This window comes from Trichocoleus sp. DQ-A2, from assembly GCF_039961915.1.
Lineage (GTDB): Bacteria > Cyanobacteriota > Cyanobacteriia > Cyanobacteriales > FACHB-T130 > FACHB-T130.
The window spans coordinates 57,672-115,342 of record NZ_JAMPKD010000002.1 but is presented as its reverse complement, the minus strand read 5'-3'; the positions used below and the strand labels follow the sequence as shown (position 1 = coordinate 115,342).

Sequence of the window (57,671 nt, the reverse complement as noted above, 5' to 3'; positions counted from 1 at the left end):
GTTTAATCAGCGTGGTTTTTCCAGAGCCGTTCTCTCCGACAATTGCCAGTTTTTCTCCTGGTTTCAGGTGTAACGAGACTCCATTTAAAGCGGGTTGAGGGCTTCCTGGGTAGGTGAAGTAGACATTCTCGAAACGCACCCCATCATTCGGAAGTATACCCTTGGTTGCCATTCCCCAAGATTTGGGGATGTCTTGTTCTAAAAACTCGTAGAGGTTGGAGAGATACAGGTTGTCTTCGTACATTCCCCCAATGGAAGTCAGGGCGGCGGAGAAGGTAGACTGTCCTTGCCGAAATACCATCAAGTACATCGTCATGTCGCCGAGAGAAATCCGACCCGCGATCGCTTCTAGGACAATCCAGGCGTAGGCGACATAGAAGGCGGCGCTACTCAAACTCCCCAGCAAGTAACCCCAGAATCCTCGCCGTAAGGTTAAATCTCGGTCTTCGCCGTACAGCCGCGAGAAGATATCTTGATAGCGTTGCAGCAACATCGGCCCCAACTGATACAATTTCACCTCTTTGGCGTAATCTTCCCGCGCAATCAGTGTTTCCAGGTAGTGTTGTTGGCGGGTTTCCGGCGATCGCCAGCGAAACAAGCGAAATGCTTCCCCAGAAAAGCGCGTTTCGGCGATAAAGGCAGGTAAAGCAGCTACAACCAGGACTACCACTGCCCAAATGGAGAATTGCAGCAGCAAACCGCCGTAAGTGACAAGCGACAGACCACCCTGAATTAAGCTGAAAGTCCGGCTGACTAGCGACAAGGGACGACTGGATGCTTCCATCCGCGCCCGATTCATCTTGTCGTAAAACTCGGAATCCTCAAAATGGGTGAGGTTGAGGGTGAGTGCTTTTTCCAAAATTAAGACATTCACTCGCTGACCCAGCAACACTCGCAGCAAGGACTGACAAACGGATAGACCCCTTTGACTACCTGCCAGCAACAGGACAGCGATCGCTTCCAATCCTACATAACCTAACGCTGTCCAGCGATCGCTTTGCAAGCCGGTTTGAGAAGCCAAAACCACCCCATCGACGATTAACTTGCTGACATAGGCAACAGCCCCTGGTAGCAAACCGGCGAATAAGGTGAAAGCGGCAAGAACGATTGTGAGAATGTGGCTGGTAGTCCAGACTAAACTAATCGCGCGATCGCTATATCGGAAAACTGCTAAAGATTGGCGTAACCGTTGCCCAATCAGCTTGAAGAGATTAAATTTCTGACGACTCATAATCTATTTATAACGTCGTCTAGGCATCGGAACGAGCAACTATTTTTCTATCTTACAGGCGGTAAAACAACTTCTAGATTGAAGTAGCGATCGCGCAATACTCCCGCAAGCGATCGCAATCCCCATTCTTCACTCCGACGATGACCAATGGCGATAACGTAGATTCCGGTTTCTTCCACAGCCGCCGCCGCTGGCTGCCGCAACTGCCCGGTAATATATAGATCGGCACCCCGTCCTGACGCCTCACGGATTAGTGCATCGGTCATTGCTCCAACGACTGCGACTCGCTTGATGTCGCTTCCACTACCGGCAAGGGTTTGATCGTATCCGCCAAAGATTTCCCGAACGCGATCGCAGTAACTCACAAAACTCTGCGTAGCAATTTCCCCAATCGTACCGATCGGTCGTCCTTCTTTTTCACCCAACACCTCCAATGCAGACATCCCTAGGGCAGCGGCAAGTCGAGGATTAAAACCCAGCGTCATCCGTTCGTCAAAAGCTAGATGATACGCTACTACGCCAACATCGGGTGCGAGTTGCCCCACCTTCAGCTTCCAGGGACGATGTAAAAATAATGCATCTATTCGTTTAGATTTCGCCCATTTTTCTAATCCCGCCCAAGGTTCCAGCGCTAATCCTATCCGGCGAATCGGGCGCGAGGAGAGCTGATAAATGCCACCTTGGTCATCACCAAAGCGATGAACGGCAAAGAATCGATCTAAAAATTGTGCAATCTCATTTAGAGCGATCGCGTCTCCAGTCAAGGCAACTGTACTCCTGAGCAAAATCTGATTTATAGGGGCTGTAATCTACGCTTGTGCCCAATGCCAATCCATTCACCGAATATCCATTCATACGTCCCGCCTGATAACTGGTAGCCATCTCACAGAGGACTCAGTTCAGTTATGACTCAGTAGAACTGGAAACCGGATGAATCGAAGAGAGTTGCTGCAATTTTTGCGCTTCCAGGACTTCTAGCCGAGCCAGTGATGTAGCGGCATCTGCTAACTGTAAAGCCAGATTCACTCGGCATACAGGATCTTTTGCTTGCCAAAGATCCCGCGACAGACAATGTACTCGATAGCGGAACATTTTAATGGAGTATGACGGGATGGCTTTAACAGTCATGGTTACAATCTCTTTTCTACAGAAGCTTGAATGTCTAGAAGTACCCGTGCTGGCTCTAGATAAACAAATGTCAGTATGATTACTTGTTCGTCCGTACTGATTGTTACATCATTAAGGACTTCTTGCGGTAAAACCCGTTCATGCCTCACCACTACAGTGTATTGCCCAATTGGCAGGTCATCAAAGCCCGCGTCTGCATGAATCAGGTCAATTGTCTCCTGAGCGATCGCTTGCCCATTTTGCCTAAGTAAAGTGATAAAGGCAATGCCATCAATTGAAGTCAGGGCATGATTCTCCTGATTGCGAATCGTGACATAAATATCGGACATTTACTCAGACCTCTGTTTCCAGTTTCATGAGTGTATCCGATAACCAAAGCGATCGCTTTTTGGTCTAATCAGCAGTACTTTGTTAAAAGTAGCACCACCAGCGAGATCGCTTTTGTGTTCAATAACGCGATCGCCGCAGTTACAGAAAGCCAGCTACAAGGTACCATTGCTGTAGCAAACCCCACTTGAGAGGCGCTATGTTCATCAGCCTGATTGCAGACTACGGAACCGGCGATCCAGCTTTTGCAGAGGTCACGCAACGTCTTTTGATGGCTTTACCTTCCTCCCAGATTCACTGCCTCTCGGTCCCTCCCTTCAGCACCTTGGCAACTGGTTTCTGGATTGCTCAACTCGGACTCAATCCTGGTCCCGAAGAGCGTCTCATTTATCACAACTGCGCTCCTCGCCAAGATGACCCAGAAGCACGGCAAAACAATGAAGGCGAGGGATTAACTTATGCGCTGTTGCCTAATGGCGTCAAAGTAGTGGGTGTGTTTGCGGGTTATACCCTCTCTTTTATCAAAGACCACGCTCAAGTTCTGCAAACAGTCAAAGTTTCTAGAGGGGGATCGCAGTTTCGTTCGCGGGATGTGTTTCCCAATGCAGCGGCAGCGATCGCTCAGGGAGATACTAGCTATTTAGGAGAAGTCTTAAACCCTAGCCAAATCCCCGATGCACCGAGCGATCGCGTTGCCTGGATCGATGGTTACGGGAACATCAAAACCACAATTCCCGCTGATACCCTCAACCTAAAACCGGAAGAAAAAATAGTGATTCGGGTAGGGGATGTCGTGAGCGATGCCGTTTACTCTGACGGCAGCTTCCGGGTGCCACAGGGAACTTTAGCATTTTCACCAGGAAGTTCCGGCTGGAATGCTGCGAAGGATGGAAAGCCTATCCGTTGGATGGAATTATTTTTGCGAGGCGGCAATGCTTGGGAACGCTTCGGCAAACCCCGCGTGAATCAGGTAGTGACTCGTCTCTAAAAAGGGATTAAAAATTACCCTTTCTGAAGTTTTAATTTGGCTTAATTTGGCATCTTTAATTTATAGTGGCTCTTTCGGAGCATTGCCGATTAGCGCTTGCACCAAATTCCAAAATGCCGAAATAAATGCCCCTCCTAAGACAACGAACATCAACATAGCAAGCGCGGCAAAGGGAGAGGTAATGAATAAAACGATGAACGCCAGCAATAGAATCGTCAGTAGTGCCTTGTTCATAGGTATTTTTTCCTTCCGATTCAGGTCTACTCTCAAAGCATAACGAGAGGGTTTGTTGTCGCGTCCCCTTCTGTGTGCTGAATTAAATATCATCACACTGGGAGATGATCTACATAGCGAGTCACTCTTAAAGAAGCCAGGAAGCTGCTAAGAGCAAGAGCCGCTGTGCTTTGTGCCGCTACGAAGAACGCGATCGCCTTTAACAAATCCTGACTATCACAAATAGCCTGTAGTGAATTATTATCAACCTGAGAGAGAAGTCGCACGAAAACAGATTTGCACCTATGGCTTACACCCCTAAAATCTTGGCATTTGCAGGTAGCACCCGCATTGATTCTTACAATAAAAAGCTGGTACAAGTTGCTGCGAACGGAGCGCGGTCAGCGGGAGCTGAGGTGACATACGTGGATCTGCGCGACCTACCGATGCCGCTATACGACGAGGATCTGGAAAAGAGCGAGGGAATGCCTGAAAATGCGCGGAAGTTTAAACAGCTGATGATCGAACATCAGGGACTTCTCATCGCTTCTCCGGAGTACAACAGCTCAATTACAGCCGTTCTGAAAAATGCCATTGATTGGGCGTCACGTTCAACCGCACCAGAGGAACCCCCGCTCGTGGCTTTTGCGGATAAGGTGGCGGCGATTATGAGTACCTCACCGGGAGGATTGGGCGGTTTACGCTGTTTAGTCCACCTGCGCTCGATCCTGGGAAATATCAGAGTTATTGTTCTTCCCGATCAGATTGCGGTGCCTAAAGCTTTTGAAATATTTAATCCCGACGGTACGATGAAAGATCCCAAGCAGCAAGAGTCCATCGAGAAGTTAGGCGAAAAAGTTGCTACTATCGTGGCGAAGTTGCACGGATGAAATATGGCGCTAAGAGCGATCGCTGATTTGCTAAGCCTAAACTTGATTAAAGTAACTACTTATGAGGCTCTAACCTTTTAAAAGCTCTTAGAACAACCAAACACAGCAAAGCCCCAATTAAGCTCATTTGCCATAACCCACACCCAGCAGCAATTCCTAAAGCAGCGGAAACCCAAGTAGCCGCAGCCGAGGTGAGTCCACGAACTTTAACACCTGTTTTTGATTCGTCCTGAGACTCGCGTAAAATTTCTCCTGCGCCTAAAAATCCAACCCCGGCTGTAACGCCCTGAATGACTCTGCCAAGAGCCTCAGCACTTTCTTGTGCCGTACCGATTTGGAGGGGCACGAGAACAAAGAATGCTGAACCCAGACTGACCAGCATATGGGTTCTTAAACCTGCTGGTTTGTTCTTGAGTTGGCGCTCTAAGCCGATGACTGCCCCAACCAGCAAGGCAAGGCATAGCCTTAAGAAAATTCCTAAGCCATCATTGGGGGAAAGGATGTAGGTTTGTGGCAATGTTGTGCTACTAAAAACGAAGTTTCAACCAGTCTAGTTTACAGGCTGGTTTATATAGATGACTAAAAGGGGAATGGGTGCGAGCTAACCATTCCCCTTTTATTCGCTAACGGAGAGGGGGGGATTCGAACTCCCGGAACCTTTCGGTTCATCCGATTTCAAGTCGGACGCAATCGACCACTCTGCCACCTCTCCAGGTGTGTTTTTTTATCATATCAAGGTTGTGGAATTTGTTACTACTAACTTAAAACGGGTTGGATCGCTGGCTCGGTGCGATGGTAAAGAATCTGCTCAGATGCAACGGTGAAGTCTTTACCAACCCAAATCAGGGAGACTTGGGAGACGATACCGCCTTGCAGAGAGACGAGAGAGAAATTATGCAGGCGGTTCGTCTCCGTTTGGATAATCCGAGGTACGCTGGCTGAATTTAAGTAAACGGTTCCCTCTGCGCTGACATAAACTGGGGTTCGCAAGTGGATCTTTGTGTGGCGCATAGTGTGGTGCATATGACCAAAGGTGACGAGGGGAATGGTTTTCCCTGCGTCGCGAGTTTGGGCGATCGCATCTGCAAAATCCGGATCGCCATAGTCGCCACCGATAGGATGCCAATCTTTGCCACAGGGGTCTTCTGGGCGATCGCCTAACCCGACAGGCCCATTGTGACCTATAAAAATAATCGTTTCAGAAGCAGCACTCTGAGCCGCTGAGAGAATTCGGGCGGTTGACTCCTCGAAATTCTTCACCCCATACCGTTGTTCGTAGAACTGGGCATTTTTCCAGACTTCTCCGCCCCAGCTAAAAGGGCGACTCCCAACAACTGTTAAATTCAGGGCGGGAAAATCAAGCGAACCGTAACCGACATGGGTTTCTCCCAACAAATCCATCTGTTGCTGCACCCGGTCTTCTTTCTGGCGGTCGTAGGGACACCGACTTCTGCCCCAATCTGAGGCGCTGTACCAAGCGTCATGGTTGCCAAAAATTGCCGCTTTGGGAAGATCGAGAGATGCGATCGCTCTCACCACATCCACCGACTCATTGCCGAAATCCCCTACAAATAGCACTAGGTCAACACCCAGATGCTTGAGGGCAATTTCATCATCGCTGTCCCACTGGTCGTGAATATCGCCAACAACCGCAATTTTGATGGGTTTTTCCGGGTTCCTCTGATTGCTCATCCTATCTTCCTCGTCGGTCTTTCTCCAGCATAAAAAAGCATCGCCTGTTTTCGCAGTATCCTCTGGTGTAACTCCTTTTTTTTGTTTGTGAGCGATCGCGTGATTTGATTTTGCCAGGAACACTTGCCTGCTTGGGCGGGGTCTAGAGCGTTGTTCACTTTCGACACAATTCACCGCCAGGTAGCACAAGCCGATGAGCGCTCGCACAGATGCATCTAACTCTTATTGAGAACCGCTATATTAAAGCAAATTTTCTCTGACCTGACTTGCCCACAAGTTTTGGTAAAAACAACTATAATTACTGATTACACGCCTAGCGATTTGATTCCCCCAAAAAATTATCACTGTGTTTACTACTACACTTCCTCAGCGTAATTTTGCTCAGACAGCGGCATTCCCTCACGATTTATTTGAGGCAATTAACGCCCTCAAAAAAGAGTTAAACGCTGTTATTCTTGCTCATTACTATCAAGATTCTGATATTCAGGATGTAGCAGATTATATCGGAGATTCCTTAGAGCTTTCCCGAAAAGCAGCCAGCACAAATGCGGATGTCATCGTGTTTGCGGGGGTTCACTTTATGGCGGAAACTGCCAAAATTCTCAACCCCGACAAGTTGGTACTCTTACCCGACCTCAACGCCGGTTGCTCGTTGGCAGACAGTTGTCCTGCGGATGCTTTTGCTAAATTTAAGGCGGCTCACCCCGGTCATATAGTCGTTTCTTATATCAATTGCTCTGCCGAAATTAAGGCAATGAGCGACATTATTTGCACCAGTTCCAACGCGGTTAAACTGGTTCTTCAGATTCCAGAAGACCAGCCGATTATATTTGCCCCCGACCGGAATCTGGGACGATATGTAATGGAACAATCAGGGCGAGATTTGGTGCTGTGGCAAGGTAGCTGTATGGTGCATGAAACCTTCTCTGAAAAGAAGATTGTCCAGCTAAAAATTGAACATCCAGAAGCTGAAGTGATTGCCCATCCAGAGTGCGAACCATCGGTGTTGCGCCATGCCAATTACATCGGTTCTACTTCTGCACTGCTGAAATATTCTCAAGCAAGTTCCACTCAGGTATTTATTGTGGCGACTGAGCCGGGAATTATTTACCAAATGCAGAAACAGGCACCTGACAAACAGTTTATTCCAGCACCGCCAATCAACGACTGTGCTTGCAATGAGTGTCCTCATATGCGGTTAAATACTCTGGAGAAGCTGTATTTAGCGATGAAAAATCGGGCACCAGAAATTACTTTGCCAGAAGAAACGCGAGTGGCGGCGCTGCGTCCAATTCAGCGGATGTTGGAAATGAGCGCCTAGTCAATGTTGGATCGGGAACGAAACCTGATGGAAAAGAACCCCTCCCCCAGCCCCTCCCCGCTTACAGGGAGGGGAGATGGAGTAAGAGACGCAGGCGATCGCTTGGTTGGGGTTCTTCATTGCGGGGGATCGACTGGACTTGGTATAACAAGCAACAATGAACGATGAATGAGCAACGAATTGAATGGCAATGAATAGAGAGTGCTTAATCGTTTTTACTCGCTATCCAGAGCCAGGAAAGGCAAAGACTCGGTTAATTCCGGTTTTGGGGGAGGATGGTGCTTCAAATCTTCATCGCCAGATGACCGAGCATACACTCTTGCAGGTGAGGGAACTGCAAAGCGATCGCGCAACGAGAGTGGAAGTTTATTTTACTGGAGGCGACCAGTCTCTGATGCAAGCCTGGTTGGGAACTGATATTATTTATCAGCCGCAGGGTGAAGGCGATTTAGGACAGCGGATGAAGTCGGCGTTTCAAACGGCTTTTGCGGCTGGAATGGAGGGTGTTGCCATCGTCGGTACTGATTGCCCTGGTTTGGATGCGAAAATAATGGCGCAAGCATTTGAGCAGCTAAACCGTCATGATTTAGTTTTGGGACCAGCGATGGACGGCGGCTATTATTTAATTGGGTTGCGGCGGATGATTCCAGAATTGTTTGAGGGAATCAACTGGGGAACCTCGGAGGTGCGAGAAAAGACGGTAGCGATCGCTATCTCCCTTGGATTGGCAGTTGCTTATCTTCCCTCCCTGTTTGATGTTGACCGTCCAGAGGATCTTGAAAAGTTACGAGTTTTGAGTTTTGAGTGATAGAAGCGGCAAGAATTTCCATTATTATTCCCGTTTTGAATGAAGCTGCTGACACGATTCGGTCAACATTAGCGAGTGTTCGGAATGTCAAAAATGTGGAAGTCATTGTAGTGGATGGGGGAAGTCAGAATGAAACCGTCGCTCTTGTGCAATCCTGGGGCGTTAAAGTTCTGTCTTCGGCTGCTGGACGTGCCTGCCAAATGAACGCGGGTGCAACGGCTGCGACAGGAGATATCTTGTTATTCCTCCATGCAGATACCTCTTTACCGCTTGGGTTTGAGAAATTAGTTCCGTTGACACTAGCCCAGTCTGGAACCGTTGCGGGTGCCTTTGAACTCAAAATTAATTCTCCAATGCGATCGCTACGTCTAGTTGAAAGGATGGTGAATTGGCGATCGCGCTTTTTTTCCCTACCCTATGGCGACCAAGCTATCTTTTTAAAAGCTTCTGTATTTCACGATATTGGAGGTTTTCCCGATCTCCCGATTATGGAAGATTTTGAATTGATCCGTTGTCTGAGACGTTTGGGGCGAATTGCTATTGTTCCGACTCCGGTACTGACTTCAGCCCGTCGCTGGCACAAACTTGGGGTTCTGAAAACTACGCTGATTAATCAGATAGTAATTCTTGGCTATTTCTTGGGAGTTCCCTCATCTCATCTGGTTAAATTTTATCGTCCTAAGAAGTGAGCAGACCCTTTATCTAAAATTTGATAAAAATAACCTGAGTTCGGGATAAGGGAGGAACAAAACAGATAGACTAAAAGTTCTAAATTCTCATCCATCGGCTTTCCCCATTTTTAGTCTAGAAAAATTGTTCTGCTGCGTCAATGACTTCTAGCAAACCTTTGAATCAATCTCTTGAGTGCAAACTTCTTAGTATAGCAGTCGAAGCATAGATTAGGACCTTAGGCGAACGGCTGTATCTACTCGTTCGCGAAAATCTTCGATAGTCCCAAGCGATTTTCTGACTCGATTTTTAATCGGAAACCAGTAATGCTCAATATCATTTAAGTCGGGAGAGTAAGGGGGTAAATATTCGAGTTCACAGCCAACCGATTCGATGATTTTTCTAATTTTTTCGGATTCATGAAAGCTGGCATTATCTAAAATCACCATTTGCCCTGCTTTTAACTCGGGTAGAAGTTTGTCAGATTTTTCCAGATTTTAAGTCGTGGAATCTTTGTCCTTTTTCATTCCAGCCGTAGCCATAATCTTCTCTATTATCTATGCCCAATTCATCTACATAAACTTGTTTTTTTTACTTCTTTTTGGCTGATTTTTAAGATAAATTCTGTTCTTTTCTATTCATCTCTTTCTCGATATCCGTAAGTTTCTTTTCGGGTAAAACCAATCTTTTTCAAGCCTTTTCTAATTGTTCGCTCGCTGATTTCTTCCGTCCAGGCTTGGGCCATCTCTTGTTGAGTTTGACTACCATGTTTTTGGACAAACTCTCTAAACTTCGCTAAATCAGTGATTTTCGCCCCATACCCTTGTTGATATCCCTTCTTGGCTCTATAATCTCGTGTTTCTTCTCTTTTGTTAAGCCATAAGTTTATTGTATTTCGACTAATGTTGAAGATTTTACTAGCTTGGGTTTTTCCCATCCCTCCATCTATTGCCCCTATTACTTTTATTCTCACGTCGTAACTGTAGGGAGCGGGCATTTTTTTCTCCTGTTCACTCCTTTCTATTATTTCCTAACCCTTGCTTCGCTTGCTATATTGCAAAGGTTCTGTCTATTGATAGGTAGAAGGTCAGTTATAACACTTGGTATAGTTAGTGAGAATATAACTTGATGGCTTGTGCTTCATGCCTGTAATTGACCAGTCAGAGCTAAAATCTCTCGTGCGGGAAACGCGGCAACGTCTGGAACTCTCACAAACCAAGTTTGCACAGAAGCTAGGGGTTTCATTTCAGAGCGTTAATCGTTGGGAGAATGGGCGGACTAAGCCCTTGCCGATTGCGTTGAAGCAGATTGAACACTTGCTGCATCAGATGGGCGATTCTGGCAAAGATTTGCTCGTCAAATACTTCTCAAAGACTTCTGGAAGTGAGGAGGAGACCCATGAATGATAGCCTCCACAGCTCTGACTCGGATTTGGCAAAAAAAGATTCACTTCAAAGTTCGCAGGGAATTCCTGAAACGGCGTGGCGTCAAAGCCAGGAGTTTAATCAGCAGCTCCTCGACAGTAGCGATGACTGCATCAAAGTATTTGACCTAGAAGGGCGAATTCTGTTCATGAGCCAAGCGGGGCAAGTGCGGCTGGGCATTCGGGATATAACCCCCTTCCTCAACACGTCTTGGGCAGAATTTTGGCAAGGAGCAGTAAAGCAAGCAGCAATTGAAGCAATAGCCCTTGCAAGAGACGGCGAGGTTTGTACCTTTCAAGGAGCTTGTTTAACACTCAACGGCGAACTCAAATGGTGGGATCACAAAATTAGCCCGATTCGAGAGGCTAATGGGCAAGTGGAGCGATTGTTGTGCATTTCACGGGAGATCACGGAGCGCAGGCTCATGGAACTCGCCGTGCGCGAATCGGAAGCAAAATACCGTACGTTGTTCGAGTCAATCGACCAGGGCTTCTGCATCTGTGAAGTGCTGTTTGATGAGAAAGAGGAACCGATTGACTATCGATATCTGGAAGTGAATGCGGCATTTGAACGGCTAACCGGATTGGAGCAAGCGAGTGGTAAAACGATGCGGGAACTGGTTCCCAATCATGAAGACTACTGGTTTGAGATTTATGGCAGCCTTGTGCGAAACCGAGAAGCCGTTCGCTTTGAGCAGCAAGCGAGCGCAATGAACCGTTGGTTTAATGTCAATGCCTTTTGCATTGGAGAGCCACAAAGTCATCAGTTTGCTGCTTTATTTACCAACATTACCGAGATAAAGCGCATCGAAGCCGAACGGCAAAAAGTGGAGCAGGAACGCGATCGCTTTCTGGCGCTTGGGTCAGATTTGCAAGTGATTATGAGCAGCCACGGGTATTTTCACTGGGTCAGCCCCGCCTTTGAGCGCATTCTCGGCTGGACACCGGACGAAATGACCTCCCGCCCCTGGACTGATTTTCTGCATCCAGACGATATTGTCGCATCGGTCGGGGAAAGCGTCAGCGTGTTATCTGGCTCCGAAACGTTGGCATTTGAAAACCGCTATCGGCACAAAGAGGGCGACTACCGTTGGTTGCTCTGGAGAGCGCAGCCCCACTTAGAAGAACGGGTGCTTTACGCAACGGCGGTAGATATCACCGAGCATAAACAGGCAGAAGTCGCCCTGCGCCAATCTGAAGAACACTATCGCCGGTTGTTTGAGTCGATCGACGAAGGCTTTTGCACCGTTGAAGTGCTATTCGATGCGGATGGCAAGCCGGTTGATCACCGCATTTTGCAAGCGAATCCCGCATTCGAGCGGCAATCCGGCATTGCCAACCCAGAAGGCAAAACAGCAAGCGAACTCGCACCGGGACTGAAACAATATTGGAATGACCTCTACGCACAAGTCATTCACACAGGTGAGTCTATTCGCACTGAAGTGCGATCGGATGCACTCTCACGCTGGTTTGACGTTTTGATTTCGCGGGTCGGCGATGCCGCAATGCACCAGGTGGCAATCGTGTTTACCGACATCAGCGAACGCAAACAGGCAGAAGCCACAATTAGGCAACGGGAGGCGCAATTTCGCCAGCTCGCGGACGCGATGCCGCAACAGGTTTGGATAACCGATGCTGGAGGCAAAACGCAATATGTGAATCAGCAATGGACTACTTATACCGGGCTGACCTTAGAGCAGACTCAAGACATTCACTATGCGCTTCAAGTGATTCATCCGGATGATTTTGAGATGACGAGTGAAAGGTGGAGAACGGCGCTGGCTACGGAAACACCTTATCAAGCTGAATTTCGCTTGAAACACTTGGCTGCTCAGACCTATCGTTGGTTTCTCTCCCGCGCGATCCCTATTCGTGATGAGCAGGGACAAATTGTACAGTGGTTTGGCACTAGCACAGACATCGAAGAGTTTAGACGCGCCCAGGCTGAACGAGAACAGCTCTTACAGCAAGAACAAATCGCACGCGAAGCCGCCGAGAACGCCAATCGGATCAAAGATGAATTTCTGGCGGTGCTGTCTCATGAACTGAGAACGCCCCTCAATCCAATTTTGGGTTGGTCAAAACTCTTGCAGAACGGCAAGCTAGATGCCGCCAAAATCCAGTTGGCATTAAAGACAATTGAGCGTAATGCCCAACTACAAGCAGACTTAATTGAAGATTTGCTGGATGTGTCCCGAATTCTCCAAGGCAAGCTCAACCTGAATGTCAGTTCGCTCAATCTGGTCTCCATCATTCAGGCGGCGATGGAAACGGTACGGCTAGCAGCAGAAGCGAAGTCAATCCAAGTCGAGGCAAGCTTTGACCTGGATGTGGGTCTGGTTCAGGGAGATTCCGCTCGGTTGCAGCAAGTGATTTGGAATCTGCTCTCTAATGCGGTCAAGTTCACACCGGCAGGTGGACAGGTGAACATTCGGTTGGAGCGCCTTGACTCTCATGCCCAGATTACAGTCAGCGACACTGGGCAGGGAATTGAATCGGACTTTCTGCCCTATGTGTTTGACTACTTTCGCCAATCTGATGCCACCACAACCCGAAATTTTGGTGGGCTGGGATTAGGGCTAGCGATCGCGCGAAACTTAGTCGAACTGCATGGGGGGACTGTCGGAGTCGAAAGTTCAGGGACTGGGATGGGTGCAACCTTTACCGTTAAACTTCCACTCATGCCCATACAGCCAACCGCCAATCAAAACAGTCCATTATCAGAGCCATCTTTTGATTTAAACGGGATTCAAGTGTTAGTCGTGGATGATGAACCGGATTCACGGGAGTTTGTGGCGTTTGTGTTGGAAGAAGCGGGAGCAAAGGTCATGACTGCAACGACTGCCGCCGAAGCTTTGACAATGCTCATGCGATTCAAGCCAACTGTGCTGCTGAGTGACATTGGGATGCCAGATATGGATGGCTATATGCTGATGCAACAGGTGAGAACTTTGTCAACAGAGCAAGGCGGACAAGTGAAGGCGATCGCTCTAACTGCCTACGCTGGGGACTTTAACCAGCAACAAGCACTACAAGCTGGATTCCAACAACATCTTTCAAAACCCATAGAACCAGAGAGGTTAATCAGGGAGATATCACGTTTACTCAATCACACCTAATGCTAGCAATCCGACTGCAATTAATTTTCTATGCTATTTGTACCCTAACTCTTATACCTGGGGTATTTTTTTCTCCTGTTCTACAAACACGTTTATGAGACAATTCTTGGGAGTTGACACTGCGTACCTCAAACTCAGTGTTATAGCAGTCGAAGCATAGATTAGGACCTTAGGCGAACGGCTGTATCTACTCGTTCGCGAAAATCTTCGATAGTCCCAAGCGATTTTCTGACTCGATTTTTAATCGGAAACCAGTAATGCTCAATATCATTTAAGTCGGGAGAGTAAGGGGGTAAATATTCGAGTTCACAGCCAACCGATTCGATGATTTTTCTAATTTTTCGGATTTATGAAAGCTGGCATTATCTAAAATCACCATTTGCCCTGCTTTTAACTCAGGTACGAGTTTATCAGATAACCATTGCTCAAACACGGCACGGTTACAAGAGCCTTCCCAGGTTAGGGGCGCTATCAGTTTCCCTTGGCATAAGCCACTTATCATACTCACTCTTAGGCTTCTTTTCTTAGATTTTAAGTGGTGGAACCTTTGTCCTTTTTCATTCCAGCCATAACCATAATCTTCTCTATTATCTATGCCTGATTCATCTACATAAACTCGCTCTTTTAATTTTTTTTGGTCGATTTTTAAGATAAATTCTGTTCTTTTCTCTTCATCTTTTTCTCGATATCCGTAAGTTTTTTCGGGTAAAACCAATCTTTTTCAAGCCTTTTCTAATTGTTCGCTCGCTGATTTCTTCCGTCCAGGCTTGAGCCATCTCTTGTTGAGTTTGACTACCATGTTTTTGGGCAAATTCTCTAAATTTCGCTAAATCAGTGATTTTCGCCCCATACCCTTGTTGATATCCCTTCTTGGCTCTATAATCTCGCGTTTCTTCTCTTTTGTTAAGCCATAAGTTTATTTTATTTCGACTAATGTTGAAGATTTTACTAGCTTGGGTTTTTCCCATTCCTCTATTTATTGCCCCTATTACTTTTATTCTCACGTCGTAACTGTAGGGAGCGGGCATTTTTTCTCCTGTTCACTCCTTTCTATTATTTCCTAACCCTTGCTTCGCTTGTTATAACAGCTGTTTGTTAAGTCACACAGCCTTTAGCAGCCGCTGATTGCAACTGTCAAACCACTTAATCTTTAGTGGAAACACAACCGAAAGGTGATGAGTGGGAATTCAGCACCGAGTTAAATAAATCTGAGTTTGCCTTGGATGAATGAAGCCTTATATTTGAAAGCTGTGCAATCATCTCTGCACGGGATGAAACTTCAAGCTTACGGAACATTCGCTTTAAAGCTTGCTTCACGGAATTTTCAGTAATCCAAAGTTGATTGCCAATTTCCGCGTTGGTTTGCCCCAACGCCACCAATTCTGCAATTTGCAACTCACGAGCTGTTAAACGTTCGGCTTTGCCGTTCTGAAGGAAACCACTATTAAACGGTTGGTGCTGTGACTTTCCTGCAAAAATGCTTTGTGAATCCACTGTTGCAACCCAACTCGATAAGTGCAGGCAGAGGGCACCTAAATCGACTAGATTTTCGCTATCAAAGGCAGGCATTATTTTGTCACGCGTGCAGCCGACTACACCCACGATTTGACCGTGATTGATGATAGGTCCTGCCATCACATGCCAGTGATCTGGACGAGGACAGATTAATTTCCAAGTCTTGGGGGTTGTCACTAATGCTTCGTGAACCGGAGCATAGCGCTCTGCTAAATAACGCGCCACAGGATTATGCTCGATTGAGAGTGCAATTTTCAAGATTTTCTGAAAATTGCGATCGCTTAAGGGGAGTTGGTCAAAGAAAAAAATTGCCCATCGTTTCGCTGCAAAATATTCACCAATTTTTGGCGCGATTTGCGATCGCAGGTCGGATTTGCTATGGGTTTGGCGAATCGCTGACAACAGAGGCTCTAAGGAACTTGTCATACGTGAAGGGGTTAAAGTGTACCCGATCGAGGTCTAGAAGCATTAAGGCGCTCAGCCTATATTAGCTTTAATCTCAATAATCCCCTGATATGACTATCAATCCAGAAATTGATCGCGCGGATAGAAGAGCGATGCAGGTCGGCTTTTATGCAACTTCAGTCGTCTTTAACCTATGCTTGATTACTCAATTATTAACAGTCGGAATCGCCTACTTTATTAGTCCTGCATGGTGGAATATTCACGTTTGGTTAGTCCGAGGGTATGGTGGACTGTCGTTACTATTACTAGGATGGTCATTCTTCACCCCATTTCCACCTCAAATACAACGCCTCACTGCGAGTCTACCCGTGCTGCTGGGACTACAGTTTCTCACCATTCATCTCAAGAGTCCTTTGCACCTAGAGATACTACACCCTTTGATAGGGTTTTCGTTACTCTACGTTTCTTCAAGCCTTGTCCATCGTGTATGGCGCAGCCTATCGCTCAATCATCAGCCCAATGAGCAAGCTTAAAAGGTAGAGATGACACAAGAGGCAATCTTTAGTCCCTTCTTTGCAACAATCTTTCTGACACTCCTAATCTGGGTGTATATGTACATTCGTCGGATCGGTTTTATAGAAAGCCAGAAGATCCATCCGCAAGACCTTGTTGCATCTAGCACACCCGCGCAAATATGGTCGCGAAAGGTATCCAATCCATCAGATAACCTAAAAAATTTGTTCGAGATTCCGGTACTTTTTTATGCTCTTGTGCTATACCTTTTCGTCACGAAACAAGTCGATACAGTGTACGTAAACGCCGCGTGGATCTTCGTTGTATTTCGGGTATTGCATAGCGTCGTCCACTGTACATTCAATCTCGTTATGCTTCGGTTCTACCTCTATCTGTTCGCTACCCTCTCGGTTTGGTTCATCGCGTTCCGCGCCGCCCTTACTCACTTTGGCGCGTAGGTATGCTTTCATAAATTTGCGTCATGTATTCAGCCACTTGGGTTGAGACGTGCGATCGAGCCCAGACATCAAATTGAGATTGGAACAACCATGTAAACGGTGGAAAAACTCTGGATGTGCGAATCGAGAAATCATCTTCTAATCCATCAAATCCGACTGAAAAAATCGCCCTCTAGAAGAAGAAAAAGCGATCGCATTCTCACGATAACTGAATGTGAAAATGCGATCGCGAAGCGCCGACTTTGTCGGTTCGCCCATTAGAATCCCGATCCCAACCACTTGGCAAAATTGTGTTTTTGGGCGTCGTCAGGAGACTCCACTGGCACAATTTTGTAAGCACTTGGGCGCGGATCTGCTAACGTCACCAGTGGCATCCGAAGTTCGTCTTGATGGAAAACCGTTACCTGAATCGTATTACCCGGTTGGTAGTCTTTCAAGCGATCGCTCAAAGAAAGCGCCGTCACTCGGAAGCCGTCAATTGCTAGCAATTCATCTCCCGCATCAATCCCTGCTAACTGTGCTGGAGAACCCGCTTGAACAAATTTGATCGCCTCGCGCCCATTCTCTGTCTTCGCCGTCACACCCAGAAAAGGAACGGGTTCCTCTTCCTCAACCACCAACCGCAAGCCAAAGGGTTTCAGGTACTCGTCAAAGGGCAACTCCTCGGTTCCATCAACGTAACGCTTAAAGAAGTCGCTCAAATCCATATCAGCGACTGATTCTATAACTTGCTGCAATTCTCCTGGAGTGAAGCCGGTTTCCGGCTGTCCAAACTGCTGCCACATTTGCCGCATCACATCATCGAGCGATCGCTGATTACCATGACGCCCTCGAATCAATAAATCCAGCAAAAATGATACCATTGCCCCTTTTAGATAGTAGGAAATCTGAGAATTTCCACTATTGGCATCTGGTCGATACAGCTTAATCCAGGCATCAAAACTCGATTCACTCGCAGGTTGTACCAGCCGCCCTGGTGTCGTTTGTAACCGCGAGATTTCCTTGCCTAACTCCTTCAAGAAAGACTTTCCATCATAGATTCCCGCCCGGAACGGAATCACCAAGTCGTAATAACTGGTCGTCCCCTCACTAAACCACAGAGAAGGCGTATAGTTTTCCCCAGTATAATCAAACACTTCCAATCCTTTGGGACGGATGCGCTTCACGTTCCACAGGTGAAAGAACTCGTGGGCGACCAGCTGCATAAAGCGATTGTACTTCTCGCGATCGCGGAAACCAAAGCGATTGTAATTCAACGTGCAAGCATTCTTGTGTTCCAAACCTCCAGCACCCGTGGAAGCTAAATGCAACAGAAACACATATCGGTCATAAGGTAAACCTCCAAATATCTGGGATTCCACCCCAATAATTTTCTGCGTGTCCTCAATAATCCGCTCTGGTTCGGCGTTCCCCTGTCCCCAGATGGCTAACTCATGAGCTTTTCCCAAAACTTCAAAATGATACAACTGGTGGCAACCAATCTCAAAAGGGCTATCCACCAGCGTGTCAAAATCGGGCGCTTGGAAGGTGTTCGCTTGCCCATCCGCCGTGGGTAATGGAGTTGTGACGCGCCATTCGGGTTTGGGCGGCACAATCGTCACTAGAATGGGTTGTTTTTCAAATTCGGGTATATAAAATAACAGAGCAGCACTGTTAAAATAACCGTGAGTCCCGTCCAAATGATTGGTTCGCACTGTTAGTTCATTGGCAAACATTCGGTAACGCACCGTAACTTCCGACACACTGTTTGTCTCTATTTGCCAGTGATTTTTGCTAAGCTTGCGCCACGCTAAAGGTTGTTCGCTGGAATCAGCCGAAAAGTCTTGCAAATGTTTAGAATACTCGCGCACCAAGTAGGAACCAGGAGTCCAAACGGGCAATTTTAAATCGAGAATCGGTGACTGCCAGTTTTGTACGGTAAAAGTTACGTCAAAAAGATGCGATTCCGGCTCCCGTATCGCCACCTGGTAATGAATTTTTGGTGCGGTATTGGATAAGCGATCGCGGCGAACAACTGTTGCTTCTGTCATTTTTAGCTTTTATCAATCGTAGATATCCACTAATTTAACTAGCAATTTTTGGTCAGTGGTTAGCCGGTAGTCAGAAATTCGGTTTTCAATTAGTAGAGATAAGGATTAACGACATAAGTCCTAAATGATTCGCGCAGGGGAGATCCTCAACTTCGCGAGAGAAGCCAGGGATCTGAACATCTGGAATCTCACAACTAAACTCGTCCTGCTAGATGCGTTAGCTGCTTGATGTTGAGAAGATGGAGCGTCTCCTGCGCTGGATCGATTTTAATCCAGCCTTTACTTTCCAGTTTCTCGATAATTTTGCTAGTGTCTTCAACGCCGATATCTGTGACGTTAGCCAAATCTTTAGAGGGAATATTATAGATTTCCGTTCCTTTTTCTGTGGCTTCGCCATAGTTTTCTCCCAAAGCAATCAGCGTGTTCGCTAATTTTACGGCTGGGGGTTGATGACGCATTTGAAAGCGGAGATTCGTTTGGCGCAGACGCTTCACCATCAGTTGCAACATTCGGTGGTGCAACTGCGGATCTTTGAAGAGGGTTTGAATGAAGCGTTGGGCAGAGACGCTGAGCAATTCTACGGGCGAGAGGGCAATCACATCGGTTGAGCGGGGAGATTCATCAAGAATTGCCATTTCTCCAAAAAAATCACCTTTGCCCAAGATTGCTAGGGTAACGACATTCTCCCCAGAGAGCCGTCGGACTTTCACCCAACCCGACACGACAAAATAAACTGCGTTTCCCCAAGCGTCTTCCATCAAAACCGCTCTGTCTGATGGGTACTCGTGTTCGACTGCGACAGACAAAAGCCATTCTAATGTCTCTGGAGCGGCAGTGTTAAAGAGGGGAAACAGCTCAGAAAAAGCTTTGGTCTGCATGAAAGGAAGTGTGAACTATAAAGTATGAATTATCAAGTTTAAAGTTTGAACGAGCAAGTCTGGAAAATACGATTATCTAAGCCGGGATATTCGTCGATTTATCCTTTATGATTTATCCTACCCTACTGCAACGGGTGCGAATTCGTTCGTGCAGGCTAAGGCAATCGGTGGCACATTACAGCCTTGATTTCATCCATCGCTTCAGCGATCGCGATTTGCCTCTTGCTTGGAGCATTCATGCTTTTCTGTTCAGCTTTCAGGCAATAACAGGCAATAAGCTGGTTACTCCTACGCTCTTCATTACATCACAGATGAGCCATATTGTCCTTTGACTTGGGATCAAGGTTCGCGCGATCGCTGGGCATTCGTTTGAGTCCTTCCAGTTGTTGCTCGATGCTCGTAAGCAAGTGATGCACGGCTGGCAGGGCTTCTATCTGAGCTGGGTTTGAGGCGGGATGGGATGAAGTACGGAGAACTGAGTCTGAGGCGCTGGCATGGCATATCTGATTCATCTTGCGCTGGAGCTTCTGGGCAAGATTCAAAGCTTCCCCCCAGAGATTTTCTAGTTGCTGCTGCTGATAAGCTCTCAAAGCTTCTCCGCGAAACACTTGCATAACTGCCTCATCTCCGTACTCACCAGGGATGATTTGCAAGCGCAGTAACAGATGATTGTGCTGATAGCATCGCTCAATCTCCACCACTTTGGTTTGTTCGACTGGCATTAATTGCAGATTTCCGATTCGCTTTAGCTCGTCGATGACTCCTTGAAGTATGGGTAGCGCTAATCCTGGGATCGCAAACTGCAAGACATTGTTTCGACTACAGAGAATGTTTCCTTCATAGAGCTGTCGTTCGCAATCCAGCCGATCGATAGTTCCGTTCAGCACCCGCTTTAACAATTCTTTTAACATCTGCTGGGGCGGTAGGGCTGCCAGATTAGCAGTGAAACCAGATAAGTGATGCTGCGCTCGCTCTTGCCATTGGGGGGAGGGATTGCCAGCGGGTGAAACTGTGGCGTTGCGCTTCACTTGCGGCGATTTTCTCAAAGGTTTTTCTGGAGCTGGTTGCGGCACTTGAGTGTTGGGGCGATCTGCCTCCACTTCGACCAGTTCTTCCGGACTATCGACAATCAGAGTTGGGAGGGTTTGCCGTTCTATCGGATCGGAATTTTTGCTTGGGCTTTCTCGATCTGGCTGCGTGTCTAAGTGTCCAGTTGCCGGCGTGGGCGGTTCGGTATGGGCTTGTTGTTTGCCGATGCCCGTATTGTGTTTCAAGTACGCGCTGAGGATTGCCTGGAGAGCGTCAGCGGCTATCGGCTGGGTTTCTAACGAGTAGTTTTGATAAGTTAGGATACGACGGACATAATCCAACGAGACTGTGTCTGCTGGATTTACCATGCCCAGTTTTAGGCAGGTGCCTTCTAAGGTGATGGGCAAGATTTGATAGTACAGACAGGCTTCAAAGGGCAGGAGCTTGTCAATCAATCTAAACATTTGATTTGCATCTATCAGAGCCACTCAGAAAAAGAGTGGAGAGGGTATCAGCACCAGTAGTAATTACCAGCCGCAGCTTGGTTACTCCGAGTGCGGTCATGGCGAGTTACAGAACTTGAATTGTGAATATCCTAGATGCCCCTGCGATCGAATTTCAGCTATTATCTAGCACATTGTTCTGAATAAATCAGTTTTATCCATATAGTTATAGTTATGCTACCCCTCTGGGAAGAAAATATTGCTAGTTGTCGAAAACTAGGTTAAGAATCGCTCCGCAAGGCTTGAGCGGCTAGATAAAGTTTGCTCCATTCGCCCATGACTTGGTGATTTTTCAGGTTCAATTCAGCAGCAATCGCGTCTAGGGTTTTGCCTGCTTTTAAACCATCAATTAACTGCCGCTGCACGGAGGGGAGAGTGGCGTAGAATTGCTCCCACTCGATTAGGGTCAAACCCAGGTTGTGTTCTTGCAATGACGCTTCTAGCCAACTGGCGACTAATTCTGGCTGGCTTTTAACGGCAAAAACCCGAATGGCATGGTAGCTGACTTTTTCACGCAGTCGATAGACTTCTTTGATCTGTAGGTTTAAGGCGCTAGCAATCGCTTCTTGGGACTTGCCTTGCAGATACAGTGTCAGCCAATCAGCAGCAGATTGACTCACATTTTCGGCTAGATAGTCTTTAAATTCCTGCTTGACAGTGGTACGTAACGCTTGTTGTTCTTCCCAAACTTGATTTTCTTGGTACTGAGTGACTGCTTGAGCGTCTAGCAAACTCACCGGGCTGTCTGTTTCATCGGGCGTCACTTCTTCGGAAACCAGCCGTACCAGTTCGCCATCGGGTACGTGAGTCATGCCGCCTCTCTGAGAACGCCGTAGATAATTCACAAACCGATACACTAACAGCGGTTGGTTGCGAATCGGCCTGAGGCAATACTCTTCGATACTGGTCATCAGTAGGGAATTGCGGAGACGAGTATCACTAGGAGTACATTGGGCAATCCAAGCAATTTGCTGTTGAATGTAGCGATCGCTGTGTAATAGTTCCTGAATTACTTCTTGCAATACATCGACCACTGCCCGCTGGCGATCGCGCGAAAGCGCCACCCAAGTACGGATTTTATTGCGAAGCAGCACTAAGCTGCCCAACCGAGTCGTAAGATTCCGATAGGCACGCTCTGGCCCCACGCCTAAATAGCGCTGCCGTAAAATTCGGTAACGATATTCCATTGCTTGCCGAGCAATTGTCATCTGGCTTGGGTTCAGGGCTTCAAATCGTTCTAAATCTTCTCCGATCAGCCAGCGCGTAATACTTTCTTGCATTGCTGCGCTAGAGTCGGGATAGTCGGCTACAATCTGCTCTCGCCAATTCTGTGCCAGTTCTTGGGCCAGTGACATGGAGTTTTGAGTATTTAGCATCGTTTGAGTTTTCAGTTTTGAAGCCGGAAATTCAGACAGAGGAAGACTGACTTCAAACTCATTTTCCTGATTTAAAGTTTGCTCTACAAACCTCATCTCTCACCTCACCCATTTAAGGAGCAACTGACCTCTATTTCATCATGTCTACCTTGAGATAGAAGTGATCGCACCACCCTGGATAGTTTGACTCCTAACATCTATGGAGTGAGATTTTGATCTTATTGCCTTGTGCGTTGAATCACAACATTTAGTTGGTCAACTCATGAGCGATAATGTTAGATTTTGTTAAGTAAAGAATGATTAAGAAAGGTTTACTTTTGACGATGAAAGCCACATTAACAAGATTCAGACGGTGCTAGACTGATTCCCGACTTCTTCACCCTCAACTTCTCAAAAAACTATGCAACCAGAGCAGACAATCGCTGCTGGGCAACAGTCAAAGGAGGAACAAGAACTCATTTTGAATCCAGTAGACCATGCGATCGCTTTGTTTAACCGCTCCCATCACTTAGTCTTGTTTAATCGAAAATTCAGTCTTCTTTGGGGACTTCCCCCCGAATGGCTGGGTCTACAGCCGCATTGTAGCGAAGTCTTGGCTGAAGTGGTGGCACAGGGATATTGGTCGCAGCAGCAGAGCGAACAAATCGCTTCAGCCCTTAGCAAAACTGAAACAGAATACATTTCCTTTCCCATACAGCAATCTAACGGTATCTGCCTAGAGATAGATACCACACTGACGAGTGATGGGGGACGCCTGTTTACCTTCCGCGATGTCACCAGGTATCAAGACTACCAGGTAACTTTAAACGCTGAGGTGAGGCGGCTGACCTTTTTAGTAGGTTTGATGGAACGGTTGCAGCCTGCCAGCGACTTGCAGACAATCGGAAAATTTGCACTTTCCTATCTGGTGGAGACAATGGGTGCAGCGTTCGGCGATGTCAAGGTAATTACGGGTCAAGGCATTGATGCCTATGCCGATATTCTCACCAATCAAATTTCTGGTCGATTCATCGCGACTCACGGCGAAGCTGCCGTTGCCGAGATGCAAGCCTTTCTCGATCGAGGGATTCCCTATGGTCAAGGGTTATTGTGGCAAGTCGTAGAAACCGGCAAGCCAGTATTTGTTGACGATTATTCTAAACATCCCCAGGCAGTGTCGGCATTTCGCCATCCGGCAATTGGTCAACTGGGCATTTTTCCCATTCCCGCCGCCAATGGCAAGATTATTGGCGTCTTGACGCTGGAATCTCGCACTCATCAGAGACTTCAGGACGCTCCCCAACAGGATATACTCCTGGTCGCTTGTCGCACGCTGGGCGTTGCCATTGAAAGGGCCCAGGCGCAAGAACACCTGCGCGAAATTAATCAGAATTTAGAACGGGCTTCCCAAATGAAGTCTGAGTTTCTGGCTGCCATGTCCCACGAACTGCGGACACCCCTCAACAGCATTTTAGGGTTTTCGGACTTGTTGCTGCGGCAAATTGCCGGTTCCTTGAACGAACGCCAGATTAAATACGTGCGGGTGATGGAAGAAAGCGGTCAACACCTGTTGCAGTTGATTAATGACATTCTGGATCTCTCCAAAATAGAAGCCGGAAAGGCAGAACTCGAACTCCAGCCAGTTTCCATCCTGGATCTTTGCAGGCAGTGTTTGCAAATGATTCAACCCCGTGCGGATAAAAAGCGACTTGCCTTAACCCTAGAAATAGACTATCGGCTGGGGCAGGCATCTTTAGATGAACGCCGTGTCCGCCAGATATTAATTAATTTGCTCTCCAACGCTGTCAAGTTTACCCCAGATCGCGGGCAAATTAAATTGAGTGGACGACTGGCTTATGGCACCCAGTTGATTGGGGAATTTCGACCGGATCGCAGCCCGGTGAATCCTAGCACGCCTTTCTTGTGTCTTGAAGTCAAAGACTCAGGTATCGGGATTTCTAGAGATAAGTGGCATTTGCTGTTTCGCCCTTTCCAGCAGGTGGATGCTTCCTTAACGCGGCAACATGAAGGAACTGGGTTAGGTTTGGCGCTGACGAAGCGACTGGCGGAACTCCACGGCGGCACCGTCTCTCTGGAATCGGTGGAAAATCAGGGGAGTACGTTTCGCGTCTGGTTGCCGGTAACGGAAATGAGTCAGACGTTGACAGAGGCAGCGAACCCAGTGCCAAGCCAACAGCCGTCATCATTTCTCAAAGGTGGTGTGTCTTCTGAGAATGCCAAGCGAGTTTTGGTGGTGGAAGATCAAGCTTTCAATCAGGCATTGATTTCTGATGTACTTGAGTTAGAAGGGTATGCAGTTGAGTTAATTTATAACGGTCGCACGATGATGGAAGCGTTGCAATCTCCCTTTGTGACGCCTAAATCGCTGCCGCACTTGATTGTCATGGATATCCAACTACCGGGGGTGGATGGGTTTGAAATTATCCGTCAGCTTAAAGCCAATCGCTTGTGGAAGTCGGTGCCAGTAATTGCAGTAACGGCAATGGCAATGGCGGGCGATCGCGATCGCTGTTTGGCTGCTGGGGCAAATGGTTACATCAGTAAGCCAATAGATATCGATCTCCTCACGACTACCGTCCGCTCTTTTATGCAGGATTAGAACCCCAAAGAATCCATGAGCGGCAAGGATACCCTGCTCCTATACCCTATTTGAATCTGCAAATTGAGAGGTGTGGCAGCCCTCTAGGTCTATGGGGTGGGGTTAAACCTTGCTGCATCCAATCGAGAATTGTTATCACCAAAGGGCTATCTATCTTTGGGAGAAAGATCATCTCTTGATCGGTTTGTTTTTCGATCTACCAGATGGTTAATTGTCTTTACCGAAGTCCTGTGTTTCAATAATGTTAAAGTTCTCTCAGTTACCGGCAACCTCGGAGGAGTTAGATTTCCATCTATCTACCTACCTGTACTGAAAGAAAACTTGTCAAGCTTAGGAATCGTCAGGGGCATCTAGTTAGAATTACTGGTTCAGCGAACAACTGTTTTAAGTAGTTACACTGAAGGAAAATCATAGGCGCGAGTGTAATGGTGGCTAACAGAAGTAGTTTTCCATAACAGCGCCACTTGCACTTATATTGTCAGTCCCATGACAAAGCCCTTGCCGCGCATTCTGTTAGTTGATGATGAACCCAATAATTTATTGCTGCTAGAAGAGTTGTTGTATTCACAAGGATATGAAACTCTAATAGCTTCATCAGGCGTTCAAGCACTGGAAGTTGTCAAAGATTTTCAGCCAGATTTGATTTTACTGGATGTAATGATGCCGGATCTGGGAGGCTTTGAAGTTTGTCGCCGGTTGCGGGAGGATGCAAAGCTACAAACGGTGCCGGTGATTTTTTTGACGGCTTTGGATGATGAAGAATCCAAGCTTCGGGGGTTGGAAATATTAGGTGATGACTACTTCACCAAGCCGATTAAAACTACTCTCCTTTTGAAAAAGATTGCAAATACTCTGCGTTTGATCGAGATGCGATCGCAGCATTCCGGGCAACAAATGCAGGAAAAAATTAAAGAAAAAACGAAGCGTCAACTATCAGCGGCATGGCGAATCAATGAATATCTCTCAGAGAAGTTTCGGCTATTTGTGCCGGATCAATTCTTGAGACGCATTGCACCCGAAGGGGTAGAGTCAATTCAACTGGGAAACGCCAGGGAAGAAGAATTGACGATTTTGTTTTGCGATATTCGGGACTTTACCGCGATCGCTGAAACTCAAACCGCCAGCGACACCTTTGAGTGGCTGAACGCTTTCTTTACCCAGATGAATCAAGAGATCGCAATCAATTATGGATTTATTGATAAATTCCTGGGAGATGCGCTGATGGCGGTGTTTGACCGCACGGGAAACCACGGACAGGATGCCTTAAGTGCGGCGGTGGCGATGGTAGACAGCTTAAATCGGTTTAATCGCGATCGCCAACAATACAACCTGGAGCAGCCGGTGAACATTGGTATCGGCATTCATACAGGCGTTGCCATGATTGGGACAGTGGGTTCAGACCGGCGCATGGACTCTACTGTAATCGGCGATGTCGTGAATACTGCCGCCCGTCTAGAAGAATTGACAAAGCTTTACGGCTGTCACATCCTTGCCAGTGATGCCGTTATTGCCCAGATGAGACAACCGGAGTTATTCAACTGTCGGTTGATTGACCGGGTGATCCCTCGCGGTAAGCAGCAAGCAGTTGACCTCTACGAAGTCTTGGGTACGCAAACTCAACTGTTCCATCAAGCAAAGCTACTTTATTAATTCATCTGAATTAATGCAGCTAGCTGATGGTGCACTATAAAGCTTATCCGGAACACAGCAATAGTGTGTGCCAAAGCGTCTCATTCATGCATCTGAGAATTGCTGCTATAGGATCTGAATAACAGCCGCAAGATTTAATGAATTGTAAGCTATATAGTTTTGCAGCCTTACAAGCTTAATTTATGCTTAGCGGTCAAAGGCTTCAAAATAGACTTATGTATTTTAAATTACAGATTTGCTGCAAGTTATATCCCTAGAAAGAAGCTGCGGCAAACGGTATGCAGTTATTTTAGTTATTCAGGACAGCCAATCTGAGACATAAAAAATTTCCTGGGAGTCTTCTATATCTCCTGGGTATTTTTATGCACAAAACAACCATTAATACCTGGACATAAAATCAATGGAAGCTCAAGAAAACGTACCAGCGAATAAACCTAGCGGGCAGTTGGTGATCATCGGGGGTGCAGAAGACAAGGAGGGAGACTGCACAATCCTTCGGGAGTTTGTTCGCCGCGCCGGGGGTACTAAAGCTCGAATTGTCGTCATGACCGTGGCGACAGAGTTGCCCAGAGAAGTGGGAGAGAACTATATCAGAGTGTTTGAGCGGCTGGGAGCCGAAGACGTTCGCATCGTTGACACCGTTGAGCGGGAAGATGCAACTTCAGCCACTTACTTAGAGGCCATTGAGAAAGCCACTGGTGTATTTTTTACCGGCGGAGATCAGGCTCGCATCACCAGCATTCTCAAGGGTACCCAGATCGATGAGGCGATTCACAGACGGTACGCTGAAGGAATCGTCGTGGGAGGCACCAGCGCTGGAGCTGCGATGATGCCAGATGTCATGATCGTTGAAGGCGACTCTGAGACAAATCCACGGGTTGAAGTGGTAGAGATGGGCCCCGGTATGGGCTTCTTGCCAGGAGTGGTCATCGATCAGCATTTCTTACAACGTGGGCGTCTGGGACGGTTAATTTCTGCCTTGGCACAGCAGCCTGCTGTCTTAGGATTTGGGATTGACGAGAATACAGCGATCGCGGTCAGCGATAACAAGTTTGAAGTAATCGGGGAAGGAGCTGTCACGATTGTCGATGAGTCAGAGCTGACCCATAGCAACATCGGTGACATTTTGAAGGATGAGCCTTTGGCAGTTTGTGGAGCTAAGCTTCATATCCTTCCACACGGATACAAATTTGATCTGAAAACTCGCAAGCCAATTCTTGATTAATTGAAAGTAGGGTGGGCACTTTCCATCCTACTTTTTAAATGCTACCTGTGCCTTTAAAATCTAACTGCCGAGGGATGTCTTTTTTACCCTTAAGCTTCATATACTGGGAGTAGTATAAGAAATTACATATCCTTGTAAAGGAGCTAAAAATGAGCGTAGAAGATAGAGCCAGAGCGGTTGCTAAAAACATAGAAGGCAAGGTGCAAGAGGGGCTTGGTCATGTAACCGGCGACCAAAAAGACCAAGCAGAAGGTCAGATGAAGCAGGATGAAGCTGCTGCTATGCATCTAAAAGAAGACCTCAAAGATAAAGCAAAAGAAATTGTAGATCGAGCTTAGGTTTTGTATCAAATTTTCAAGGGGGAAACTCCACAAATCTGAAAACCCATTTTCTTAAAGAAAATGGGTTTTTAAAGTGTTTTATTAAAGAAATTTAAGTGATTTGGGTAATGGCGGTCGCAAATGGTAGAAAGGCAACGAACCATTCACCATTAAATCCAATAAAAAAGAATTGACTTGACTCTGCCCTTTGATAGCTGAAAAGGTTATGCAATCGAATTAGGCTCAAGTAAGCGAGTCGCCAAGTTAATAAAAAGGGTGTTTAAAAACGGGAGATACTCAATGAGCAGAGAGATAATGACCGATGCAGTCCGTGTCAATGCGAGAAAAACGGATGCATTCGATATCTTTAACTTCAAGCATTACATGGGGCCAAACCCGTATTTGCAGACGGGGGCGCTAATATTCGATTTCGCTCTGACTGAGTACGCGCAACCTCCGGCAATTAGCGATTATGTATCGATTATTGGCGATCGCTACCCCCACTTGCGTGATGAAACCTACGAATCTCATGCCCAACTGTTCGCTCGAACCGTGTCAGAAGTGGGACAACTGGACATGGGGCTGCACCTCAAGCACTGGAGTATCAAGCAACTTCCCACTTGCACGAAGATTGCCGTAGAATCGCTTCATGCACGCACCAGTCGGGCAGTCGTTTACAGTGTTTGGGATTGGTTTGAAGCGATCGCTCAAGGCAAAGATTTTCGGATTGACGATCAGTTCAAGGCGATGCAGGATCAGTTCCGCTACTCCGTCTACGGCGGACCGACAGTCTATGCGCTGTGGCGTACAGCTCACGAAAAAGGAATTCCCGTTTTTTATCTATGGGACGAAGGACTGGTTCAATATGGCTATGGAAGAAAGCAGATTCGCGGGATAGCAACGACTTTTGACTGCGATAGCCATCTGGATTCGGACTTTACCACTCGCAAAGATGACTGCAAAGCTTTCTTAGGTACCTTGGGATTCCCCGTTCCCAAAGGTGACATCGTCGCTTCACTGGAAGACGCTCGCGCAGCCGCTAGAGAGATTGGCTATCCCGTCGCTGTGAAGCCGGTAGTGGGCCACAAAGGAATTGGGGTAACGGCTGATGTGCAAGATTCAGAAGAACTGAAATATGCCTTTAGCAGGGCAGTCAATGCGATTCCTAAAGAGCAGCCAGTCCGGATCATCGTCGAAAAAAGCTACAAAGGGTCAGATTTTCGGATGCTTTGCGTCAATGGTAGATTCGTCGCCGCGACGGAACGCCGCGCCGCATCAGTCGTGGGTGATGGACACTCGACGATTGCGGAATTGATCGAGCAGGAAAATCGGAAGCCAGACAGGATAGATACACCAACGTCGCCAATGGGCAAGATCCAGTGCGATGAAGCGATGGAAATGTACTTAGAAGAACAGGGATTAGGTCTGGATAGCGTGATTGAAAGCGATCGCACCGTCTATCTTCGCAAAGTTGCCAACCTATCGGCTGGCGGCTTGAGCATCGATAAGACTAGCACTGTTCATCCGGACAACATTATCCTGGCGCAAGATATCGCCCAGCATTTCCGCCTGACTTGCCTCGGTATTGATGTCATCGCCCAAAATTTATCCAAATCTTGGAAGGATGGTGAGTTTGGCATCATCGAAATTAACGCCGCCCCCGGCATCTATATGCATCTTAGACCCGCCGTTGGTGACAGCGTCGATGTGCCTTCCCATATTCTGGAAACCTTCTTTGACTCTGCCGAAAAAGCCAGAATACCTTTCATCACCTTCAACCGGATCTCAGTTCAAGAACTTCAAGAAGTCATTGACGATATCCTGATGCAACACCCCGACTGGACAATTGGCGCAGTTTGTCGGGATGGAGTTTTCGTCAATCGTTCCCAGAAAAACTTGAACAAAGATTACAACAGTAACGTTCAAAACCTGCTCCGGAATCCCCAGCTCGATCTGCTGATTGTTGAGTACACAGAAGACGTACTAGAGGCAGATGGGATGTTCTACTACGGGAGCAATCTTGTAATCTTGGATAATCCTACGGAAACCGAGATGATGCTGGCGAGAGACATTCTCCACGACTCTACTGTCGTGATTAAGGAAGGAGACACTATCTCCATCCGCTCTCATGGCTTGCTTGAACAGTACCAGCTTGGCTCAGCCGAACCTTTTTCGCGGGTTTATCTCAAAGAAATTCCGAAAATCTCACCTGAGTTTGAAGTCAGACACTAAACCTTTTGTACAAGTCTCTGGAAGACACAAGCGGGCAGATCTGTAGCCAAACCTCTCTCCGTATCGGAGAGGGGTTTGAAGATAGTTCCCCTCGCCTGTCGCTTTCTAAGGGGCGATTCTGGCTAGGTCTAAGACTGCTTCGAGCAAAATAAGTCCCTTGAGTTCGCATCTTGCACCGGACGGTTGAAAGCGCACCAGCAAGCACGCAAGCGAAACTTGCCAGGAGCAGGTTACAGAACCTTTAATGTTCGCTTAGTTCGCGCTTTTCTGGGCGGGGATGTTTGTCTGGATGCCAAAGTTGCTAATCTAGTACCGTTGCTCAAAAAAACGGCTGAATAATCAGATGGAAAATATTGATTGGATGAATGTTACGGCAGGCGGGATGGCGATCGCAATTTTTATCGGCGGGTTGACCATGATGTTCACGGATCTTTGGACTCGCAAGAAAAAATAATGGATATCGTCTCCGGGTGAATACTCCGATTATTTATTCGCCCCTCTATTCATCGCACATCCATCGCACATCGCTTTAAGCTTCATCGCGCCTCTATTTCTAAGTTAAAGAAATTTTCTTGCGGAACGTTGGCTTCTGTCAGGTCGGCACCCTTGAGCATCGCCCGACTCAAATCCACATCCGTCAAGTCTGCCCCACTTAGGTTGGCTCCCCTTAAATCCGTTCGCGTCAAGTCTACCCCCCTCAAGTCGGCTTCACTTAAGTTCACCTGCTTCAAGCTAGCTCCCGTCAAGTCTACTCCTCTCAAGTCGGCTCTACTTAGATTGGCTCCCTTCAAGTCGGCTCGCGTTAAGTCTACTCCTCTTAGATCCGCCTCGCTGAAGTTCACCAGCTTCAAAATGGCTCCCGTAAAGTCCGCCCCTCGTAAGTCGGCTCCGCTCAAGTTGGCATCATCCAGGTCAGCCTTCCTCAAGTTAGCTTTGCTTAAGTCTACCCCTCTCAAGTTTGCTCCTCGTAACTTTGCCCCTCGCAGATTGGTCGCCCTTAAGTCGGCTCCGCTCAGATTGACTCCGCTCAAATTAACCCCAGGCAGGCATACACCCGCAGCAATCAAGTAAGCTCCAGCTTCACTGGGGTCAAACTCGTAGGGAAATTGAGTCTCTTGCGTGTAGACAGCTTTTTCTAGAATGGTTCCCCTCAGCTTGGCTTTACTCAAATCGGTTCCAACCAGATTGGCACCCGCCAAGTTAACGTTCTCCAAATTTGCGCCGACCAGATTTGCTCTCATCAAATTTGCTGCTTTCAGGTCGGCTGACTTTAAATAAACTCCACTGAGATCGACTTCACTCAGGTTGACGCCGATGAGTAAAGTGCCAGAGGCAATCAAGTAAGCCCCCGCTTCCTGAAGGTTAAAGTCTGGAGGGAATCGAGTCTCTTGATTGTAGACAGCCTTTTGTAGGATAGCCCCCTTTAGCTCGGCTGCGCTCAAGTCCACTCCTACCAGGTTCGCTCCAGCCAAGTTAGCATTTTCCAGATTAGTTCCAACCAGATTCGCCTTTTTCAAGTTGGCTCCGCTCAAGTTGGCTGCTGTTAAATCTGCTCCAATCAGGGTGGTTCCACTCAGGTCTGCTTTCGTCAAGTCTGCCTCGCTCAGATTTGCTAAATTGAGACAGGCTCCACTTAGATTTGACCCATTCAGGTTTGCCTCTGTTAGGTCTGCTTCTATGAGATCTGCATAACTGAGGTTCGCCTCGCTGAGGTTTACCCTTCTTAGGTCTGCTCCCCTCAGCTCCTTCCCTTTGAGAAAAGCTCCCCTGAGTTCAGTTTCTTTCAAGTCTACAATCACGGCGTATGCCCCCTGGGTTTGTGCCCCCTTAGGTATTGGCTATTCAAGTCAGCTCGAATAGGTTTTTCCCCGCTCGGATTTTCTGGAAATGTTTTTAATTGTTTTTTCAGCACTTTAAAAATAACCGCTTTCAACTCTTAAGTTATTATTCCCAGTGCTAAGCAGCTGATTACTAATCATACGCGAAGTACAACTTTTCACTCGCCTGCCGATCGAAGATAGATGAGCAGCCACCGAGCGATCGCGGCATACGCTAGCAAAGAGATCGCATGGTAAAGTTTACGAGCGATCGCAACACTCAGTTTTCTGCTTGTCAAATTCCTCCTGTTTCCAATTCACCTAGCGCTCAATCGTGACTCCACCCCTTCGAGAATTTCAGGTGGTTAGTTTTGGCTGGCTGACCAATCTTTACGTCTGGCTTGGGTTGAAGTGGATGCACCCCCAACAGCAGCCAGTGTTTCGCTCTATTGACTCTCCAAGGCTGCACCTACGCTCCCGCACGGGCACCTACGGCTTTTGAAGGGGTTCAAGAATTTTGGAGAGTCTTGCAGGTCGTCTGCTTGACCCTAAACTAGCAGTTGTTTCCCGAAAACAGGCTTCATCGCTATTTGATTCGAGTTTAGAGTTCAAATCCCAGACTGTTCTAAGGAGTCTGGGGTTTCATCTTTAAAAATTAGTTGAAAGTGCTATACCTGGGTTGTTGAAGGCGTCACGATTTCCTCAGAAGTATTCACTGCTAACGGTAAAATGACAGTGAAGGTGGAGCCAATGCCTACTTGTGAAACTAGCTCTATTCTTCCTTGTAATAATTTTACCAACCGCGAGACAATCGCTAATCCTAAACCTGTACTTTCCGGAAGGAAAGACTTTTCTTGGGGGATAGAGCGAAAGTAGGGTTCAAATATACGAGCTTGGTCTTCTGGAGGAACGCCGATTCCCGTATCGCTGATAGCGATCGCCCACTCTTTATCTGATAGCGTTTGGCAGCTTAATTTAATCGTTCCAGAGTCGGTGTAACGAATCGCGTTACTAAAGAGATTAGTAATAATTTGCTGTAGTCTCAGGGGATCTGTCAGCACCCGATCGGGGGCGCATGTTGGGTGTAGTCCTTCTCGAAGAGCAGCACAGCTATCGGCGCTAGCTGAATCGTAATCAACGATTATCTGTAGCTCCTTGGAATCCGCCAAAGGTTCTACCATTTCCAGGATATTCTGAATTAAAGAGCGTACATCTGTTACAGATGGCTGCAATTTCATTTTCCCCGCTTCATAGCGAGAGATTTCCAACGCATCGTTGATTAATCGAAGTAGCTGTCGTCCATTTCGTAGCACTTTCTCAATGTGTTCTAGATTCGGAAGGTTATCACTCTCCTCCTGCTTCCGTTGTTGTTGGCGCAAAAATAAATCTGAGTAGCCAATAATGGAAGTAAGGGGAGTTTTCAATTCGTGGGCTAGATGAGAAAGGTTATCTTTATTCGCCCGAAGCAAACGAGTTAATTCTTGATTGGTCAATTTTAACTGACTTTGCAGCTGTTGGAGTTCGTGCAATCGCTCATCCATGTAGCTTTTAAAACATTGAGCGATCGCTTCATCCACTACTGTATCAATCAGACGAATGACTCGGATTATCTCAATCGGTGATGAGTCTAGCAACTCTCCCTCTAACGTAGAAACAATTGTCTCCCGTAAAATTCGATATTCGCGGACAATTTCTACTGGATCGTAACCTTGTTCAGCCCGAAGTATACCATGTTCTAAACTTGCATCTACTAACGACTGAACATCACTGTCTTGAAACTTAGAAAGTACAGTCGCTAATGCCTTGAGGACACGGGGGAGGCTGTCGCGCAAACCCTTGTAAGATAATTCTGCTGCGGTCTCAATTCGACTATCAGCACGGACAGCTTCAATCCATTTCTCTACAATCGTGGCAGATTTATCGATCAGTAATTGACTAAAATCCATCATTTTTTGGCGCTATTGACTCGTTTACAAATGCTCTCCCTAAACTAATCTTAGTTTAGGGAGTAGCTAATTTGTTTGTCTTTCTTATTTTCGCGCCCAAATACTTCGCCTATAAGCTCTTAAAATATTTTTAATCAAAAGCCACCCTAAGGGTTAAAAGCTTCATTTTCAGACGCTCATTTCTTCATGTACGCGGAGATGATCGCAGGGAATTACTTCTATTAAAGCTAAGTTTTCAGTAGAACTTTTTGTTGGGTTAGTATGTATTTCTAGTTGGGAGTCCGGTAAGGCTTTAAACAATAAACGTTGACCAGGGAAAACAATCCGTTCAAAGTTTAAGTCTTGAGTATTATCAAATTTAACAATTTGAATCTTATTTGTGCAATTTGTATAAAAACAAAGGATTTGTTCGGAAGGTTCAGAAACCAAAGAGGAGAATGCTGACATCATATTGGGTGCCTTGAACGAACGCTAAAATTGGCTGATTAACAAGATAGATAATATAAACTTTGACTGCTTCAAGCGGCTTCTACCTAAAGATGGGGTTGAAGGAAGGCAAGATGTAGTACAGAATACAAACATCACTAGAATGCCTCAAAAAATTCGTAAACTATTGTGAATTTGATCGAGAAGCGATCGCTAGAAAGCTATGTCTTCGGAAAGGTGGACTGTCTTAAAAAGGCGTGCTAGACTTATCGGTTAATCCGAGTAAGTCAGCCTAATTCAGCGTCTTAGCAAGCGATCGCTCTGTATAAGCGCTGGAACGGAGGAACCAATTAATGGGGCGTATCTCTGCCAGGAGTAAGGCAAGAGGTGTAAGGCGGAATAAAAAACTGTTTATTTATCCTTCATCCCTTATCCATTAGAGAAGAGCATCTCTCAGCTCTAGCCCGTCAGCTAACTTCGTAGGCATTGAGAGGAGACTGAAGAGTCAGCATTTTTTGAAATGTTCTGAACTCATCAGTGTCCCCGGCTGGTACTGCTCTACTTTCTTGTACCTGAAGAGTGACTCTGAGGAGCTTCATAATGATATTGCAGCTGAATTTGTCTGCGATTGCAGTTGCTGGACAGGTAGCCTGGAAACGGGCAAAACCCGTTCTGATTCGGGATGTCGTCGTCCTCCCCGCCCTTGGTTTTTTAGGAATTATCGTTTTGTGGTGGATTGTTGCGCTTTTCAAGCATGAATTAATACCCACCCCACCAGAGGCGTTTGTCAAGAATTTAGACTACATTCTGAACCCCTTTTACCGACGGGGTCCTGGCGATCTAGGGATTGGTTGGTTACTACTGGCAAGCCTTCGACGAGTATTGCTGGGATTTTTGTTAGGTGCAGTTGTTGCCATTCCCATTGGATTTTTGATTGGGATGTCCAAGCAAGCAATGATGGCACTCAATCCCATAATTCAGATTTTCAAGCCGGTATCGCCGCTAGCTTGGTTGCCCATTGCTTTAGCAATTTTTAACCTAGCAGATCCGTCAGCAATTTTTGTTATCTTCATTACCTCTTTATGGCCCACAATTATTAACACTGCTCTCGGTGTTTCTAGCGTTTCCAAAGATTACCTCGATGTAGCAAGGGTGCTAGAAATGCCCCGTTGGCGACGAATTACCAAGATTATTTGGCCTGCGAGTTTGCCTTATGTCTTCACTGGTTTACGGATTAGTTTGGGGATTGCATGGCTGGTCATTGTCGCTGTAGAAATGCTCACAGGCGGCATCGGGATTGGGTTTTTTGTGTGGGATGAATGGAGTCGCTTAAACCTAAGCTCAGTATTTTTGGCAGTGGTAGTGATTGGGCTGACAGGACTACTGCTGGACTACGCCCTAGGCAAAGTTGAAGCTTTGGTTACTCACCGTCGCCCTAGGGCAACCTCTGTCTAATAATTTTCTGTAAACCTCTGTTGAGTAGGGATGATTCTGCTCTAACAGAAATCGCTAGTGTGAGCGAGACTCACGGGCGTCGTGGTAACGCTGACCGCTCAAACGAGTGGGTTGCCAGACGTAGTACCTACGGCGTCAATTTTTTCAGAGAACTCATGAGCAGTAATCGCTCAAACCTAGTGGCTTGAGCTGAGTGGAAATGGATCGCAAGGACGAATTATGAGTGACACCACAAACTGGACGCGACGAAAATTTCTGGAGGGTATGGGTGCCACAGCAGCAGGAATGGCACTATCATCTTGTGCGATTAGCGGCGATCGCTCAGCGAAAGGACTCACTGAAGAATCCGCATCCATCAAACAAGTCGTAGAGCCAGGATCGTTAGAAAAACCCGATCTGATTGTTGGCTATGTGCCGGTGAATGATTGTGCGCCGTTTGCGATCGCTTGGAAAAAAGGATTTTTCCGCAAGTACGGTCTCAACGTCCAACTTAACCGGGAAGCTAGCTGGGCAACCTCTCGTGACGGCGTAATTTTTGGTCGTACTGATGCCGCCCCCGTAGTCTCCGGTGCCGTCACCAACGCCAGAATCGGTGCTGAAGGCGCACGCCATGCCCCTCTCTGCGCCGCCATGACCATTCACCGACATGGCAACGCCATGACGATGAACCGGAAAATGTGGGAAGCAGGTTTGCGTCCCTGGCGGGAGTATAACGGTGATTTAGAAGCATTTGGGAAGGATTTCCGCAGCTACTTTGACAAACAGCCGCGAGAACAACGAGTTTGGGCAGTTGTCCTCAGTTCTGCCATTTACGAATACTTCGTCCGCTACCTATCCGCCGCCGCCGGAGTCGATCCCCTGAAAGAGTTTCGCGTCATCATCGTTCCCCCACCGCAAATGGTGACGAACGTGCGGATAGGAGCGATGCAAGCCTACATGGTGGCAGAACCTTGGAATACCCGCGCAATTACCGGAAATGAAGGTGTTGGTTTTACCTTCGCTCAAGGCAAAGAAATTTGGTTGGGACACCCAGATCGACTGCTGGGTGTGATGGAATCTTTCATCCAAAAAAATCCCAAAACTTATCGTTCCCTCGTCAAAGCGATGATTGAAGCTTGCCAGTATTGCAGCAAGCCTGAAAACCGCGAAGAAGTAGCAACACTTATTTCCGAGCGTTCCTTTACAGGTGCTAAACCCAAATTTACTCGTCCCGCAATTATTGGCGACTACAATTATGGCGGTTTTGATGGTAAAGCTCGGATTGCGAAAGCCGAGGACACTACAATTTTCTTCGATATCCCTGACAACATTCCCAAACGTCCAGGAGAACATTCGACATTTCTCTGGCAATCTGAAAGTCTCTGGTTAATGACTCAAGCGGCTCGTTGGGGACAAATCAAAGAATTTCCTAAGAATGCAGAAGCACTGGCAAAACAAGCTTGGAGAACCGATCTTTATCGAGAAATTGCCGCAGAAATGGGCATTGAGTGTCCCCAGGAAGATTACAAAGTTGAACCACCGCAAGTATTCATTGATAAGAAAGGTTTTGATCCCAGCGATCCAGTTGGATATATTAATGGGTTTGAGATTCGGGCAAACCGTCCCGCTCGTTTCTTCTTATCTTAATTAGTTGCACTTGTTACTGTTCAAACAGCTCGGCTGAGTTTTACTTTTTGGCAAAAGCCAGCCTCGTTCATACCTTTAAAATTCTCAAGAGTTCGTCCCCCGAAGGAGCATGATATGACTAAATCCACCTCATTCTCAACGGATGCCAATAATCAAAGTGTCAACCGCACTGGATTTCTGGAAATAGAAAATCTTTGCAAGTCCTATCCCACAGCAGATGGAGGTGAATTTGTTGTTCTGGATGGCATTAATCTTAGTGTGAGTGAAGATGAATTTATTTGCGTGATTGGTCACTCTGGCTGCGGCAAATCAACGCTTCTCAAAATGGTTGCTGGGTTAGAAAAACCGACTTCCGGCTCCGTGCAATTAGAAGGTAAAGAAATTCGTAAACCTGGTGCCGAGCGCATGATGGTGTTCCAGCACTATTCACTGCTGCCGTGGTTGACGGTGAAAGAAAATATCCGTCTGGCGGTCGATGAAGTGCTAAAAAATGCCTCCCGTGCTGAAAAAATTAGCATTGTGAACGAACACTTGGCAATGGTGAATTTAACAGCAGCCGCTGACAAATATCCTGATGAAATTTCTGGCGGGATGAAGCAACGGGTGGGGATTGCTCGTGCCTTGGCAATTCGCCCCAAAATGTTGTTAATGGATGAACCTTTTGGGGCACTCGACGCCCTAACGAGAGGCAAATTACAGCAGCAGGTATTGCATATTTGGGAACACCAACGGCAGGCGGTGATGATGATTACCCATGATGTAGATGAAGCGCTGTATATGTCTGACCGAATTATACTGATGACCAACGGCCCCCACGCGAAGATTGGGGAAATTTTGGACGTGCCTTTTAAGCATCCACGCGATCGCCAAGCCCTCCGCAACTCCCGCGAGTATTTTGAATTGCGTAACCACGCTTTGAACTTCCTCGATGAATATTTCAATCAAGACGAGTAGACGAGCCATTGGTCAACTGTTTATCAAAGAAAAAACAACTGAACTGGAAACACGCTCTATTGCGTTTCTAACCCATTAAAACCCTTACTTAAGTTCTTGCAAAGCTAGGCTAATTACTTCAGGAGGTTTGAATTTGTGAATATTAAGTCAATGTTAGCCCGTCTTGAAAGCGCAATGGGTCGTCAGGATGTAGTTGAACAAATGGTATTACTACCAGAGCCAGTTTCCCCTACTTCCAAAGGCGCTAATTCTGCTAAATCAATCAATTTAGTCGTGGGCTATAATCGTTCTCCTAGCAGTCAAACCGCTCTGGATTTTGCCCTATGGATTGCCCATCAAACCCGGTTAGTTACAAAGGCGCAAGTCACGGTTCAAGTCGTTTACGTTGTCGATGAAGATCAAAGCAGCCATTGTCCACATATCTCTAACGGGGGCGATGCTAGACGCCCTTTAAGCCAACAGCTTCCCCTAGAGTCTCTAGAAGCATCGGCAAAAAAGTGTGCCACACCTGTTTTAACTCAACCTACCCCTGTGGAATTAGAAGCACGCACACGAATGATGGAGATAGATCCTTCCTATTTGAGGGAAATTTTCTATCAAACGAATCCTTCTGAGCAAGCAGATCGTATCCTATCGCAAGCCCGTTGTCTGGCTGAAGAATGGCGAAGTTCTTTCAAAGCTCATCTACGGTTTGGTTGCATTTCTACAGAACTCAGAAAAGTTGTTGAATCAGAAGCTGCGACTTTATTGTTGCTGGGCTGTACCTCTGCCAACCATCCAATTGTTCAGAAACTAGGTGCTAATTTTCCTTGCGCGGTGTTGGGTATTCCCAGCATCTTGAATTCACCGGATACTTCAAGTTGTTCCTCAGATTTCCAATCAGTTTAATCGTTGAGTAGAAATTTTCACATAGGAAATTAGAGGAAAACCATCGGGATTTAAATAATTTTGATTTGTTTCTACCTTTTCCCGATACCTGAAAAAGCACAATTAGAGATCGCCTAAAAGGTTTCTATTGCACTTCTATCTGATTTGTGAAGAGAGTCTCTTCTAAAAAACTCCGTTAGCGATCGCATAGCACTGCGGATGCACTATCTTCGCTTTAGCTGCAAAGGAAGCGAAGAACACAAGCGGATAATTTTACAACCTACAACAAAAATAAAAAGGCAAATGCATCCAGAAAATTTCTCCTTTCTTTAGCATTTTGCCTTTTTATTGTCTGAAACCGACCATCGCTCAAGCCGACTATCGGATGTTGAAGAAGAAATTTTAAAAATTAGTACTGAATCAGATGGAGTACATCACAAACCACACTATCGCTCTTTTGTCACTCTAGGCAGAGGAAAAATGGAAATCGGTTGGCTCAAGAGCTGTGGAAACAGCACCCCTGAACCAATTCATAAAAGCAATTAAACCCTAAAAACCCGCATCTAGCTCAAGGATAGGAAATACTTTTAGCCAAATCTTCATAAGATTAAAAGCCACAAAAGGTCGGAAAATTAAACGTAGATAGCGCTAGCTCCTCCCGAAGGGAGGCTCGCCCTTGCATCAGACGGGAAAGATAGTGGTTTGCTGACGGCGGGTGAAATACTGGATTTGTACGCACGATCGGAGCGAACTGCCTTCGACACACCGCACAGTTCGTCTTTAAAAGCCGAATTGGTGGTTTTGAGTGCTTTTGACACGGGAAGAGGTCGGATTACAGGCGATGGCGTCATCAGGCTGTCTCGGGTTTTTATTTCCGCTAGAGTTCCTAGTGTTCAAGTGTCATTATGGGCGATCCCTGCTGCCCCCACTTCTTTCCTAATGACGAAGTTTTATAATAATCTCCAGGGAAATCCAGACCGAGCATCTGCACTGCGAAGTGCCATGTGAAAAACTCTGAAAACATACCCGAACCCATGAGACTGGGCGGCATTTACCCTGATTGGCGAAGCGCAGTGAAGGGAAATATTTGAGTAAGATTGAAGTCAATACTTTTCGGTTAATCTCTCCCCAACCCATAATTATCTGTGTGAAGGGTAGAGCGACTAAGTGTTAGCTATCGAAGCCTTCTCAATGTTGTGGGTTGCGTTCCTCAAAGGCCACGCCCCCAACGCGGAGAACTCATCTACACGGAGTGGCTTACCAGCGTACGAATGACAGGGTTTCATTCATTTCTCCGACTTAACTCCCAGCAATCCTCGACCTAGAAGCTCGTGCATCGGATTGTGAATTCTAGAAGAATTGGGGCGAGTATTGCACAAAGTGAATCTGAAGAGCGCGATCGCGTTTTTATTTAGATAAGGTCATATTCTTGCGGAAATCCTCGAACTCAGCATGTAGGGGCTAGCAAAAGCGGTAGTGACTCTTTGTCATTCATCTCGGAAAATTCCCAAATGAATGACAGACTTTTCGGATCGGTACAGCAAAGCCCTGGGCTATCATCGACCCATGCGGTAACGTTTAAAGGAAAGGGGTACGTTTAAGGGCAGAAAGGGGTATACTCCGGAAGGGTATATGTTGCCGACTGAACTGCCCGAAGTGGAGAATCGAAATTTGCCTACTCATCCGTTTTGGTGATGATTGGCACTTCACGATTGGCATAAACTCAAACAGTGTTACAGCCAATTAGTTTTATAGAAAAAATAATTTTACCATCCCCTAAAAGGAATGCGTTCGCCTATGGATTTTATATAGCTGTAGAGAGAAAAGTGCATTAACACATTTTGTTAAAATAAATGCATTAAAAATGCCTAAAATCTGCTTTTTGAGGATAGCTTGGAGATAAGGCTAGGCAGAGCAATCTAAATTTGTTTTTTTTGCCGCCTCGCCACTTTTCTAATTGAGAGTAGAAAAAAAATCGGTGCATTCTTACCAAGTATCTGGTTACCTGCTACCTGCAACACAAGCTGGGGTGACAGTTCCAGAAGTGGCAACGAGCGACGTGTTTCTTCCCAGGAATTAGGCAAATGAAAGTCGCTGTATGTGAAATCAGTCTATTGCTGAAGGCAAGCTATATTAAAGTGAAAAAAGAAAAAGGAAAAAGGATAAAATATTTAGTTTTACCCTTGGCCTTTTGGATGTTGCCTGCGATCGCTCCAGGAGGCGTCGATTGGGCGATCGCGCAGGCACAAATTGTGCCAGATCAGGACCCCACCAACACCACGAACACCATTGTCAATACCAATGGCAACAGTTTCGACATTACTGGGGGAAAAACCTCCAGTAATGGGGCAAACCTTTTTCACAGTTTCTCCGAGTTTGGGCTAAACGCCAACCAAGTTGCGAATTTTCTGTCGAACCAAAATATTAAAAATATATTGGGTCGCGTCACTGGCGGAAACCCCTCTATTATTAACGGTCTGCTCCAAGTTACGAATGGCAATTCCAATCTATTTCTAATTAATCCATCTGGCATTGTATTGGGTGCCAACGCCAGCTTAAATGTAAACGGAAGCTTCACCGCCACCACTGCTACAGGAATTGGTTTTGGCAACAACTGGTTCAATGCATCTGGTAACAATAATTATGCTGCCCTGGGGGGAGAACCCAACGCCTTTGCCTTCACCAACGCTCAACCCGGTGCAATTATCAACGCAGGGCAACTGAGTGTAGGCGCGGCAAAGGATATTGCTTTACTGGGTGGTACCGTAGTAAATACCGGAACCCTGACAGCTCCTGGGGGTAATATCACCTTAACAGCCGTACCTGGTGAGAACATAGTACGCCTGAGTCAACCAGGGAATCTACTAAGCTTAGAAATTCAACCCATAGCAGCAGCCGGTAGCCAGCCGGAAAATTGGACATTGCCAGTTGCTTCCATCCCAGAACTGTTAACGGGAGGCGGTGCCGGGAGTGCCACTGGGCTAACAGTCAACAGCAATGGTCAGGTAGTGTTAACGGGATCTGGGGTTAGCATTCCCACAGATCCAGGCACTGCGATCGCCTCTGGCAGTCTCAACGTTTCAGGTCAGACTGGCGGCACGGCGCAGGTCTTGGGCGACAAAGTCGGGCTGGTTAGTGGCAATGTTAACGCTTCAGGCACCAATGGTGGCGGCACCGTCCTGATTGGAGGGGATTTTCAGGGGAAAGGCACCATTCCCACTGCCTCTCATACTTACATCAGCAGCGACTCTACGATCAATGCTGACAGTTTGCTCAACGGCGATGGCGGTCATGTCATCGTCTGGGCAGACAAAGTAACCGGCTTCTATGGCAAAATCGGTGCTAGTGGCGGCACTAATCAAGGTAATGGTGGCTTTGTCGAAGTATCCGGCAAGGAAAACTTAGCATTTAAAGGAGAGGTGAATGTAGGTGCGCCTAACGGGGTAGACGGCACCATTCTGCTCGATCCAAAGAATATCAAGATAGTCAATACAGGTGGTACGAACGACGATCAACTCAATGCCGATACTCCTACAGGAGACTTAGCGGGGCAAATTTTATCGGCTGATGGAGGGGATGAGGTAGACTTCACTATCTCCAAGAGCTTACTCGAAAATCAGACTGGTAATGTCTTACTACAAGCAACGAATGATATTACCATCGACAACGGTGTGTCGCTGGACTTTTCTTCTGGTGGCTCGATTACCTTTACTGCCGACGCGGATAAAAATGGTGCCGGGTCTTTTTCAATGGATCAATCGCAATCCATCACAACTTCCGGGGGAGCGTTAACCATTACAGGTGCAAATGTAACTGTTGGAGAGATTAACACTTCTGTTAAGGGCAACATGGGCGGTGCTGGTAGTGTAACGTTGACAGCACAAGACGGAAACATTAAAACTGGCAACATCATAACGAAAGCTACAGGCGGCCCCAACGATGGTGGGAATGTAACGTTAACTGCGAAGGGTAGCATTACGTATAACAAGATAACGGCGGGCGCTTCTGGTAATGGAAAGTTCGGTCAAGGCACTGATGGGACGATTACTTTAACAACGGGTACAGCAGCCCCCATAAAATACACGGGATCTACGGGATCTGCCCAACCGACCAAGGTAGGTACAGATATTACCCCAAATCCCAATCCTACTCCCACTCCCAGCCCTACTCCTCTCCCCACTCCTACCCCTAGTCCTGGGGGTACTGGCGGCATTGATCCGGGGGGCAACACAGGTGGCAGTACCGGCGGCATAGATCCGGGTGGCAATACAGGTGGCAGCGGCACCGGCGGCATAGATCCGGGTAGCAATACAGGTGGCAGTACCGGCGGCATAGATCCGGGTGGCAATACAGGTGGCAGTGGCACCGGCTCCTCCGGGGGTACGGGTGGCAATACAGGTGGCAGCGGCACCGGCGGCATAGATCCGGGTGGCAATACAGGTGGCAGTACCGGCGGCATAGATCCGGGTGGCAATACAGGTGGCAGTACCGGCGGCATAGATCCGGGTGGCAATACAGGTGGCAGTGGCACCGGCGGCATAGATCCGGGCGGCAATACAGGTGGCAGCGGTACCGGCTCCTCCGGGGGTACGGGTGGCAATACAGGTGGCAGCGGCACAGGCTCCTCCGGCGGCACGGGTGGAAGCACAGGCAAAAACACAGGCTCCTCCGGTGGCACGGGCAAAAACACAGGCTCCTCCGGCGGCACGGGTGGAAGCACAAGCAAAAACACAGGTTCCTCCGGTGGCACGGGGGGCGGTAGTACCGGCACTGGTGGCACGGGCAAAAACACAGGCTCCGGCAGCCCTAGCAACGATCAAGCAAGCAAGGGAGATGACGGAACAAGTCAGGGAGATAACTTATCCGGCTCAGGAAACGATCCGGTTTCCACCTCTTCCGGCAAGGAAAATTCATCATCACGAAAGGTGGATGCGGAATCATCTTCACAAACTGATGCAAGTGAATCTGTTGCAGTTCTGGAAGAATCCTTCACCCGTGAATTTGAGGAATATTTGGGTCAACCCGTTGATTCTCGGACGACAACACTGGTGCAGGCTCGTAATATTTTGCAAAAAATTGAGAAAGCGACTGGGGTGAAACCGGCACTCATCTATGTAACTTTTGTACCCCAGACGATTGCACTCGATCCGAGCCTACTAGATACGACGGCTTTCAATGGAACTAAGTCACTACAGCCGTTAAATCAACCAGAAAATGTGCAGCAATCTAGTTCCCTAAGTAAGGTCAATCGGGCAGGGCGTAACAATAGCGACCAGTTGGAAATATTGGTAGTGACTTCTGATGGTGTACCAATTCGCAAACGGGTTCCGGGGACAACGCGATCGCAAGTAATCAAGGTTGCCGATCAATTCCGTGCCGAAGTGATTAACCCGCGAAGACAGAAGGCTTACCTGGCTCCAGCCCAAAAACTTTATAAGTGGATGATTGCACCCATTGAAGCCGATTTACAAGCGCGGGGTATCCAGAATATGGTCTTCCTCGCAGACAGTGGGTTACGCTCCATCCCGATTGCCGCTCTCCACGATGGTCAAAAGTTTCTGGTGGAGAAATACAGTACGGGGTTGATGCCCAGTCTTAGTTTGACGGATACTCTCTTCAAAGACATTAAAAATTCCCAAGTTCTGGCAATGGGAGCGGAGAAGTTTCCCGAACAAAGCGCGTTACCATCAGTGCCCCTGGAGTTGTCAATGATTACGCCCCAGCTGTGGAAAGGCAAAGCCTTCCTTAACGACGCCTTCACCCTCAAGAATCTGAAGTCCCAGCGCTACTCGCAGCCCTTTGGGATTGTCCATCTAGCAACTCATGCCGAATTTGAATTAGGCCCTCCTAGCCAATCCTACATTCAGCTATGGGACACGAAACTGCGATTGAATCAGCTAAAGCAAATGGGCTGGAACGATCCACCTGTAGAGTTATTAGTGCTGAGCGCCTGTCGCACAGCGTTAGGCAATGAACAGGCAGAGATGGGCTTTGCTGGATTGGCTGTGCAAGCAGGGGTGAAATCGGCAATGGGAAGTCTGTGGTACGTCAGCGATGAAGGGACGCTGGGACTGATGACCAGTTTCTATTCACAATTGAAAAAAGCCCCCATCAAAGCGGAGGCACTACGGCAGGCACAGATATCGATGATTAATGGAGAAGTAAGTATTGAGGGAAACAAAATGCATACTTCCAGAGAGGATATCTCGCTACCTCCGGAGTTGGCAGGGTTAGGAGAGAAGAAACTCTCTCATCCCTATTATTGGGCAGCATTTACGATGATCGGCAATCCTTGGTAAACAATTAAAAACGCCAAATTAAACATTCTCTGATTTTTAATTTGGCGTTTTTTTGAATTTTTAATTGCTTAATACCCACGAGCGCATCAGAGCATTTACTTGTTCTGGTACCTCATCATGGGGACAGTGACCTGCTTGTAAAAAATGCTCTGTCAGTTGAGGATAGTATTGGCGAAATTGCTCCGCTCTATCTCTTGCATTCATCCAGGGATCTGCTTCTCCCCACAACAGCAACAGCGGGCAGCGCATCTGCTTTAATAAAACGTCAACTTTTTCGCCTTGAGGCGTTCTGAAGACAGAAGCAAACACTTGAGCAGCACCGGGATCGCAAGAGGGGCGATAGATTTCTTCCACCAACCGATCGGTGATCGCACTCTGGTCGAGATAAACTTTCTGGAGTGTATTCCGAATGACTGAACGTTGTCGCGCATACTGGAACAACAGAAAACTAGCCCAGGGTTGGCGAAAAAGTGACTGAACGACTTCACCCATCACTTTTTGGATGGGGTTCGGTTGAGTCGGCACCTTAAGATTGGTAAACGGGCCAGCACTATTGAGCAATACTAATCCAACAGCGGCTGATGGACGTTGGGCTGCCACGCAAAGCCCGCAATAGCCGCCTAGAGAGTTTCCTGCTAACACAACTGGCTGACGAATCACGTTAGTGATGAAATCATACAGTTGGTCTCGCCACAAGTTGCCACCATACTCCCACTCCGGCTTGGCTGAACGACCAAAGCCCAGCAGATCGATCGCCCAAACTTCAAAATCCTGACTCAGTTCAGTAATATTCTTGCGCCAGTGGTCTGTAGAGGCACCAAAGCCATGAATCAATAATAGGGGCGGGCGTTCGGGTTGCGGTTGTCCTGCCCGTACATAATAGATGGATTGCCCCCGCCATTGCCAATAAGTGCCGGGAATGGGGACGGTAGAGGCTGCTGGGGTTGCCTGCATGTCACAAAAATGTTAAGTAATGTTAACTTCTTTATTTTAGCTTCTCAGGAAGGCTGGATGACCTTAGACATTCAGTAGTTCTGTCTAAGGGCTTGGTTGCTGCATCCACGTTAGTTATGTTGAGGAAAGGTTTTGCTCAGGCGCTAAGGAAATGCTGGAGCGATTGCCTCCTCAGAACGCATAAGTATTGAGTAATATAAAAAAAGCAGCTAGAATCTTAACATTTGCCTTGAGCGACCCAACTTCAGATGGGGTAACGTAGGCGCGTAGCGGCTTTCCGTATGGTAGTACGCAAGCTGTGTTCGCATCACATCTGGAGTAGAGAAGGGGAGAGTTCAAGTAGCGTTTATCAATCGTAGATCAGTAACGAAGAGGGAAGAGCAGTGTCTGTCGAAACCGTACAAAAGCCTTCAACAGTCCGTAAACTCGCACCTCGTTATCGTGTGTTGCTCCATAATGATGACTTCAACCCAATGGAGTACGTGGTGCAGGTTTTGATAACGACGGTGCCTGGTATCACGCAACCTCAGGCTGTCAGTATCATGATGGAAGCTCATACCAATGGGCTTGCTCTCGTGATTACTTGCGCCTTGGAGCATGCGGAGTTCTATAGTGAAACATTGAACAACCACGGATTGACCAGCACCATAGAACCAGACGAATAGGATACGCCCAGGCAACAAGTAAGAGGCAAGAGGTTGTTAAAAATAAACTTTGTCCGTTTAGCCCAGTACCCGGCACCGGCGCGGCTGGGCTGTTTTGTGCTGAGTTTACTCTTGCTCTGGTTGCCGGTGGCTGCACCCATCTACTTACTCTTGAGTAAAGATCCCAACTTAGTCACCATCCTGACGATGGGACTGTTGTTTGCAGCGTTTCTCCTGCTTGTTCGGTGGTGGGGTCAGAAAGTCTATCAGCAACCCCAGCTACTGAGACGCTATGGTTTACAAGGAACGCGGCAAAATGCCAAAGAGCTTTTCTCTGGACTGGGTGTTGGCGTCTTGATTACTTTCAGTCTGTTTGGGCTGGAGGGGCTATTGGGTTGGCTGGTGTGGCAGCCTCCGACAATTCCATTAGCCAAGCTGATTTTAGAAGGGTTAGCGAGCGCGCTGGGTATCGGTTTTGCAGAGGAATTGGTATTCCGAGGCTGGCTGCTAGATGAGTTGGAACGGGATTATCGTCCCCGCGTATCTCTTTTGGCAGATGCTTTTATCTTTGCGCTGCTACATTTTCTGAAGCCGCTGAGGGAGATTTTTCGGACTTTGCCGGGATTTCCAGGGTTGTTGCTGCTGGGATTAACCCTGGTTTGGGCAAAGCGCGGAAGCAAGGGGCGTCTGGGACTTTCGATCGGTCTGCACGCTGGCTTGGTTTGGGGATACTACATCATTAATGTGGGGAATCTGGTGCAATTTTCTGGTCAAGTTTCCGACTGGATTACTGGTGTGGACAAAAATCCCTTGGCGGGGGTAATCGGGTTGGTGTTTTTGAGCGTTTTGGCGTTTGGGATGCGGAAGCGATCGCATTCACTAGACTCGCCCCAATAATCAACAACCATTGATCCTAGACTCAACCTATAGCATTACCCAATCTGGCTTCTGGAGTGGGAGAGTCCCTCTTTATCGGCAAACGAATTCTCTACTTCCCTGCGTGTCTCCCCCATCTAAACTCTTTGGAGAGAGGTTAACCGAAAAGTATTATAAAACTTAGTTGTGGCGGATTCGGTAAGCGGCTCTTGAGGAGCAACGACGAGCGCAAATATTCTTACCAGATTGCCCCTCGCCGCTTCAAGTCACGCTTCATTGCTTCTGAAAGTCCTGTATTCTCTCCAAATCGAGCTTTTTCCACTTTTACCGTGCCTAAATCCGCATCGCTCAAATTGGCACGACGTAGGTCAGCGCCGCTTAGGTCGGCACCCATCAAGTTTGCACCTATCAACGTGCCACTACTCAGGTCAGCACGACGCAGGATAGCATAACTCAAGTTCGCCTCACTCAAGTTGACACTACACAAGGAAGCATCAATTAAGTTGGCGCGACAAAGGTCGGCTCCAATCATTTGAGCCTCATTGAGTTGGGCACATAGTAAGTTGGCACTGTTGAGGTTAGCACCAATCAAGTTGGCACCCATCAAACAGACTTTAATAGCGTCAGCTCTGTTGAGATTGGCACTGAGCAAATTAGCACCGCTCAAATCAGCCATATTCAAGTTGGCTTTATTCAGCTTGGCACCCGCGAGATCGGCACCAATCAGATTGGCACCCAGCAGCAGCGTACCCAGCAAAATTGAACCGCTTAAGTCGGCACCATGTAGGTCAACGCCACTAAGATTAGCACCCGCAAAATCTTTAACGGGATTTAATCCAGCAATTTCTGCTAATTCAAGGAAGTTATCTGTATCTGCCTCTACAACGTGTAAGATCAAGTCTTTCAGTCGCTGGAGAGATTTCTCATTAGGCACATTCAAACTCTGTCCGGCTTTCATTAGGCTTTTGTTTGGACCTGAATAGGCAGAGGGCAATCATTCTCTCTATTACCGCCCTCTTGTTACGACTAATATGCTTCAACCCCAGTTCCTCGACATCCGGATATTCACTTACAAATTGGTTATTTTGCTCTAGTTGAGCCAAAATTGCTTCTAAGGATTTATCGAGACTGTCTGTTGACTCCTCATCAACCATCTCTAGGTGGGATTTTTTAGAATTTGAGTATTGCATTTTTTACCTCAACATCATTTAGCTTAAGTAAACCCATTTTAAAAATAACATTGCACTGCGATCGCCGGGGAAATATCCACTAAAATTTACGTGAATTTGAGGGTTCATCAAGTTATGGAAAAGTAACCAACTCCCCTTCGCCTAGATGTCTGAAGCTGCATGAGTTTTAGAAAAAAATTTTGATTCTCAATCAGTAAAACAAAAGCAATATTGAGTATTTTTTTATACTTGGGTTACTTGGATTTTGATTTCTGGATTGAACTCGCTCGAAAAAACTTTACGGTTGTTTTTGTCTAAAGTTCGATTGGTTGGCATTTCCCCAACAAAATAGCTGGGATCGTTACGGGCAGACATTTATCAGACTCAGAGAAAGAAGATTTAACCTTGACCTGCTTGAGGTCCTTTGGGCGATCGCTTATCGAGCGATCGTGTTGCGTAGCCGACAGCATATGCTGCAATTGAAATGGCTATGTGGCGATCGCATCGGTTCAGTTGCATCAGGGGAACACCAAGCGAAATTACTATGTAACCTATAATACTTTAGTCTACTGAGATTTCCTTTGATCGAAATGCCTTTTTAGTCAAGTTTCTATCAAATTGCATAAAAGAATAATTGTGAATCCACGCTTCTCGATAGAAGGCGAATCTGATGATTTGCTGACAATTTAACAAAGTAGTAATTTCTTCTGAATGTCAAAAAATCTCAACTCAGTTGCTGCCAACTATTGCCTTTACGAAGGGCAATAAATTTATACCTAGCCCTAATAATTCATAAAGGTTGCCAATAAATTGTCAAAGCTCAGCGTCGGTTTCTGGGATGACAAGCTTGACATTTTAAACGGGAAATGGTGTAAGAACGGGGATGCTTATCTCTTGCAAAACCTGATTTAAGTCCTGACTGAAGTAGGGATACGATCCCACTACGTAGATTTCGGCTTAGTTTTGAAAGAACCCAAACCTGTTCTCGAAGAAAACAGGTTTGGGTAAGCAACCTTGCGATCGCTTCGGTAAAATCCCCTAAGATTCATGGGGGATTCCCGGAAGGGCGTTTGGCATCTATAGCGGTTCTTATTTTTATGCCATACACTCTGACCTTGCCCCTCCCCTTCCCGATTCCGAAAAGGGGACTGGAGGGTTAAACCTGGATTGGACTCAACTTGGCATCACTATAGTTGGGGATGCCAATATAGTCTTGCAGCGCTTTCACCTCCAAAGGAGCTGACTGCAAGGCACGAATCGCTGCCGCAGTAGCTTTAGCACCTGCAATCGTCGTGATCATAGGGATTTTGTAAGTGAGGGCACTGCGACGAATCAAGCGTCCATCTGCCTGCGCTTCTTCCCCAGAAGGTGTGGTGATAATCAGCTGAATCTTGTTGTTTTTGATCGCATCCAGAACGTGAGGACGCCCCTCATGCAGTTTCAGCACCACATCCACCTCTAGCCCATGTTCCCGCAGCACTTTGCGCGTGCCAACGGTGGCGACAATATGAAAGCCCAACTCGATCAAATCTCTGACCACTGGCACCGCCGCCGCCTTGTCCCGGTCGTTCATTGAGACAAACACTGTGCCAGATAAGGGCAACCGCTGTCCCGCTGCTAACGCTGCCTTAGCAAACGCTCTTCCGAAATCCACGTCAATCCCCATCACTTCTCCCGTCGAGCGCATTTCTGGCCCCAGAAGGGTGTCAGCACCGGGGAATTTTTCAAAAGGCAGTACGGCTTCCTTGACGGCAACGTGACGCGGCAGTACCTCCTCTGTCAAGTCGAGGGATTCCAGCGTGGCACCTGCCATAATTCGGGACGCCAGAGCGGCTAGGGGTACTCCAGTCGCTTTGGAGACATAAGGGATGGTGCGCGAGGCTCTGGGGTTGGCTTCTAGAATGTAAACTTGTTCCCCCTGAACGGCAAACTGGATATTCATCAATCCAATCACCTTGAGGGTCTTGGCGAGATCGATAGTCCAGGTACGGATGGTATCCAAGACTGCTTCCGATAGGGAAGTATAGGGCAAGGAACAGGCAGAATCCCCAGAGTGAATGCCCGCTTGTTCGATATGCTCCATGATGCCGCCAATCACCACCTTACCAGTGCGATCGCTGATCGCATCCACATCCACCTCAATCGCATTTTCCAAAAACTTGTCGATCAAGATCGGATGATCGGGTTCCACCAGCACCGCATACATCATGTAGCGCTGCAAATCCTCATCGGAGTAGACAATTTCCATCGCCCGTCCTCCCAATACATAAGAAGGACGTACCACGACGGGGTAGCCAATGCGCTGCGCGACCGCTAAGGCGTCTTCAAAACTCCGAGCAATTCCGTTCGCTGGTTGCTTGATATCAAGTTCCCGCAGGATTTTTTCAAATCGCTCTCGGTCTTCGGCGGTGTCAATCGAATCTGGCGAGGTTCCCCAAATTTTAGCGGTGATTTCGGGGTGGGATTGCAGATATTCCTGCAATGGCAAAGCCAATTTTAGCGGCGTCTGACCCCCAAACTGCACGATAATTCCCTCTGGCTGTTCCGCCTCGATGATGTTGAGAACATCTTCTTTCGTCAGCGGCTCAAAGTAGAGGCGATCGCTCGTATCATAATCGGTGGAAACGGTCTCCGGGTTTGAATTGACCATAATCGTCTCAAACCCTTGCTTGGAGAGAGAATAAGCTGCATGACAGCAACAGTAGTCAAACTCAATCCCCTGCCCAATCCGGTTCGGGCCACCCCCTAAAATCATCACCTTGCGCTTATCTGAGGGCAATACCTCCGATTCTTCTTCGTAAGTCGAGTAGTAATAAGGAGTCAGCGCCTCAAATTCTGCCGCACAGGTATCCACGGTTTTGTAGACGGGCACTACACCCAAATTCTTCCGGTAGTCGCGGACTTCATCTTCGGTCGTTTTGGTGCCGTAGGCAATCTGGCGATCGCTAAAACCTTCCTGCTTGATGTCCCACAACTTTTCTTTTGTCAGGTCTTTCAGCTTGCTTCGCTTCAAGAACTTCTCGGTTTCCAACAGTTGTTGCATCTTATCTAGAAACCACGGATCGATTCCCGTCAGTTCATAGACTTCTTCTACCGTCATCCCCATCAACATGGCATGACGAACGGTGAAAATTCTCTCTGGATGAGGCGTCCGCAGTCCCGAACGAATTTGTTCCAAACTTGGCAATTTCTCGTTCTTGTCGCATCCCCAACCCGCGCGACCCGTTTCCAAGCCTCTTAATGCTTTCTGGAACGACTCGCAGAACGTCCGCCCCATCGCCATCACTTCTCCCACCGACTTCATCTGCGTCGTCAGGATTGCCTGAGAACCCGGAAATTTCTCGAAGGCAAATCGGGGTATTTTCGTCACCACATAGTCAATGGTCGGTTCAAAGGACGCCGGGGTTTTCTTGGTGATATCGTTGGGAATTTCGTCGAGGGTATAGCCTACCGCCAACTTTGCCGCTATCTTCGCAATTGGGAACCCGGTCGCTTTAGAAGCCAGGGCAGAACTGCGAGAAACGCGGGGGTTCATCTCAATGACAATCAGGTCGCCAGTCAGAGGATTAACTGCAAACTGAATATTCGAGCCGCCGGTTTCTACCCCAATCTCGCGGATAATTTTAATCGACGCATCCCGCAACCGCTGGTATTCCTTATCGGTGAGGGTTTGCGCGGGTGCTACGGTAATCGAGTCCCCAGTGTGGATGCCCATCGGGTCAAGGTTCTCAATCGAGCAGATAATCACGACGTTATCTGCCAAATCGCGCATGACTTCTAGTTCGTACTCTTTCCAACCCAGCAGCGACTGTTCGATGAGAATTTGCGACACTGGGCTAGCATCCAAACCGCCCTGAGCCATTTCTTCAAATTCTTCCTGGTTGTAGGAAATGCCGCCGCCGGTGCCGCCTAGGGTATAGGCAGGGCGGATAATCAAGGGATAGCTGCCAATTTGGGACGCGATCGCCTTCGCTTCATCGAGGGTGCTAGCAATCCCCGATGGGCACACGCTTACCCCAATTTTCGCCATCGCTTCCTTAAACAGCAGCCGGTCTTCGGCTTTCTCGATTGCCGGTAGCTTGGCTCCAATTAACTCGACCCCGTACTTTTCCAGTACTCCATTTTTCGCAAGGGTGACGGCTATATTTAGAGCTGTCTGACCTCCCATTGTGGGCAGCAGCGCATCAGGTTGTTCTTTGGCGATTACCTTTTCTACGATTTCTGGTGTCAACGGTTCAATATAGGTGCGATCGGCCGTTTCCGGGTCGGTCATAATGCTGGCTGGATTCGAGTTCACCAGCACGACTTCATATCCTTCCTCCCGGAGCGCCTTACAGGCTTGAGTGCCTGAATAGTCAAACTCGCAGGCTTGTCCAATCACAATTGGACCAGAGCCTAGTAACAGAATTTTGTGGATGTCCTGGCGGCGGGGCATAGTTGTTTGTCCTAGCGTGACTGTTTTAAGTCCAGATTATTTTAAAGGCTTTCTCCCCTGTGCTTGGTAGTGGTTTTTGCCAATTTGCCCAAGATTTGATGAGGGAAAGGTTTTTGCAACTTCTTTTGTGTCAACTGGCAAGTGTCTTCTTGGTACAACCAGCTCCCCTTGACCGGGCAGTTTGATCGAGGCTATCGATGTTAGAGACCAGGTTATCGCGTCTCTACCGCGATCGCGTCAAATCCGCCCTTCCATTCTGAACTCTTCGGTTCTCATTCCCCTGATGTAGGGAAGCCAAGAAATCCGCCTTTTAGGTTAGTTGACAACTAATTTCAACAAGCTTAAAATTAACTTCTGGGTTTTTCTTTACAACTTAATCAGAACTTTTACAACTTCATAATAAACAAGCAGAGAGAAGATATCTTCCCTCTGCTCAGTTAGTGTTACTCTCTGTCTTAAAGAACCACAGGTTAGGTACTGAAAATTTTAGCAGCCTGCATATCGAGGCTACATCTAGCTTACCTCAACGGGATTCAAGAGGCAGATACTAATTATTCGTAGTCTGGACAAAACCCAAGGTCAAGCTGTCTTTAGCGAGGAAGTGAGCCAGATGATAAGCCCGTTCTTCGGTTTTCAGCAAGATTGTTTCGTACAGATAACGGGTTGCGCGATCGCCCAAGCTTTCTGCTTGTCCTGCCTGACGCCGGATTAGCTGAATCATCGCTTGCTCGGCGGCTAAGTCGTGTTCCACCATCTGGCGGCAAGAAAATACCCCTTCATCTTCTGGCGTGAAGCAGCACAGTTCTGCTAACTTGGCAAAGCCAGCTACTGGAACGCCACCCAGTCCATCCAACCGTTCGCCAATATCATGAACGTGTCCCTGCACCTGTTCGTAGCTTTCGCTGAAGAACTCGTGCAGCATATAAAATTCTGAACCTTCGACCACAAAATGATGCTTTTGATATTGCAAGTACAGCGCCTGAAAACTCGCTAGAGCAATGTTGAAGCCCTCACAAACCGGCGTGGTGATACTGCGATCCAGCAACACTGGATTGTCATAAACCTGACCGAAGGAGCGCAATACACTCTGAGTTTCGGACATCGTTGTATTCTCCTCTCAATAAGCAACGGTTGTTGCTAATGCAGTAAGTGTATCACGCTAACCCAATTTTGGTGTCTCACTATAGTCTGAGCCAGTTTGACCCGATCCGCAGCAAGCGCTAGTTCCTCAGTTGTATCCTTGCCTATTTCTCGCAAGCAATTAAATTTTCAGTTAAGCTAGTTGAGAATTGTTGTCGTTTGAGTTATATGTATTAACTAGGGTGAAATTGTAAAAATTCCCTACGTCAGGGAATTTTCGGAAAGGCTAGCGAGTCCAGGGAAGTTATAGACAATGCTAATTTTTCGCGTCTGTGGGAACGAATGAATCCAATAGAGCCAATTGAGCCACAACCAGAAACAGGCAAGGTTGTTGAGGTGAATCGAGCAGATCGGTGGCAAGTTTATTACCGCTTGCGAGAGTTAGGAATTTCCTGTGGGTGTGCGGTTGACCAGCCCTTGCTGGTTGAGGTCTACAACACGACAGCAGCGATTCAGCTGTGGAGTGTAGTCAGGCAGTTAACTGCATCGCGCGGCGAGTTGGTGAGCCATCTGGAACGCTGCTGGCAGACGAGTAACGATCCAAAAGAAAGTTAAAAGAGGTTGTAAAAAAGCATGAGTAAATTTAAACAAAACAACTCAGAATTCCGCCTTGAGGGATGGTTACTCGGTTTTGTCATCGAAGATGGCTATAAAATCAAATATTTGAGACTCGCAACTTCAGAGGGTGAATGTCAGATCAAGCTTGCCAAAGAAGCTCGGATTTCCCTATTTCGCTCAGGAGTGACACCCGGTACTTGGGTTGAGGTTTTTGGCGAAACCAAGCTTAAGTTAAAAAGTGGAGAAGTCAAACAAAAAGCTTATCTAGTTAAACCTGGTGTTCCTCCCAGCCAATTGCAGGGAGTTACACAAGTTGAGGAAATTCAGGAATTGCCTCGACCTGCTAAAAAATTGCCTCTACCTTCCGGCGTCAAAGCGACAATTTTGGTGTGTAAAAAGTCCGATTGTTGCAAGTTGGGTGCTAATAAAGTTTGTCAGGCTTTAGAAGAAGGTTTGCGCGATCGCGGCTTGGACGACCAGGTTACGATTAAAGGAACTGGCTGCATGAAGCGTTGCAAATCAGGGCCAAATATCGTTATGCCGGATAAAACCCGCTACACTCGGATTAACGCTACAGAAATCCCTGAAATTATAGATAAACATTTTCCAGATGAGATGGTATCTGAAGAGCTAATTGCACCTCGTTTGGAGTGCGAAACAGCTAGGGTTCGTTAATAATTTTTCGTAATTTATAGATAATACATACCCCCAACTTCTTTTTATCAGGAAGTTGGGGGTATCGTCTATGTGCAGCCTGCCATAATATTAGTACCTGACCAAAGCGAGTAGATAACTATGGCGATCGCTACTGTAACCGAAAGCTGCTCTCTAGAAGACTTTATGGCTAATCCCCCCGATCGCATGGAGTGGGTGGATGGACAACTTGTGGAGAAAACGGGAATGACGGTAAAACATAGTATAGTTCAGACTAGGTTAGCTTGGGGCTGGAAAAATTTCATTACCCAATCTGGACAAGGAGGAGAGGTTGTTGTAGAACTTCCCTGTCGGACTTTGAAGCAGGGGCGTCGTCCTGATGTATCCTATCTCACAGCGGAATTGGTAGCGCAGTTTGGTGAGGCAGGAGGGTTGCCACAAAGTCCGCCACTGATTGCTGAAATCGCTTCTCCAACTGATTCAGCCGAGGATTTATTTGCCAAAGCAAGCGAGTATTTAGAATCGGGTTGTTCGGAAGTCTGGCTAGTATTTCCTGAGAGTCGTCGGATATTGTTAATTACTCAAAGTCAGACATTAGGGTTTAATACTGGTAATGTAGTGAGTACGCAATTGGTACTCAGAGGATTTAGTGTAGCGCTAGATGAATTGTTAGCTTGAAGCTGACAGTTGATAGAGATTTTAAATATTACTAAATGGATAGTAATTTTAGCGCGAGTAGCGTGGCAAGAGCGATCGCCTAAAAGTTACGTGGATTAAGCAAAAACCCACCATCACCGCCTGAAGACGGGCATAGTGGGTAAAGAGAAGGAAATTCTTCAACTCAAGAAAGCGCGATCGCTTTTTTGGCATCGCCGTCCATCTTGGCTAAAGCGTAAAGTGACCTTGCATTTGACTTAGAGCCTTAGTGCAAGCAGCGCAACTGCACCCTAGATGGTCTTTGATAGGATTACTCGGTTGCACAGATGCAGGCACTTGTTGATCTTGCACGACAATAACTTGTGCAGTTGGTGCAGACAGCATCGTATTTGAAGCTTCAGCGGCTTGTGCTGTATTCGCTAGCAGGAGCATTGATGCCAAAATTATCGGACAAGTAAGCAAAGCAAGAGCAATTCTGTTCATAATTCAAAAGCTGACAGTTTTTGATGGCATTATAGCCAATTAATTGCCCGCTAAGTTTTGCTGAACGGCAACCAAATCCTTAGCTGTGTTAGCTTGGCTTGGCTTGAGGACAAAGTAAATGCGATCGCACTCACCCACCCCCATCCATCAAAAATGGCAAGATAGTAGC

The 57,671-nt window shown here is 47.2% G+C and carries 51 protein-coding genes, 1 tRNA gene, 3 pseudogenes and 1 riboswitch (2 of these 56 cut by a window edge); of the genes and pseudogenes, 28 read left to right on the top strand and 27 right to left on the bottom strand.

Features of this window, described 5'->3' with window-relative positions:
* The 5 genes in view from NC997_RS02005 to NC997_RS01985 are tightly spaced (at most 47 nt apart) and all read right to left on the bottom strand, a layout consistent with a single transcriptional unit that may run on beyond the window.
* Positions 1-1,231: the 5' portion of an ABC transporter ATP-binding protein gene (locus NC997_RS02005; protein WP_190529380.1), read on the bottom strand. Its footprint begins 608 nt before the window's first position; only the first 1,231 of its 1,839 coding nucleotides appear in the window; it begins with the start codon at positions 1,229-1,231; its stop codon lies beyond the left edge, outside the window.
* A 47-nt stretch (positions 1,232-1,278) separates the two neighbouring features.
* Complete coding sequence (locus NC997_RS02000) at positions 1,279-1,995, bottom strand: Nif3-like dinuclear metal center hexameric protein (protein ID WP_199306278.1); 717 nt, start codon at positions 1,993-1,995, stop codon at positions 1,279-1,281.
* Positions 1,967-2,113, bottom strand: a complete 147-nt coding sequence (locus NC997_RS01995) for a hypothetical protein (protein ID WP_348257755.1) — start codon at positions 2,111-2,113, stop codon at positions 1,967-1,969. The genes NC997_RS02000 and NC997_RS01995 overlap by 29 nt, the downstream gene beginning before the upstream one ends.
* A gap of 21 nt (positions 2,114-2,134) precedes the next feature.
* Complete coding sequence (locus NC997_RS01990) at positions 2,135-2,359, bottom strand: hypothetical protein (RefSeq protein WP_190415122.1); 225 nt, start codon at positions 2,357-2,359, stop codon at positions 2,135-2,137.
* 2 nt (positions 2,360-2,361) lie between these two features.
* Positions 2,362-2,688, bottom strand: a complete 327-nt coding sequence (locus tag NC997_RS01985) for a hypothetical protein (RefSeq protein WP_190415123.1) — start codon at positions 2,686-2,688, stop codon at positions 2,362-2,364.
* A gap of 30 nt (positions 2,689-2,718) precedes the next feature.
* On the opposite strand from NC997_RS01985, the gene NC997_RS01980 reads away from it, so the two are divergent.
* Both NC997_RS01980 and NC997_RS01975 read left to right on the top strand, forming a co-directional pair.
* A complete protein-coding gene (locus tag NC997_RS01980; protein ID WP_190415124.1) occupies positions 2,719-2,877 on the top strand; it encodes a hypothetical protein in 159 nt (52 codons plus the stop codon).
* Positions 2,878-2,885: 8 nt separating this feature from the next.
* On the top strand, positions 2,886-3,674 hold the full coding sequence (locus tag NC997_RS01975; protein ID WP_190529378.1) for an SAM-dependent chlorinase/fluorinase: 789 nt from the start codon (positions 2,886-2,888) through the stop codon (positions 3,672-3,674).
* 60 nt (positions 3,675-3,734) lie between these two features.
* Here the strand turns inward: NC997_RS01975 and NC997_RS01970 are convergent, their stop codons facing one another.
* Entirely contained in the window at positions 3,735-3,908 is a 174-nt protein-coding gene (locus NC997_RS01970; RefSeq protein WP_190427526.1) for a hypothetical protein, read from the bottom strand.
* Positions 3,909-4,192: 284 nt separating this feature from the next.
* On the opposite strand from NC997_RS01970, the gene NC997_RS01965 reads away from it, so the two are divergent.
* The gene (locus tag NC997_RS01965; protein WP_190529376.1) at positions 4,193-4,777 is read left to right on the top strand and encodes an NAD(P)H-dependent oxidoreductase; all 585 of its coding nucleotides are present in this window, start codon (positions 4,193-4,195) and stop codon (positions 4,775-4,777) included.
* A gap of 55 nt (positions 4,778-4,832) precedes the next feature.
* On the opposite strand, the gene NC997_RS01960 is transcribed toward NC997_RS01965, so the two are convergent.
* The 3 genes from NC997_RS01960 to NC997_RS01950 form a co-directional block, all read right to left on the bottom strand.
* Positions 4,833-5,294, bottom strand: coding sequence for an MgtC/SapB family protein (locus tag NC997_RS01960; protein ID WP_190415128.1), 462 nt, complete (start codon positions 5,292-5,294; stop codon positions 4,833-4,835).
* A gap of 110 nt (positions 5,295-5,404) precedes the next feature.
* A tRNA-Ser gene (locus NC997_RS01955) sits at positions 5,405-5,489 on the bottom strand.
* 44 nt (positions 5,490-5,533) lie between these two features.
* Positions 5,534-6,469: a TIGR04168 family protein gene (locus NC997_RS01950; RefSeq protein WP_190415129.1), complete on the bottom strand. Its 936-nt coding sequence runs from the start codon at positions 6,467-6,469 to the stop codon at positions 5,534-5,536.
* A gap of 346 nt (positions 6,470-6,815) precedes the next feature.
* Between NC997_RS01950 and nadA the strand changes: the two genes are divergently transcribed.
* The 3 genes from nadA to NC997_RS01935 all read left to right on the top strand — a co-directional run bounded on the left by nadA (position 6,816) and on the right by NC997_RS01935 (position 9,287).
* The gene (gene nadA, locus NC997_RS01945; RefSeq protein ID WP_190529374.1) at positions 6,816-7,790 is read left to right on the top strand and encodes a quinolinate synthase NadA; all 975 of its coding nucleotides are present in this window, start codon (positions 6,816-6,818) and stop codon (positions 7,788-7,790) included.
* Positions 7,791-7,980: 190 nt separating this feature from the next.
* A complete protein-coding gene (locus NC997_RS01940) occupies positions 7,981-8,598 on the top strand; it encodes a TIGR04282 family arsenosugar biosynthesis glycosyltransferase (protein ID WP_190529595.1) in 618 nt (205 codons plus the stop codon).
* Positions 8,598-9,287 carry a TIGR04283 family arsenosugar biosynthesis glycosyltransferase gene (locus tag NC997_RS01935; protein WP_190529596.1) on the top strand — a complete coding sequence of 230 codons (690 nt, stop codon included), beginning with the start codon at positions 8,598-8,600 and terminating at the stop codon, positions 9,285-9,287. Before NC997_RS01940 ends, NC997_RS01935 begins: the two co-directional genes overlap by 1 nt.
* Before the next feature lie 210 nt (positions 9,288-9,497).
* Here the strand turns inward: NC997_RS01935 and NC997_RS01930 are convergent.
* Positions 9,498-10,264, bottom strand: a pseudogene (locus tag NC997_RS01930) (transposase).
* A 145-nt stretch (positions 10,265-10,409) separates the two neighbouring features.
* On the opposite strand from NC997_RS01930, the gene NC997_RS01925 reads away from it, so the two are divergent.
* A complete protein-coding gene (locus NC997_RS01925; RefSeq protein ID WP_190529372.1) occupies positions 10,410-10,673 on the top strand; it encodes a helix-turn-helix transcriptional regulator in 264 nt (87 codons plus the stop codon).
* The gene (locus NC997_RS01920; RefSeq protein WP_190529370.1) at positions 10,666-13,809 is read left to right on the top strand and encodes a PAS domain S-box protein; all 3,144 of its coding nucleotides are present in this window, start codon (positions 10,666-10,668) and stop codon (positions 13,807-13,809) included. Before NC997_RS01925 ends, NC997_RS01920 begins: the two co-directional genes overlap by 8 nt.
* Positions 13,810-13,970: 161 nt before the next feature.
* Here NC997_RS01920 and NC997_RS01915 read toward each other — a convergent pair.
* Together NC997_RS01915 and NC997_RS01910 are read right to left on the bottom strand one after the other, a co-directional pair.
* A pseudogene (locus NC997_RS01915) lies at positions 13,971-14,837 on the bottom strand (IS630 family transposase).
* A 115-nt stretch (positions 14,838-14,952) separates the two neighbouring features.
* On the bottom strand, positions 14,953-15,750 hold the full coding sequence (locus tag NC997_RS01910) for a LuxR C-terminal-related transcriptional regulator (protein ID WP_190529368.1): 798 nt from the start codon (positions 15,748-15,750) through the stop codon (positions 14,953-14,955).
* An 89-nt stretch (positions 15,751-15,839) separates the two neighbouring features.
* On the opposite strand from NC997_RS01910, the gene NC997_RS01905 reads away from it, so the two are divergent.
* Positions 15,840-16,262, top strand: coding sequence for a DUF6220 domain-containing protein (locus NC997_RS01905; RefSeq protein ID WP_190529366.1), 423 nt, complete (start codon positions 15,840-15,842; stop codon positions 16,260-16,262).
* A 9-nt stretch (positions 16,263-16,271) separates the two neighbouring features.
* Positions 16,272-16,700 (top strand): MAPEG family protein, encoded by a 429-nt coding sequence (locus NC997_RS01900; protein WP_190529364.1) that lies wholly within the window; start codon positions 16,272-16,274, stop codon positions 16,698-16,700.
* Positions 16,701-16,957: 257 nt separating this feature from the next.
* Here the strand turns inward: NC997_RS01900 and NC997_RS01895 are convergent, their stop codons facing one another.
* The 4 genes from NC997_RS01895 to NC997_RS01880 all read right to left on the bottom strand — a co-directional run bounded on the left by NC997_RS01895 (position 16,958) and on the right by NC997_RS01880 (position 22,495).
* Positions 16,958-18,730 (bottom strand): M61 family metallopeptidase, encoded by a 1,773-nt coding sequence (locus NC997_RS01895; protein ID WP_190529362.1) that lies wholly within the window; start codon positions 18,728-18,730, stop codon positions 16,958-16,960.
* 194 nt (positions 18,731-18,924) lie between these two features.
* Positions 18,925-19,608: a Crp/Fnr family transcriptional regulator gene (locus NC997_RS01890; protein WP_190415134.1), complete on the bottom strand. Its 684-nt coding sequence runs from the start codon at positions 19,606-19,608 to the stop codon at positions 18,925-18,927.
* Positions 19,609-19,913: 305 nt separating this feature from the next.
* Positions 19,914-21,101 (bottom strand): hypothetical protein, encoded by a 1,188-nt coding sequence (locus NC997_RS01885; protein ID WP_190529360.1) that lies wholly within the window; start codon positions 21,099-21,101, stop codon positions 19,914-19,916.
* Positions 21,102-21,361: 260 nt separating this feature from the next.
* Complete coding sequence (locus tag NC997_RS01880) at positions 21,362-22,495, bottom strand: HetZ-related protein 2 (protein ID WP_190415684.1); 1,134 nt, start codon at positions 22,493-22,495, stop codon at positions 21,362-21,364.
* Between the two features lie 421 nt (positions 22,496-22,916).
* On the opposite strand from NC997_RS01880, the gene NC997_RS01875 reads away from it, so the two are divergent.
* From NC997_RS01875 to NC997_RS01850, 6 genes are all read left to right on the top strand, one after another.
* Positions 22,917-25,115, top strand: a complete 2,199-nt coding sequence (locus NC997_RS01875) for an ATP-binding protein (protein ID WP_190529358.1) — start codon at positions 22,917-22,919, stop codon at positions 25,113-25,115.
* Positions 25,116-25,601: 486 nt separating this feature from the next.
* Positions 25,602-26,765 carry a response regulator gene (locus NC997_RS01870; protein ID WP_190529356.1) on the top strand — a complete coding sequence of 388 codons (1,164 nt, stop codon included), beginning with the start codon at positions 25,602-25,604 and terminating at the stop codon, positions 26,763-26,765.
* Between the two features lie 400 nt (positions 26,766-27,165).
* The gene (locus NC997_RS01865) at positions 27,166-27,990 is read left to right on the top strand and encodes a cyanophycinase (protein WP_190415138.1); all 825 of its coding nucleotides are present in this window, start codon (positions 27,166-27,168) and stop codon (positions 27,988-27,990) included.
* A 149-nt stretch (positions 27,991-28,139) separates the two neighbouring features.
* A complete protein-coding gene (locus NC997_RS01860; RefSeq protein ID WP_190415139.1) occupies positions 28,140-28,328 on the top strand; it encodes a CsbD family protein in 189 nt (62 codons plus the stop codon).
* A gap of 282 nt (positions 28,329-28,610) precedes the next feature.
* Complete coding sequence (locus NC997_RS01855; RefSeq protein WP_190529354.1) at positions 28,611-30,542, top strand: acetate--CoA ligase family protein; 1,932 nt, start codon at positions 28,611-28,613, stop codon at positions 30,540-30,542.
* Between the two features lie 183 nt (positions 30,543-30,725).
* On the top strand, positions 30,726-30,881 hold the full coding sequence (locus NC997_RS01850) for a hypothetical protein (protein WP_190415141.1): 156 nt from the start codon (positions 30,726-30,728) through the stop codon (positions 30,879-30,881).
* Between the two features lie 197 nt (positions 30,882-31,078).
* Here NC997_RS01850 and NC997_RS01845 read toward each other — a convergent pair whose 3' ends face one another.
* Positions 31,079-32,341, bottom strand: coding sequence for a pentapeptide repeat-containing protein (locus NC997_RS01845; RefSeq protein ID WP_190529352.1), 1,263 nt, complete (start codon positions 32,339-32,341; stop codon positions 31,079-31,081).
* Positions 32,342-32,693: 352 nt separating this feature from the next.
* On the opposite strand from NC997_RS01845, the gene NC997_RS01840 reads away from it, so the two are divergent.
* Positions 32,694-32,861, top strand: a complete 168-nt coding sequence (locus NC997_RS01840; protein WP_190529350.1) for a hypothetical protein — start codon at positions 32,694-32,696, stop codon at positions 32,859-32,861.
* A 166-nt stretch (positions 32,862-33,027) separates the two neighbouring features.
* Here NC997_RS01840 and NC997_RS01835 read toward each other — a convergent pair whose 3' ends face one another.
* Both NC997_RS01835 and NC997_RS01830 read right to left on the bottom strand, forming a co-directional pair.
* Positions 33,028-34,305, bottom strand: a complete 1,278-nt coding sequence (locus NC997_RS01835) for an ATP-binding protein (protein WP_190529594.1) — start codon at positions 34,303-34,305, stop codon at positions 33,028-33,030.
* Between the two features lie 168 nt (positions 34,306-34,473).
* Positions 34,474-34,755 carry a DUF1830 domain-containing protein gene (locus NC997_RS01830; protein WP_190529348.1) on the bottom strand — a complete coding sequence of 94 codons (282 nt, stop codon included), beginning with the start codon at positions 34,753-34,755 and terminating at the stop codon, positions 34,474-34,476.
* A gap of 255 nt (positions 34,756-35,010) precedes the next feature.
* Positions 35,011-35,232, top strand: a riboswitch (cyclic di-AMP (ydaO/yuaA leader).
* Positions 35,233-35,331: 99 nt separating this feature from the next.
* Between NC997_RS01830 and ntrB the strand changes: the two genes are divergently transcribed.
* The 6 genes and pseudogenes from ntrB (at position 35,332) to NC997_RS01800 (ending at position 45,932) form a co-directional block, all read left to right on the top strand.
* Complete coding sequence (ntrB, locus tag NC997_RS01825; RefSeq protein WP_190430274.1) at positions 35,332-36,186, top strand: nitrate ABC transporter permease; 855 nt, start codon at positions 35,332-35,334, stop codon at positions 36,184-36,186.
* A 219-nt stretch (positions 36,187-36,405) separates the two neighbouring features.
* Positions 36,406-37,812, top strand: coding sequence for an ABC transporter substrate-binding protein (locus NC997_RS01820; RefSeq protein ID WP_190529346.1), 1,407 nt, complete (start codon positions 36,406-36,408; stop codon positions 37,810-37,812).
* A 114-nt stretch (positions 37,813-37,926) separates the two neighbouring features.
* Positions 37,927-38,766 (top strand): nitrate ABC transporter ATP-binding protein, encoded by an 840-nt coding sequence (locus tag NC997_RS01815; RefSeq protein WP_190529343.1) that lies wholly within the window; start codon positions 37,927-37,929, stop codon positions 38,764-38,766.
* 135 nt (positions 38,767-38,901) lie between these two features.
* Positions 38,902-39,654, top strand: a complete 753-nt coding sequence (locus NC997_RS01810; protein WP_190529341.1) for a universal stress protein — start codon at positions 38,902-38,904, stop codon at positions 39,652-39,654.
* 645 nt (positions 39,655-40,299) lie between these two features.
* Positions 40,300-40,671 (top strand): annotated as a pseudogene (locus NC997_RS01805) (CHAT domain-containing protein); the annotation flags it as partial.
* Positions 40,672-41,717: 1,046 nt separating this feature from the next.
* Positions 41,718-45,932, top strand: a complete 4,215-nt coding sequence (locus NC997_RS01800; RefSeq protein ID WP_190529339.1) for a CHAT domain-containing protein — start codon at positions 41,718-41,720, stop codon at positions 45,930-45,932.
* A gap of 60 nt (positions 45,933-45,992) precedes the next feature.
* Here the strand turns inward: NC997_RS01800 and NC997_RS01795 are convergent, their stop codons facing one another.
* On the bottom strand, positions 45,993-46,886 hold the full coding sequence (locus tag NC997_RS01795; RefSeq protein ID WP_190529337.1) for an alpha/beta fold hydrolase: 894 nt from the start codon (positions 46,884-46,886) through the stop codon (positions 45,993-45,995).
* A gap of 383 nt (positions 46,887-47,269) precedes the next feature.
* On the opposite strand from NC997_RS01795, the gene clpS reads away from it, so the two are divergent.
* Complete coding sequence (gene clpS, locus NC997_RS01790; RefSeq protein WP_190415151.1) at positions 47,270-47,551, top strand: ATP-dependent Clp protease adapter ClpS; 282 nt, start codon at positions 47,270-47,272, stop codon at positions 47,549-47,551.
* 42 nt (positions 47,552-47,593) lie between these two features.
* Positions 47,594-48,427 (top strand): CPBP family intramembrane glutamic endopeptidase, encoded by an 834-nt coding sequence (locus NC997_RS01785; protein ID WP_347276158.1) that lies wholly within the window; start codon positions 47,594-47,596, stop codon positions 48,425-48,427.
* A 217-nt stretch (positions 48,428-48,644) separates the two neighbouring features.
* Here the strand turns inward: NC997_RS01785 and NC997_RS01780 are convergent, their stop codons facing one another.
* The 4 genes from NC997_RS01780 to NC997_RS01765 all read right to left on the bottom strand — a co-directional run bounded on the left by NC997_RS01780 (position 48,645) and on the right by NC997_RS01765 (position 55,112).
* Positions 48,645-49,364, bottom strand: a complete 720-nt coding sequence (locus tag NC997_RS01780) for a pentapeptide repeat-containing protein (protein WP_190429621.1) — start codon at positions 49,362-49,364, stop codon at positions 48,645-48,647.
* A complete protein-coding gene (locus NC997_RS01775) occupies positions 49,333-49,596 on the bottom strand; it encodes a hypothetical protein (protein ID WP_190415153.1) in 264 nt (87 codons plus the stop codon). Before NC997_RS01775 ends, NC997_RS01780 begins: the two co-directional genes overlap by 32 nt.
* 1,135 nt (positions 49,597-50,731) lie before the next feature.
* Positions 50,732-54,010 carry a carbamoyl-phosphate synthase large subunit gene (carB, locus tag NC997_RS01770; protein WP_190529335.1) on the bottom strand — a complete coding sequence of 1,093 codons (3,279 nt, stop codon included), beginning with the start codon at positions 54,008-54,010 and terminating at the stop codon, positions 50,732-50,734.
* Positions 54,011-54,557: 547 nt separating this feature from the next.
* A complete protein-coding gene (locus NC997_RS01765; protein WP_190415157.1) occupies positions 54,558-55,112 on the bottom strand; it encodes a Dps family protein in 555 nt (184 codons plus the stop codon).
* Positions 55,113-55,432: 320 nt separating this feature from the next.
* Here NC997_RS01765 and NC997_RS01760 point away from each other — a divergent pair, with 320 nt between their 5' ends.
* The 3 genes from NC997_RS01760 (at position 55,433) to NC997_RS01750 (ending at position 57,040) form a co-directional block, all read left to right on the top strand.
* Positions 55,433-55,705, top strand: a complete 273-nt coding sequence (locus tag NC997_RS01760; RefSeq protein ID WP_190415158.1) for an Asr1405/Asl0597 family protein — start codon at positions 55,433-55,435, stop codon at positions 55,703-55,705.
* 18 nt (positions 55,706-55,723) lie between these two features.
* Positions 55,724-56,383: a (2Fe-2S) ferredoxin domain-containing protein gene (locus NC997_RS01755; protein WP_190415159.1), complete on the top strand. Its 660-nt coding sequence runs from the start codon at positions 55,724-55,726 to the stop codon at positions 56,381-56,383.
* Between the two features lie 120 nt (positions 56,384-56,503).
* The gene (locus tag NC997_RS01750) at positions 56,504-57,040 is read left to right on the top strand and encodes a Uma2 family endonuclease (protein WP_190529333.1); all 537 of its coding nucleotides are present in this window, start codon (positions 56,504-56,506) and stop codon (positions 57,038-57,040) included.
* A 48-nt stretch (positions 57,041-57,088) separates the two neighbouring features.
* Here NC997_RS01750 and NC997_RS01745 read toward each other — a convergent pair whose 3' ends face one another.
* The 3 genes from NC997_RS01745 to NC997_RS01735 form a co-directional block, all read right to left on the bottom strand.
* A complete protein-coding gene (locus NC997_RS01745) occupies positions 57,089-57,232 on the bottom strand; it encodes a hypothetical protein (RefSeq protein WP_190429615.1) in 144 nt (47 codons plus the stop codon).
* A 15-nt stretch (positions 57,233-57,247) separates the two neighbouring features.
* Positions 57,248-57,502: a hypothetical protein gene (locus NC997_RS01740; protein ID WP_190529331.1), complete on the bottom strand. Its 255-nt coding sequence runs from the start codon at positions 57,500-57,502 to the stop codon at positions 57,248-57,250.
* Between the two features lie 130 nt (positions 57,503-57,632).
* Positions 57,633-57,671: the final stretch of an alpha/beta hydrolase gene (locus tag NC997_RS01735; protein WP_190529329.1), read on the bottom strand. The gene runs 879 nt beyond the window's last position; 39 of the gene's 918 nt are visible here — the last part of the coding sequence; its start codon lies off the right edge, out of view; it ends in the stop codon at positions 57,633-57,635.

Excerpts from the sequence above, each read along its gene's own strand:
- NC997_RS01795 (WP_190529337.1), bottom strand. The coding sequence starts at position 46,886 with ATGCAGGCAACCCCAGCAGCCTCTACCGTCCCCATTCCCGGCACTTAT.
- NC997_RS01745 (WP_190429615.1), bottom strand. The coding sequence starts at position 57,232 with ATGCCAAAAAAGCGATCGCGCTTTCTTGAGTTGAAGAATTTCCTTCTC.
- NC997_RS01855 (WP_190529354.1), top strand. The coding sequence starts at position 28,611 with ATGAGCAGAGAGATAATGACCGATGCAGTCCGTGTCAATGCGAGAAAA.
- NC997_RS01740 (WP_190529331.1), bottom strand. The coding sequence starts at position 57,502 with ATGAACAGAATTGCTCTTGCTTTGCTTACTTGTCCGATAATTTTGGCA.
- NC997_RS01755 (WP_190415159.1), top strand. The coding sequence starts at position 55,724 with ATGAGTAAATTTAAACAAAACAACTCAGAATTCCGCCTTGAGGGATGG.
- carB (WP_190529335.1), bottom strand. The coding sequence starts at position 54,010 with ATGCCCCGCCGCCAGGACATCCACAAAATTCTGTTACTAGGCTCTGGT.
- NC997_RS01985 (WP_190415123.1), bottom strand. The coding sequence starts at position 2,688 with ATGTCCGATATTTATGTCACGATTCGCAATCAGGAGAATCATGCCCTG.
- NC997_RS01905 (WP_190529366.1), top strand. The coding sequence starts at position 15,840 with ATGACTATCAATCCAGAAATTGATCGCGCGGATAGAAGAGCGATGCAG.
- NC997_RS01900 (WP_190529364.1), top strand. The coding sequence starts at position 16,272 with ATGACACAAGAGGCAATCTTTAGTCCCTTCTTTGCAACAATCTTTCTG.
- NC997_RS01865 (WP_190415138.1), top strand. The coding sequence starts at position 27,166 with ATGGAAGCTCAAGAAAACGTACCAGCGAATAAACCTAGCGGGCAGTTG.
- NC997_RS01920 (WP_190529370.1), top strand. The coding sequence starts at position 10,666 with ATGAATGATAGCCTCCACAGCTCTGACTCGGATTTGGCAAAAAAAGAT.
- NC997_RS01750 (WP_190529333.1), top strand. The coding sequence starts at position 56,504 with ATGGCGATCGCTACTGTAACCGAAAGCTGCTCTCTAGAAGACTTTATG.
- NC997_RS01880 (WP_190415684.1), bottom strand. The coding sequence starts at position 22,495 with ATGTCACTGGCCCAAGAACTGGCACAGAATTGGCGAGAGCAGATTGTA.
- NC997_RS01885 (WP_190529360.1), bottom strand. The coding sequence starts at position 21,101 with ATGTTTAGATTGATTGACAAGCTCCTGCCCTTTGAAGCCTGTCTGTAC.
- NC997_RS01970 (WP_190427526.1), bottom strand. The coding sequence starts at position 3,908 with ATGAACAAGGCACTACTGACGATTCTATTGCTGGCGTTCATCGTTTTA.
- NC997_RS01965 (WP_190529376.1), top strand. The coding sequence starts at position 4,193 with ATGGCTTACACCCCTAAAATCTTGGCATTTGCAGGTAGCACCCGCATT.
- NC997_RS01950 (WP_190415129.1), bottom strand. The coding sequence starts at position 6,469 with ATGAGCAATCAGAGGAACCCGGAAAAACCCATCAAAATTGCGGTTGTT.
- NC997_RS01990 (WP_190415122.1), bottom strand. The coding sequence starts at position 2,359 with ATGACTGTTAAAGCCATCCCGTCATACTCCATTAAAATGTTCCGCTAT.
- NC997_RS01800 (WP_190529339.1), top strand. The coding sequence starts at position 41,718 with ATGAAAGTCGCTGTATGTGAAATCAGTCTATTGCTGAAGGCAAGCTAT.
- NC997_RS01940 (WP_190529595.1), top strand. The coding sequence starts at position 7,981 with ATGAATAGAGAGTGCTTAATCGTTTTTACTCGCTATCCAGAGCCAGGA.
- NC997_RS01820 (WP_190529346.1), top strand. The coding sequence starts at position 36,406 with ATGAGTGACACCACAAACTGGACGCGACGAAAATTTCTGGAGGGTATG.
- NC997_RS01775 (WP_190415153.1), bottom strand. The coding sequence starts at position 49,596 with ATGCAATACTCAAATTCTAAAAAATCCCACCTAGAGATGGTTGATGAG.
- NC997_RS01890 (WP_190415134.1), bottom strand. The coding sequence starts at position 19,608 with ATGCAGACCAAAGCTTTTTCTGAGCTGTTTCCCCTCTTTAACACTGCC.
- NC997_RS01815 (WP_190529343.1), top strand. The coding sequence starts at position 37,927 with ATGACTAAATCCACCTCATTCTCAACGGATGCCAATAATCAAAGTGTC.
- NC997_RS01995 (WP_348257755.1), bottom strand. The coding sequence starts at position 2,113 with ATGGCTACCAGTTATCAGGCGGGACGTATGAATGGATATTCGGTGAAT.
- NC997_RS01875 (WP_190529358.1), top strand. The coding sequence starts at position 22,917 with ATGCAACCAGAGCAGACAATCGCTGCTGGGCAACAGTCAAAGGAGGAA.
- NC997_RS01760 (WP_190415158.1), top strand. The coding sequence starts at position 55,433 with ATGAATCCAATAGAGCCAATTGAGCCACAACCAGAAACAGGCAAGGTT.
- NC997_RS01975 (WP_190529378.1), top strand. The coding sequence starts at position 2,886 with ATGTTCATCAGCCTGATTGCAGACTACGGAACCGGCGATCCAGCTTTT.
- ntrB (WP_190430274.1), top strand. The coding sequence starts at position 35,332 with ATGATATTGCAGCTGAATTTGTCTGCGATTGCAGTTGCTGGACAGGTA.
- NC997_RS01765 (WP_190415157.1), bottom strand. The coding sequence starts at position 55,112 with ATGTCCGAAACTCAGAGTGTATTGCGCTCCTTCGGTCAGGTTTATGAC.
- NC997_RS01835 (WP_190529594.1), bottom strand. The coding sequence starts at position 34,305 with ATGGATTTTAGTCAATTACTGATCGATAAATCTGCCACGATTGTAGAG.
- NC997_RS01925 (WP_190529372.1), top strand. The coding sequence starts at position 10,410 with ATGCCTGTAATTGACCAGTCAGAGCTAAAATCTCTCGTGCGGGAAACG.
- NC997_RS01830 (WP_190529348.1), bottom strand. The coding sequence starts at position 34,755 with ATGATGTCAGCATTCTCCTCTTTGGTTTCTGAACCTTCCGAACAAATC.
- NC997_RS01780 (WP_190429621.1), bottom strand. The coding sequence starts at position 49,364 with ATGAAAGCCGGACAGAGTTTGAATGTGCCTAATGAGAAATCTCTCCAG.
- NC997_RS01910 (WP_190529368.1), bottom strand. The coding sequence starts at position 15,750 with ATGACAAGTTCCTTAGAGCCTCTGTTGTCAGCGATTCGCCAAACCCAT.
- NC997_RS01895 (WP_190529362.1), bottom strand. The coding sequence starts at position 18,730 with ATGACAGAAGCAACAGTTGTTCGCCGCGATCGCTTATCCAATACCGCA.
- NC997_RS01860 (WP_190415139.1), top strand. The coding sequence starts at position 28,140 with ATGAGCGTAGAAGATAGAGCCAGAGCGGTTGCTAAAAACATAGAAGGC.
- NC997_RS01870 (WP_190529356.1), top strand. The coding sequence starts at position 25,602 with ATGACAAAGCCCTTGCCGCGCATTCTGTTAGTTGATGATGAACCCAAT.